The following is a 57671-nucleotide window of genomic DNA, read 5'->3' on the forward strand; positions in this document are numbered from 1 at the left end:
CTTCAGCCCCGGCAGCATCGGAACGAATCGTCGCGCACGCGCCCACAGCGGGCGAGAGCAAGGACTGCGCGGCGTGCCCCGTGATGATCCCTATACCCGCCGGCTCGTTCACAATGGGCAACAGTACTGACGATCCTTCGGAAAAGCCCCCACATCGCGTATCGATCGGCGCACCATTCGCAATCGGAAAATACGAAGTTACCGCGGATCAATGGAATGCCTGCGTAGCCGCCAATGCTTGTCCACACCTGTCGAGCGAAAACAATTCAGGCAAGAACGCGCCGGCCCGCGACATCAGTTGGGACGACGCCCAGTTGTACGTCAAATGGCTCACGAAGATCACCGGCAAACCGTACCGGCTCCCCACTGAAGCAGAGTGGGAGTACGCGGATCGGGCCGGCACCACCACGCAATACTGGTGGGGCGATCAGATGCGCAAGGGCAACGCCAATTGCAAGGGCTGCGGCGACCCCTGGCATCAGGAGGGGCCTGAGAATGTCGGTTTGTTCGCACCGAATCCCAACGGGCTTTACGACATGAACGGCAACGTCTGGGAATGGGTCACCGATTGCTGGCACAGCTCGTATAAAGGCGCCCCAGCCGACGGCCGCGCGTGGGACGAACCGAATTGCGACATGCGCGTGATCCGCGGCGGTTCGTGGCGCGAAGGCGCGGACTATATGCTCACCTCGACGCGCTTTAAGTACAGCGGCAGCGTCCGCCAGTCGCAGGACGGCATGCGTGTCGCCAAAGACATCAAGTAATACGGCTCACGTCTGTCTATAGAGGAGCGCCGCGGATACCTCGACCGGCGATCAATGCTTGCGAGCTTTTGTCGTAATCTGCGCCAGGTCGGCGACGATGCGATCCTGGCCGTATTTGGCCGCCATCGGCGCGAGACGCGCGTCGATCGCGCGCAGATAATCGGCGCGCGGCTCGCTCTCAGGCCGCAACGTGTTGAATAGAGGTTCCGGGGTAATCAGCAGCACCACAAGCTCGGTACCGAAAGGCCGGGCAATCACCCAGTCGCCCCCGCCGCCGACCCTCGCTGCATAATGCGGGGGCGCCTGATTGTCTTTCACCTGCGGACTGGGCACCATGTGCACCACGCTGCCATCCAGCTCGTAATAGTCGATGTTGACGTACGAGTCGTAGCCCGGTGTCGTCAGGTTGACGACGAGCGGATCGCCTTCGGTAAGCTGACCGCTGGCTCCTTCCACACGCAGCGCTGCGGCGTGGCCCGTCTGCAAGTTGCCGGTCCAATAGGGTGCGAACGCTTTGATGACGTCGCACTTATCGTCGGCAACCGGCGTGACGTCGAGGTTCAGCGCGTTGACGCCGGGCAGCGCGCTCAAACCGTCCTTCAACCGCGCCACACCATAGTGCTGCGAGACGTAACCTCGCACCTGCAGACTATGGTCTTGCGCCGACGCGAACAGCGCTGAACACGGCACCTGCGCGAGCAGCGGGGTCACGGCGGCAAGCGACAGCGGCGCCTGCACGGCCGGCGCAGACGGCGCGGGCGTAGCGGGCGCTTGTACCGCGGCTATTTCAGTTGCAGAGGCAGGCGCAAACGTCGGTGTACTCGTCTGCGGGATCACGGACGAGGCCGCTTGCGATCCCTCAGCAACGACACGGGCAGCCGCCGTATGTGAAGCCTCGTCGCCCAGGTCCGATGATGCGCGATAGCGGTAGAGGCCAAAAGCCGCCACGCACACGGCCGCAAGCCCCAAGCCTCCTTTGACCAGCATCCCGCGATTAACTTCCCGCGATGAACCACCGAACTCGCTGACAAAGCGGGTGACCGTCGGTGTCCGGGTGTTGCGGTCGAACGAAAGCGCGGCGCGTAGCGCGCGCCATTGCCTGGCACCCAGATCGTCTGGACGCTTCGGCTTGAAGTTGGCACTGCGCGCTTGCGTTGCCGAGAGTCGGTCGAACGGGTGATGTCCCGTCAACAACTCGTAGGTGATGCAGCCGAGCGCATATATATCGTCGCGTGGATCCGGCTCGCGATGTTCCAGCATCTCGGGGCTCGCGTAGGCGGGCGTCAGTGCCCCGAGACTGCCTGGATCAAACACGGTCGCGTCGCTTTCTTCCTCGGGGCGCTGAAAAACCCGCGCAATGCCGAAGTCGATCACCTTGACTTCGCCCTTATCGGTTAGAAAAACGTTCCCCGGCTTGAAGTCACAATGAACAAAACCGTGTTCATGTGCGTAGGCGAGTGCATTGGACATGCCTTTGACAATCGGCAGCGCCTCGCGATACGGCATACCGCTAAAGTTCGGACTTCGTAGTACCTGGCTAAGTGGTTTGCCGGACAGGTACTCCATCGTCAGGTACACGACTGCGCCGTCCCGATCGAAGTCGTACACCGTGACGATGTTTCGGTGCGCGAGGACCTGAGCCTTCCTGGCCTCACGTTGCAACGCGATCAGCGACTGCGGATTGCCGCGAAACTGGACGTTGAGGACCTTGATCGCAAGGTAAGGCTTGCGATCTGACGCCTCCAGCTTGCGCAGGTCCAACGCCTTATACACGGTACCCATGCCGCCGACGCCCAGACACTCCTCAAGCACAAACCGGTTGTTCAGCGTGTCGCCCGTTCCCTTGATCGCGTCAGCTCCCGGCAACGCCAGTCCGGCCGCCCCGACAGCCAAGGCTGCGGGCGGCGGCGTACGTTGCTCCGGTAGTGTCTGGACGCGGGTGTCTTCCGCGCCAACCGTGAGATTTGACGCCACGGCGCGTTCGATTCTGCGGCGGGCTTCGGAATACAGGTCATCAGGCAGCGGCGTGCGGGCGTGTTCCTCTCCCAGTATCGCCAGCAACTGGGTCGAACTGACGCTGTCCGTGGTCAACGTGGTATCGAGCAACGTGAAGAACTCGTCGTGCGACAGCTCGCCGTTTCGGAACTCTCGAATTACCTGCGCAAGACTAGCCATGTGTGCAAAGCGAGCAGCTCCCAGTGGAATAAGAGAGGACCTGTCGTAACAAGTTACATGCCCACATTCGATACTAGTCCGCGTCAATGTGTTGTGCAATTCTCGATTGCCCAGCGGTACTTGCTCGTCAGCGGTGTTGTGTCGTGACCAACATTGTTGTGCGAACGGTTGGGTGTAGCCCGCCACTCGCAGCCCGGCTTCTGTCTGCTGCATAACGCAAAAAACCGCGCCCAGTTCCGTGGCGCCTTGTTAGATAAGCGCCCCGCGCTGATTTGACGACTGTCGGCGGAAACTGGCACAGCCTATGCATCCGTGAAGCTTGAGCAGATACGAGGCTCGGGACCTCCATTGCACAAGGCGCGCGAGCAACCGAACGTGAGTGCGGGGCGCGTTGCCTATACTGGGCAGTACGAGGCGGATAATGCGGGCCGCTCGCAAGGTAAGCGGCATTCGGCTGGGGTTCAGACGAGCCTTCGGCCGATTCTCTATTTCCTGGAGTAACCATGACAACCATCTCTATCAAGGATTTACCGGACAGCGTCGAACTCGACAGACAGGCCATGGCTGCGATCATCGGAGGCGCGCGGACTGGGGTTCGCTATAGCATAGTCGCGCAGCCTGTGGTGAGTACCGCCCGCGTGGTCGATTATCCCCCTGGGTTTCCCGGTGCGCGGCATCCGATTGCGGAGGCGATCGCGCGGCGTTAATCCAGCAGGACATCTTGACCGGAGAGTGCACCATGGAGGATTGGACGTCCCCGCAAGTGCGGCTCTCCCATGCCGCGGGCTTGTTACACCTTGGCGAACTGCAGGCCACCGAAGTTCTGGATGGTGGGGATCGAGACGTTCGTCGACGTGTCGGTCTGGGTGACCGGTGCCACGACGATGGACGGGCTGGCGAAGCCGCCGCCATACGCCGCATTGACGTTGCCGATGTTGAAGTTGCTGCCGCCGCGTACAGCGCAGAGAGCTTCTGAGGAAAGTTCTTCGGAATGCGAAAGGTCTTTGATGGTCAGTGAGGGCATGATAAATCTCCGTAAATTAGATGAAATTCGTTCTCGAAGAGCGCACCACAGGGAATTGAGCGTCCCTGCAGGTGCGGCTCTCCCACGCCGCGGGCTTGTTACGCCTTGGCGAACTGCAGGCCACCGAAGTTCTGGATGGTGGGGAGTGAGACATTCGTCGACGTGTCGTTCTGGGTGACCGGCGCCACCACGATGGACGGGCTGGCGAACCCACCGCCATACGCTGCATTGACGTTGCCGGCGTTGTAGTTGCTTCCGCCGCGGACAGCGCAGAGAGCTTCTGCGGACAGTTCTTCGGAATGCGAGAGGTCTTTGATAGTCAGTGAGGACATGATAAATCTCCGTAGATTAGATGAAATTCGTTCTCGAAGAGCGCACCACAGAGGATTGAACGTCCCGTCAGGTGCGGCTCTTCCATACCGCGTACCGATTACACCTTGGCAAGCTGCACGCCACCGAAATTCTGGATGGTCGGGATTTCGACATTCGTCGCCGTGTCGGTCTGGGTGACCGGAGCCACCACGATGCCCGGGCTGGCAAAGCCGCCGCCATTCGCCAGATTGACGTTGCCGACGTTGTAGTTGCTGCCGCCGCGGACAGCGGCAAGTTCTTCTTCTGAAAGTTCTTCGGTATGCGAAATGTCTTTGATGGTCATTGAGGACATGATAAATCTCCGTCGGTTAGCTTAAGTTGGTACTTGAAGGGCGCACCTCAGAGGACCGAACGTCCTTGCAGGTGCGGCTCCCACATGCCGATGACTGATTACGCCTTGGCGAACTGCAGGCCACCGAAGTTCTGGATGGTGGGGATCGAGACATTCGTCGTCGTGTCGGTCTGGGTCACCGGCGCCACCACGATGGCTGGGCTGGCGAACCCGCCGCCATACGCCGCATTGACGTTGCCGATGTTGAAGTTGCTGCCGCCGCGCACAGCGCAGAGAGCTTCTGCCGAAAGTTCTTCGGTATGCGAAAGGTCTTTGATCGTCAATGAGGTCATGATAAATCTCCGTACATGAAAGGCTGTTTGGGAAGGAGCACTTTTTGTTGCGCTCGCAGCTACATATGCAGGGGTCGTGCCAGACCTCATTCGCATGCCTGATGCGAGCGATAACCATCTGAAAATAAAAGACATTTTTATATCCGGCGCGGACTCAGACGGTACCGGCAGGAAACTTGAAGAACGACCATGTCGGAGCGCAGCAAACAGTTTTGGGGCCGCTGTTTGCTTTGAGCGAACAGAACTGCGCGCCGTTGAGGTCCGCTGGCCGAAATAACGTCAGAGTGGGCCACGGCTAGGGTGGCGCTGCGATGGAGCCGCGGCGAATCGCGGCCCGTGCTTCCCACGTATTGCACGAATCTGCTGCTGTTTCCGATTGCTGGCTAGTTCGATGATCGAACCAATCCAAACCAACAGGAGCAGCACCATGGAATTCCTCAGACTCGTGCGCATCGTTCTTTCAAGCTTCTTCGGCGTGCGCAAGCGTGCGTCGCATGATGCAGACTTCGCCAACGTGAACTTTGTCATGCTACCGTTCGTGGCCGTGTTCCTGGCCGTCCTCATCGGCGCGATCATATTCGGCTTCGTGCACCTGGTCACAGAGTCGACGAGCGCAATGCAGGGCTTCTGATCAGCGGTTCGCTGTATTGGCGGCGCAAGCGGGCTGGTATTGCCGTGTATGGCTTGCCAGCAGATGGTCATCACCGTCCTGGCAGGCATAAATCAGGTGGATACGTGCACCGCCGGGTCATCGAGAATCTCGGCGAGGGCACGCGTGGCTCCATCGATCTTGACGCTCCAAGGGTGCCCAAAGTTGATCCTGATGCAATTCTGGAATGCGTGCGTCGCGGAGAAGATCGGGCCGGGCGCGATGCTGATGCCGTGGCCGATCGCGAGCCGGTGGAGAGCCATCGCGTCGACCGCGTCCGGCAATTGCAGCCATAGGAAGTAGCCACCGGATGGGCTCACCCATCGCACCTCGCGCGGCAGGTAACGCCGCAAAGCCGTCTCCATCGCGGCACGTTGCGTCTGCATCGCAGCGCGCAGCTTGCGCAGGTGCCGGTCGAACCCGCCGTGCTCCAGGTAGTCGGCAATGCCCGCCTGCGCAGGGATGCTGGCCGAGAGCGTCGTCATCAGTTTGAGCCGCTGCACGCGATCCGCGAAGCGTCCCGCCGACGCCCACCCGATACGGTAGCCCGGTGCAAGCGTCTTCGAGAATGAACTGCAATGCATGACGAGTCCGTTGCTATCGAAGGCCTTCGCAGGGAGCGGCCGATCACGACTGAAGTGCAACTCCTGATAGACGTCGTCCTCAATCAGCGGCACATCGCGCGCGGCGAGCATGTCGACTAGCCTCTTCTTCTTTTCGTCGGAAAGTGTGACGCCGGTCGGATTTTGAAAATTCGTCATGAACCAGCATGCGCGAATCGAATGCTTGTCGAGCGCAGCGGCGAGGGCGTCGAGGTCGAGGCCTGTGACCGGATGGACCGGAATCTCGACCGCGCGCAGATCGAGCCGCTCAATGGCCTGCAGCGCCGCGTAGAAGCCCGGCGACTCGACCGCGACGACGTCGCCCGGGCGCGTAATGGCCATAAGGCACAGATTCAGCGCCTCGAGCGCGCCGTTGGTAACGACGATCTCCTCGGGCGGCATCGACACACCAGTGGCCACGTATCGCAGCGCGATCTGGCGGCGCAGATGGTCGTTACCAGGCGGCAGATCCGCGACCGTGCTCCACGGGCTGAGTGCGCGCGTGCCTTGGGTCAGCGATTTGAGCAGGCGCGCCGATGGGAACAGCAGGGGAGATGGGAACGCTGAGCCCAGCGGGACGATGTCTGGATGCTTCGCGGCATCGAGCACGGAAAACACCAGATCGCTGATGTCGACCTTGGTTGACTCGGCAAGCGGCGCGTCCTGATGCGACGGCGCCTGTTTAACCGCGGCACCGGGCGTCACGAAGTAGCCCGCGCGCTCTTCGGCGCGGATCAGCCCCCACTCTTCGAGCAGGTAGTACGCGCGGAAAACTGTCGACTGGCTGACACCGCGCTGCGCGATAATCTGCCGGAGCGACGGCAGTCGAGAGCCGATCGGAATCTGCCCCGAGCGGATGCCATCAGCGATCGAGTTGGCGAGAACCTCATAGCGTTTCATGATCTGGATCTCAGGGCTGGCGCTGGCGTAGCTTACCCCTTGTTCAAGATGGCGAGGCGCACCGCTACCGGCGTGACTGGAATATCAGAAATTCCGCCGCTGCAATATCCTGTTGCACCCGCCTCGGCATGGGCATTCGCATGAAAACGTTATCTGGAGGCATCTATGTCGTTCACTGCTGTCTACCTGAGCAAAGAAGGTGACAATTTTTCGGCCGCACTCAAGACCCTCGAAGATGACGAGCTCGAAAGCAACCCTGCTTCGGGCGGCGACGTTGTCGTTCGTATCGACCATTCGGGCATCAACTACAAGGACGGACTGGCGATTGCCAACCGCAGTCCGGTCGTCCGTGCGTGGCCAATGGTCGCGGGCGTTGATGGTGCGGGCACCGTGGAGTCGTCGTCGGACCCCAAGTGGAAAGCTGGCGACCGCGTCGTCATCACCGGTTGGGGATTGGGCGAGACGCACTGGGGCTGCCTTTCCCAACGTGCACGACTGAAAGGCGAGTGGCTCGTAGCTTTACCTGAATCTTTCAGCACCGCCCAGGCCATGTCGATTGGCACGGCTGGATTCACCGCCATGCTGAGCTGCCTCGCCGTCCGCAACGAGGGCGTAGAGTCTGGTTCGGGCGAAATTCTGGTAACCGGCGCAAGTGGCGGCGTAGGCAGCATCGCGGTTGCCATTCTCAGCTCGTGGGGCTACACAGTCGTCGCGGCAACCGGCAAGCTGAACGAAGCGGACTACCTGCGCGAGCTAGGTGCTGCGGACATATTGGATCGCGCATCGTTGTCGGCGCCAGGCAAACCACTGCAAAAGGAACGATGGGCCGCTGTCGTCGATTCAGTAGGCTCGCATACGCTCGTCAACGCCTGCGCGCAAACGCGATACGGCGGAATCGTAACCGCTTGCGGCCTTGCGCAAGGTATGGATTTCCCTGCCAGCGTGGCCCCCTTCATCCTGCGCGGCGTGAAGCTCGTCGGTATCGACTCTGTCATGTGCCCGATGGAGCGACGTGAGAGTGCCTGGAACGCCTTGGCGACAGACTTCGACGCACGGAAGCTTGCCGCAGTAACCACAACGATCGGACTGGGCGACGTCTTCGCAACCGCAGAGAAAATTCTGGCAGGCGGCATAAGAGGCAGGACAGTGGTCGACGTCAATCAACTGCCTTGACCATTGGTGCAATGACCGCGTCGCGTGCACGCTGGCGTTAGCCCCTCGACCGAGAGGACGGCACGTTTCGGCCTAAGACTCATCAAGGGTCGGCCCGTCTTTCGCCCCATCCGTTGAACGCGTGCGCAAACTCCGCTGCCAGCCACGTCAGCCCCGGATCCTGGTCTCGCGCCGCAGCCCACATCAGCGAGACTTCGTAGCCCGGCACTTCGAACGGCAGCGGACTCATCGCCAGGTCCAGTGCATCGCACCAGACGCGCGCGATGAAGTCGGGCACCGTGGCGATTGCCGGCGTGCGCCGCACGATGAACGGACTGGTGGCGAAATTTGCGCCTGAAAACACCACGTCACGCTTGAGTCCCTGCATGTCCAGCCGCTCGTCGATAAAACCGTGCAGGCCGGCGCTGAACGACGTCAGCACGTGCCGATGACGCAGGAAGTCCTCCATCGACAGACGCTTGCGGCGCGTCTTAACGAGCCGTGGATTGTAGACGCTGACGAAGCGCCACTGAAACAGCGCCCGGCGCCGCTGCCACTGCACGCACTCGGGGAATACGCCTACCGCGAGTTCGATCTCGCCCTCGTCGAGCATTGCCGCCGCGCGGGTCGAATCAGCGGGGCGCGCGATCAGCTTCACGCCGGGAGCAGCGACGGCCAGGCGGCCCATGATCTCCGGCATCAGCAAAACCTCCATCGAATCGCTCAAACCGATGCGAAACACGCGTCGCGCGCTCGCCGGGTCGAACACCGGTGGTTGCGTCAGCACCTGGTGCAGCGACTGGAGGAAGGGCTCGATCTGTCGCGCCAGTTCGAGCGCACGCGAGGTAGGCGCAATGCCGCGCGATGTGCGCACGAATAGTTCATCGCCGAACGCCTCACGCAGCCGTTTCAGCGCCCCGCTCACCGCAGGCTGACCGAGGAAGAGCCGCTGCGCGGCGCGCGTAACACTGCGCTCCTCAAACAGCGCGCGAAAGGTCAGCAGCAAGTTCAGGTCGAAGTTCCTGAAATCAGTTTCAATGATGTTACTCATCGTAATTAACGATTTGAATGATATGTTCCTGAGACGCATTCTATCGCCATGGAGAGCGCTGCGTTACACGATGTGACGGCATATCGGCCAACGCCCTACTCCATTAATCGACAGGAGCAATGATATGAATTGGCAATCCGAGAAAGTCGTCGTGCTGGGCGGTTCATCGGGCATCGGCTTAGCGACGGTCTCGCGGCTGACCGCTGCTGGCGCGAATGTCGTGGCGATCGGTCGCGACCAGGACAAACTTGATAAAGCGCTCGCTGGACTTGAGGGACCCGGCCGCGCCGTCGGCGAAGCGCTCGACTGCACGGACCGCGCTGCCCTTGACCGTTTCTTCGGCCGCGTGGGCCCCATCGACCATCTGCTGCTGACGCTCTCAGGCGGCGAAGGCGGCGGCCGGTTTGACGAACTCGATTTAACTGCCCTGCGTCGCGGCTTCGAGGCCAAAGTCTGGCCCCAGCTCGAAGCGGCACAAGCGGGCCTGCCGGCTCTCCGCCACGACGGCAGCCTGACATTCGTGACCGCAATTTCCGCGCGCATTGCCAATCCTGGCACCGCCGGCCTGGGCGCGATCAACGGCGCGCTCGAATGCATGATCGGCTCGTTGGCGCGAGAATTGGCGCCGCTGCGCGTCAACGCCGTTTCGCCCGGCGTAATTGATACTGCGTGGTGGGACAGATTTCCCGCCAGCGTCAAAACGGATCTGTTCCGTCAGCAAGCTGAGACCTTGCCGGTGGGACGCGTCGGCCAGGCACAAGACGTCGCACACGCGCTCCAGTTCCTGATGGAGAACACCTTCATGACGGGTGCCATCATCGAGTGCGATGGGGGATTGCGGCTGCTGTAACGCTAGTGTGAATAGGAACGCCCCAAAAAACGTGGACCACGTCAAACCACGGTGCAACGCCGGGGCGTCGTAGCATGAAATGGCTACTGATTCCCGCGCCCGCTCGACGCGCAGGTCCGTTCGTTTGATGGGGCCGTGTTCGGTCATGGTATGGTTTTTTTTGCATGCTACGATGGTCCGCGACATGACTGAGAACTGAGGGACCGATGGCAACCTTATATGACACGCTTGGCGTGAGTGCAGACGCCACTGAGGTCGAAATCAAGCGGGCGTACAGGAAAGCCGCGATGAAGTCGCATCCGGACAGGAACGCGGGCCGGGAAGAGGTAGCTCGAGCGACATTTCAGCAGGTCAAAGACGCGTACACGATTCTGTCTGACCCTGAGCAGCGGAAGGTATACGACGCCATCTTCGCCGAAGAGATGCGCCGCTGGGAGAGTCAGAGGCAACAGGAAGAACGGGAGCGGGCCGAACGTGAGGCTGCTGCGCAAGCTGCTGCTGATGCTGCGTATGCCGGGATGGTTGCGCTGGCGATGCGATTCGCGAGCGACGGGTACAACCGCGATGTATTGTTCGGCGTGCTGCTCGGGCGGCAATGCGACGCGCAACTCGCGAATCGAATCGCGGACAGCGTATGGGCGCTGCATCAGTCGCGCCAGTCCGAAGCAGTGAACGATGCGCCTGTCGCCGAACACACGGCGAAACGCGAGCATCCGGAGGAGTCACGAGGCGAAGCGTCAGAGCCTGGCCGACGACACGCCAGTCCTTTCGAAGCCCTGTGGCAACTCTTCGGCGTCCGTTCCTAAAACGCATCCTGACGTCCCCCGCCAACCTCGGCTGGCGGGGGCGCCGACTGCTCTGGCACGTGTACTCTAAGCCGCAAATGTTAATTTGCACGTCCGCTGGCCCTACAAGTACACGCTGCAGCTAACCACAATCAGACCATTCAATAGTAATAGCCATGGTGGCCGCCTACCGGTACAACGATACAGCCGCTCAACGCGCTTCCGAGACAAACGGCCAATAGCATCAACCCAAAGATTCGTTTCATCATGCACCTCACTCGTTAGTGTTGAACGCACTATATCGAGCGGGAAAATTACCGATGTGTTTGTGTGTATCGAAACGTGTCGGGTGAAATGTTCGACCGGCTCTCGCATGGCCTCAAGTTGGCCACTGGCCCCACCCCCTTGTCCCGTGAAACAGGTTTTTCCATGTGTGCATCAAAGGCTGCGTTCACCACTTGGATTGCGGCGGATTGCGGCATAGACCGTCAATGCGTGGCATCTTTCGCGGCCTGCCGCAGTGCGTTACGAACGCGCTTCGCCACGAGCACTGGCATGTAGTCCATTATTGTGGCGCCATCGCTGTATTCAGCCCATATCTCTGCGTACATTCTTGACACCGTCTCGGCGGAGGTGTGAGTGTCAGCCGCGATAGCCTTTATCACGTCTTCGGTGCTGGTTTGCCGCGCCATGTCGCTCTCCTGATGTCTCGCCAAAATAGGAACAGCCTCCGTGCAATGACATTACACGAGGGCGTCTTCTCACGTGCAAATGGAATCGTTCTATTGTTGAGCGAAACCACGTTTCGACAATCGGTCATCGCAGACTTCGGCGAGATTCGGCCGCACTGAAGTGCTTAATTCGACGCCTGGATTGCGCGCCGCAGGCGAAAAATTTCATACCCGAACCGGTACATCCCAATCCAGGGAGATGGCCATCAACAAACGGTACATACTGTTTATATCGTTTTTCCATCGGAAGACATTCGTGAGTGAACCGGGACCGAGGAAGCCGGATAAATACATCGCAGTGGATCTCTCTATACATAGTTAGGAATACATATTTTATAAGGCCTACGCTCGTGTCACTTCAGCGCCGGACGTCGCAATCGATTTTGGCGCATCAATAACGACAGGTTCGCGGCCTCCTCGGCAAATCGATGTCTAACAATACAACTGAACGCGCACACGGCACACGCCGAAGAATCCGAGTGGCGCCCCAGTCGTCTGTCACAGACTGGAGCGCCGCCGCTCGCATAATCACCCGGGCATGTTGCCTCAGTGGTGAGAAAAGTCCTTGCGCGCGATCGGAACCGTGCGGACCTTCGCATACTGAAACGCGGGAAGTGCCTTGACCGCGTCACGCGTAGCGCCAGCCCAAACCAGCTTGCCGTCCACATAGTCCAGTTGCGACATCGGAATCGCCACGTCGTGCTGGGACACGCCGAGGAACTGGTGAGCCGCCACGATTGCGAACGATGCGGCATTGTCGGGCGCAATGATAATGTCGTGGAGCACGCCAACTTTCTCGCCGTTGTCGTTGTAAATGCTCTTGCCCATCAAGCTCTTCTTGGCACTCCAGCCCTCGACGATGAGTTCGGACTGCTCGACGCTCACGCCGATGGTCTGCGAGCCTGCCACTTGTGCGCTCGCCGATTGCGAAACCGCGCCCAACGCCGACGCGGCCAGAAATACCCATGTCCACTTTGATTTCATGATTTTTTCCAGAAAAATGACTTCGTTTAAAGACGATCGTTCGCGACATGATGCCGGCAGGCGCGGGGTGCTGCTTGCCGAGGTCGCGTCGATTACCACTTTGCCCGGATTGCACACACTACACTGTCAAATTCGCACGGTGAAGCGTACACGTGCATCGCAATGTGCTGCGCTCGCGCCGCTGTCGGGTCAGTAAGCGCCCCGCCGGCGCAGCGTTTAACCGGTGGCGAGGCGCATGGAACCACGCTCCGGTCGCCACAAGGTGTTAGCGAAACGTCGGGAATCCAGTATGCTGACCATCCGCACCCTTTCCGCGCATTCGCCATGAACCTTTCGTTTGAAGTCCTGCAGGTGCTCGACGCCATCGATCGCACCGGCACCTTTGCCAGTGCGGCGGAGACGCTGCACAAGGTTCCTTCCTCGCTGACCTATCTGGTCCAGAAGCTGGAACTCGATCTGGGCGTCAAGCTGTTCGACCGCAGCGGCCGGCGCGCCACGCTTACGCATGCCGGCCGGGTGGTCGTCGAGGAAGGGCGTCGGCTTCTGCAGGCAGCGGAAGACCTGGAATGCAAGGCGAAAAGAATCGAGCACGGCTGGGAGTCCGAACTGCGCGTTGCCGTCGATGAAATCATTCCGTTTGAGTTGCTATGGGACCACGTCCGCGACTTTTACGAGTTGAAGCTGGAAACGCGGCTACATTTGTCGAAAGAGGTACTGGGAGGCTCGTGGGATGCGCTCCTGACACGTCGTGCGGATCTGGTCGTAGGCGCCGCGGGCGACCCGCCGCCCATTCCCAATCTGATGGCAAAGCCGATCGGCTCGCTGCGCCACGTGTTCGTGGTGGCAGCAGACCATCCGCTTGCGTCGATCCAAGGGCCGCTGACACAGGACATCGTGGCGCGACACCGGGCCGTCGCGATTGGCGATACGTCGCGCAAGCTTGCACCGCGCACGATCGCGCTCACCGAGAACCAGGAGGTCCTGACGGTCCCCACGCTCGACGCGAAGCTCGCCGCACAGATCAGAGGCCTTGCTGCGGGCACGATTCCGGAATGTCTGGCAGCGGAGCCAATTGCCCGGGGCGAACTGGTACAAAAGGAAGTGCTCGGCATGCGGCACACCACGCATTTTTATCTCGCGTGGCGCGGCGACGAAACGGGTAAGGCGCTCTGCTGGTGGGTCGATCAGTTGAACCGGCCCAACCTGATCGACGAGGTCGTGCAACAAAGGATGTTGAACGTCTGAAAGCCGGCTAGCCGCGTTCGCTAATCCTGGCGCGCGGCTGGGCGCCGGAAGCCCTCGTCGCGGAACGTCCGATGGTCGGGTCGCAGGTCGAAGCGGCGCGTGCGGCTGCGCCCGAGGCGGCCGTCGTCTGCAGCAGATGCTCGGCGGCCTTGAAGTCGTCCCAGTCAAGCCCTTCGGAAATCCGCGAGCAGGCAGAGTTCAGCAGCAATGCCGCCTCGGCGCTTCTCCCCTGCGCATACCAGAGCTTGCCCAGGCTGGTCGCGGCGCGCAATTGCAACGACCGGCAGCCTTGCACCATCGCCTCCTCCAACGCCGCGTTGAGACATGCCTCGGCGTCCCGCGCGACCGCCCCGGAAGGCGGTGCGTCTGCCTGCTCCATGAGCAGCAACTCGCCATGGATACGCCTGAGTTCGCCGACATACCAGTGGTCACCCGTTTCGTCGCATTGCTCCAGCGCCCGCATCGCCACGGCAATGCCCGCGTCCCGCTGCCCCGAGCGTCCGAGCGCGAAGCCGTACTGGCCTGCCAGCATGGCGCGCGGCGCACCAAATTCGAGCGATTCCAGGTGGTCCAGCGCCGCACTGAACGCGTGCAAGCGTTCCGGGGAAACGTCATCCATTGAGCGCAGGTATTCGCTAAAACAGCGGCAACAGGCTTGCGACACGCTCAGACCCGCACGTGTGGACATTTCGTCCAGCAACGCTATCGCCTGCCCTGCCCGTTCGCGTTTACCGGACAACAGCGCGAGCGGTACCAGCGCCTCAACCAGTACATAACATTTGACGATGGCCGGTTGCTGATCGCACGCATCGGCCACACCCGCTTCGGCAAGCCGCAGTGCCTGATCGCGGAAACCTTGCAGCCATAGCACGCGCGCAAGTGTCGCGCGGCCGACGATGCGCTGATCGATACACTGCCCCAGCGGCATCCGGTAACGCAACCTGTCGCAGTGCTCCAACAACTGTTCGAGCGACACGCGGGCCTGCTGTTGATCCCCCGCGTAATGCGACGCGATGCCCAGTAGCCGGTATCCGAGCACCGCACCGGACGCGTCGCCGGATTCAGAAGCGAACAAGGCGAAGCGTTTCGCAAACGCCAAAGCATTGCGCGCCGCGCCGGACGATTGACTGGCGTTCCACATTCCCCATAACGCCCGCGTTTCGAACGCGTGATCGCCGAGCGCAATCGCCGACGTGAGGATCTCGGACCATATGCCTAAAGTCTCCTGGTTCGGCCCGTTGACGTAGACAAGCGCTGCGGCAAGCCCCGCCTGCAGTTGCATGCGCAAGCGCAGATGGCGGCTCGAGCGCGAACCCCGATGTGTCGTCGCCACGGCATCGAGCGCCCGGCGCGCCCACACACAACACTCGTCGAGCAGAGATAGTTCGTACAGCAGAAATACGGCCTTCACCGCGAGCGTTTCGCCCAGCTCTTCGTCGCCTTTGGGCGAGAGAGCCCAACCCAGTGCCGCACGCACATCGGCCAGCAGCGAACGCATCCGCACACGCCAGTCTTCGGAGAAAGTGTGCTCCGGGTTCGATCGGCCCTGCGCTTCATTCTCCAAACGGCTCAGAAAGTATTGCGCGTGATGGAGTGTGACGAGGCGCCGCTCGCCGTTATCCTCCAGCTTCTGCATCGCATACACGCGCATGGTTTCCAACAGGCGGTAGCTGATCCGGCCACCCTCCATGCGCGTCACCACTAGCGACTTCTCAACCAGCCCCGACAGGGCGGCGATGACATCAAGCTCACGCAATGCGCCGTCGCCAGCGACGGCGACCGCTGCTTCCATCGTGAAGCTGCTGACGAAGATACCCAGACGCCGCAGCGTGGTCCGCTCGGCATCGTCGAGCAGGCCGTGGCTCCAGTCGAGAGTTGCCTTCAGCGTCTGGTGCCGCGGCAATGCCGTGCGATTGCCGCCGGTCAACATATTGAAACGATCGTCGAGATGGCCCGCGAGCGTTTCTATGCCGAGGATGGCCGCGCGCGCCGCCGCCAGTTCGATCGCCAACGGTATGCCGTCGAGCCGGCGGCATACCATGCCTGTCAGCTGGATGCTTCTTTCGTCGGACGAGAATCGCGCGTCGATGGCGCGGGCGCGCGACAGGAACAACTCCACCGCACTGCATTGCAGGACGTGCTGGCTTTGATCCTCCTGGCATGGCACATCAAGCGGGGCGACCCAGTACAGGTGCTCGTTGGCGACACGCAGCGGCTCGCGGCTCGTCGCCAGAATCTGAACCGCAGGACTGACGCCCAGCAGCGTCTCGGCCAGTTCCGCGGTAGGCCTCAACACGTGCTCGCAGTTGTCGAGCACGAACAGCACGCGCTGCTCGTTCAGTTGCTTGCTGAGGCACGCGAGCGTCAGCGGTCCAACAGCCGGATTGACACCGATGCTGGCCGCGAACGCCGCAAGAACGCTGCTCGCGTCGTTGGTAGACGCAAGCGATACCAGATAAACCCCGTCAGGGAAACGCGGCAGCAGACCGCGCGCGACTTCCACGGCCAGGCGGGTTTTGCCAATTCCCCCCGAACCGACCAGCGTGACATGGCGCGCTGACGAAAGCCCCAGAACGATGTCGTCCATCGCCTTGTCCCGCCCGATCAGTGTTGAATAGCTGGCTGGCAAGTTGTGCGGGGAGACGCGGCCCCGCGTAACACCGGTGCTGGTCTCGTCTTCATGGTCCGCCTCGGCGGCCTGGACGCTCGACATGCCGCATTGCACCAGCCGGTAGCCACGCCCGGACTCGGTCCGTATCAGCCCGCGGCTTTCGCCGAGCATTTTGCGCAGCGCGGACATATGCACTTGGAGATTGTTCTCTTCGACAATTGCGTTCGGCCACACCTGCTTGAGCATTTCGTTCTTCGATACCAGCTCGCCTTTGGCGGCGATCAATACCGCCAGCATGTCGAACGCGCGACTACCCAGCCGAACAGGCCTTCCGTCGACAAACACTTCTCGACGGTCAATGTCCATCTGAAGGGGGCCTATTTGAATCATTGCCTGAGTATCCCTATCGCAGCGGGTGAGGAAAAACTGAGGAATGACAGCTCAGTGTTGCGTCCCCGAAGTCTAGAGCAACGACGACAGCCTATGCGCGGAAAAAACTGAACCTACCGTTCAAAATTTTTGGACTAAGCACGTCCGCTTCTACTCCGCCTGCTCGGTTGTGACCCCGCGGCGCGCAGTGGATCTGGATTTTCACTGTCGCAACTGGTGGCGGCCAACGATGCCCCAGTCCTGCAAGCGATATCCGACGCACTGAGCCCCATCTTTGCGTCTACCAACCGAATTTGAGTTCTGCGCCGACATAGTCGGCATTGCGCCCGCCCAATGCGCGCAGCGAAGGCCCAATCTGGAAATGCACGGCTTCAAGCGCTGCAGTGAGGTTGGCCGTGACCATCCAGTCCGCGCGTAATTGCGTATAGAAACCGGTCCACAGGTTGCCGTGCCCAGCCGTGCCCGGCACCACCGCAGACCCTTGCTGATACACAGCGTCTCCGGTGGTCTCGCGCCACTGGAAGCCCACACCCGCGAGCAGCGTCAGCCTGCTGTTCGGTTTGAGCGTGAGCGACGGTTTGATGTGGATTACGTTCGAGTAGCCGGTATAACCGGCGAGCGCAAAGTAGTAGCCGTTCGGAAAGAGTGGATTGAACGTACCAAGGCGACCATCCCCCGGATGGCTGTCGCCCGAGGCGGCATCCATCTGAATGCCCAGGCGCGGAGTCCACGGCACCGAGGCGAGCGTGTAGCCCGCCAGCGACCCTATCGCCCACGCACCGATCGTGTCGTTACCGACATGGCCGGACTGATACATGCCTTCGGTGTCCCAATCGATTTGCCCGGCGGTGCCGGCATAGCGTGCATCGAATACGTCGCGATGCTCGTCTCCGACGGCGTCGAGAAAGTGCGCATCAATGCGGTTGTAGCGTGAGTAATAGGCGGACAGATCTCCTGGCCCGACATTCTTACGCTCCACGCGCACGCCGCTGAAAGTCAGATTGCGATTGGACACATCGTCGAAATCAGAGTTGTCGCGATACTGAACCGGCTGCGTCGCGTAGCCGATCCAGCGCCATGGACCGGTTTCGTAGTCGGCCCAGAAGCCGTCGAACGCCTGGCGGACGTTCGGACCGTCGCGTACTGAAACGAAACGTTGCAAGTCGAACGCCATTTCCTGTCGCCCGACACGGAACTTCACGGTGCCGGGACCCAGCGGCTCAGTGACGGCGACGAACGCCTGACGCAGATCCAGCGGGTTCTTGTCGACCGGCGTTACGGAGTCCTTGCCGTACTGTTGCGCGTCTTCGAACTGCGTGAAGATCTGCACATGCGGGCCGAGCCGCACGTCGGCATGAACTTCCAGCCGCTGCAGCAGGTACGTATCGTCATGTCCCGAGCCCAGACCGAAGAGCGGCGCGTCGTTGATTTCGAGCCGTTCACGCAGCACTACGCCCAGTGAAATATACGCCTCGGGATTGCCGAACAGCGGGATGTACTTAAGCGAATCGAACGGCTTTTTTGGCACGCATGGATTGGCCAACGCCGACCAGTTCTCCTGCCAGCGGTTGAACATGATAGTCGGCCGCTCGCATGACTTCGTTGCCGCCACCGGAGTCGACGCTGTCGTTGTGGTGAGACCCCCGGCCGTTGCGGTATCGTCAGCGCCGCCTTGTGCGGTGTCCGCCGCCGCAGCGGGCAGCGCCGCCGCCAACCCCGTGCTGAACAGCAAGGCGCTGACGGTGCGCAGCGCGCTACGGCGCTGCGCATGCCTGGGTGTTTTCAGTGACTTCGACAGCGGCGCGACGTTCGCGTCACTCGCCATCGTGCACTTCAGCAATGTACCCACCCGGGAATTCGAGCATGGCCGTCTTGCCTGAGCCGCTGCTGTATGCCGGAGAGAGCACCTTTGCACCGGCCGCCTGGGCCCGCTCGATGGTTTGCGCCAGATCGGCGACACCATAGCCGGTCGTTTCACGGCCGAATGGGAACGGCAGTTTGCCGTCCGTGACAAACACGACCATGTGGCCGAAGCCCGACTCGATGCGGATCTCGCGGACTGTCTCGCCCGGGAGGCCAATTACACCGGCGTCCGCCTGCGGATTGTCTGACACCACCTTGCCATGCGAGAAGTGCAGCCAGCGGCGTACGAAGTTATTCGCCTCGTAACGCGACACGTACACGCGGTTATCCGGCACGCTTTGCAACGGCGCATAGTTGGGCGCCTTGGTGTGCCAGTAAAGCTGCATCGTCAGACCGCCCGGCCATTGGATGACCGCATCCTTGCCGATCGGATCGTCGAAGGAGTCCACGAGGACGTCGGCGCCCGCCGCGCGAGCTGCCTTCAAAGCCTGATCGATATCCGTGACCAGGTAACCCGTTCGCTCGCTGCCAAACGGATACGGAATTGGCGTCTCGAAGCCGAACACCGACAGCATGCCGACCGGCGTCTGCACGTACTGTGACGCGGTCTTGCTCGGCGTCGGGGTGACGGTGAACACGGCACGCGGCGACGCCTTGCCGCCAAACGTCGCGAGGAAGCTGGTGACGAACGCGTCAAGGTCGGCGGAGGCGACATATACGTGGGTTGTGTCGTACTGCGCACCAACCGATACGTCGGGATGCTTCACCAGCACGTGTTTGCCGGTCTGCATTGCCGGCGATCCATCGTCGGCGAATGCTGATGAAACGAGCGTCAAACCGGTCAGCAGTGCTGCGCAAAGAAGCGCGACATGACGGAACGGATGAAGCGACTTGAACATATTGATTACCTGATAGTGTTAGCAACGATTGATCGTTCGCCCTTTTCATACGCGCCTTTCAATTCGGCCAGTCGCATCCCAACACCAGCCCGCAGAAATTGAGGCGGCGATAGTTCGGGTCCCAGCGGTCCAGCACATCCGCATTCACTGTCCCGAAGGTGGTGACCGGACGATGCTCCATGCCACGCGCGTACGCTTCAATCAGCTTCTTCTTGAAGCCGGATTCGCGGGGATAGGCCTGCACGATCTCGTCGCGCTGCTGCGCGGTGAAGTCCTCATAGCGAGCGCCTCGGACATCCATCTGCACGCCGGCGCTGATCGTCGCAACCAGCGGCGACATGTACTCCGGAATGCCCGGTGTCGTGTGCAAGGCGATCGCCGTCCAGACTTCGTTGATCCGCTCATCGGCGACGGCGTACTGTTTCATGAACTCGCGCGCGGCGTTCGCGCCGTCCACCTCGAAGCGGTACGGCGAGCCCTGGTACTTCACGTTCAGTCCGGCGTTGTGAAACATCGCGCCGACATACAGAAGCTCAGTGTCGAAGGCCAGCTTCTCGCGGTAGCCGGTAAGCGCGCCGAACAGAAAGGCCCGTAGCGCATGATGAAACAGCAACTCGGACTCCGTTGTACGCATCAGATCGGTTGCCGCCTGGGCCATCACACCGTCGGGAATGTCAACGCCGGCAATGGCTCTCTTCATGTCAACTCCTCCGTGTCGAGCATCCCGCTCCATTGCAGCGTAGCAATTTAAAGCTGACGTGGCGGCACGGGCCCAAGGTGCTCAGAACGCGAAGCAGCTACATCCCAATGCGCCCCAGAAACCGTTCGAATCACTGACCGGAACGTTCTTTCGCCACGCCCAGCCATGCGCATGGGCATGGACACCACAGAGATTCACGCAGCCGTCTACGCACGCCACTGCACTCGGCTTGTAACGGCTGTAGCCGCCAAATTCCACCACTGGCGACCATGACGGGCTCACCGGCAAATCGGCCGGCGCAAGCGGCTTGAACTCGTCGTCGGCATACACGACCTTGCCGCCCACCACAGTCAGCACCGATTCGAGGTATTTGATGTGGGTCTCGTCGACCGTGAAGTAGTCGTCGCTGAGGACCGCGAAGTCCGCGAACTGGCCGGGAACCAGTGCACCTTTATGGTCTTCTTCATTCGAAAACCAGGCACTCCCCACGGTGTAGCGGCGCAACGCCTCCATCCGGTCGAGCTTGTTCTCACCCGAATACATCGAGGTGCCGCCGACTGTCTTGCCCGACACCATCCAGTACAACGAGACGAACGGATTGAAGCTCGCGACGCGCGTCGCATCCGTGCCCGCGCCAACGGGCAGACCGGCATCGAGCATGTGACGGATCGGCGGTGTGCGCTTGACGGCCTCTTCGCCGTATTGCTGAATGAAATACTCACCCTGGAAAGCCATGCGATGCTGGATCGCAATGCCGCCGCCCAGCGCGCGCACCCGCTCGATGTTCGTTTGCGTGATCGTCTCGCAGTGGTCGAAGAACCATCGCAGACCATTGAACGGAATGTCCGCGTTCACGCGTTCGAATACGTTCAGGAAGCGCTCGATCGACTCGTTGTAGGTCGCGTGCAGACGGAACGGCCAGCGGTTCGCCACGAGCAGCCTGACAACGGCTTCGAGTTCGGCCTCGAGTGTGTCCGGCAGATCCGGCCGCGGCTCCAGAAAGTCTTCGAAATCCGCTGCAGAAAAAACCAGCATTTCCCCCGCGCCGTTGACCCGCAGGAAATCGTCGCCCTCGCCGGGCTTCGTCATCTTTACCCACTTGGCAAAGTCTTCGATTTCCTTTTTGGCGTTTTGCGTGAACAGGTTGTATGCGATGCGCACCGTCAGTTCGCTGTGCTTCGCCAGATCCATGATGACCGCGTAATCGTCTGGGTAGGCTTGGTAGCCACCGCCCGCGTCGATCGCGCTCGTCACACCGAGCCGGTTCAGTTCGCGCATGAAATGGCGGGTGGAATTGCGCTGATCTTCGGGCGCGAGCTTCGGCCCCTTCGCGAGCGTCGCATACAGGAGTCCTGCGTTTGGCCGCGCGATGAGCATGCCCGTCGGATTGCCGCGCTTGTCGCGCTGGATCTCACCACCCGGCGGATTCGGCGTGTCTTTCGTATAGCCAACCGCGCGCAGAGCGGCCGCATTCAGCAGCGCACTGTCGTACAGGTGCAGGATGAACACCGGCGTATCCGGTGCAATCGCGTTGATTTCCTCAAGTGCCGGCGCGCGCCGCTCGGCGAACTGGAATTCGTTCCAGCCACCCACTACGCGCACCCATTGAGGCGCCGGCGTGCGCGCCACCTGCTTGCGCAACATGTCGAGCGCGTCCGCCAACGACGGCACGCCGTCCCAGCGCAACTCCATGTTGAAGTTCAGCCCGCCACGAATGATGTGCAGGTGAGAGTCGTTCAGACCGGGAATGACCGTGCGACCCTTCAGGTCGACATGATGCGTGCTGTCGGTCGCGTGCCGCATCACGGCATCGCGAGAGCCCGCAGCGATAATGCGGCCGTTCGCGACGGCCAGCGCATCGGCAAAGGAACGCTTGTCGTCCTGCGTAGCGATCTTGCCGTTGAAGAAGACAACTTCGGCCGGCGTCGGTACGGAGTTGGTGGCAGTCATGACGATCCTCATAGGGGAGCGCTCCGCTTTTCGTACGCGGAGCAATTCAGGGAAGACAGGCGCTCGTCGCGATTGCTTCGGATGCCGTGATGCGAAGGTTTACTTCGTTGCAGGCACCGGCGCCAGAATCTCATGCGACGCTTCCGTGCGCTGGGAAGCCTTGTGCACCATGGTGTACGCGTAGTCCACGCCCATCCCGTACGCTCCCGAGTGCTCCTTGACGATCGCCATGACGGCGTCGTACGTCTCTTTGTGCGCCCAATCGCGTTGCCATTCGAGCAGCACCTGTTGCCAGGTCATCGGAACAACACCGGCCTGAATCATTCGTTGCATCGCAAAATCGTGAGCTTCCTTCGACGTACCGCCCGATGCGTCAGCAACCATGTAGATTTCGTAGTCGCCTTCGCCCATGGCGCACAGTGAAAACGTGTTGTTGCAAACCTCAGTCCAAAGGCCTGCCACCACCACTTTTTTCCGGCCGTTCGCAGCCAGCGCGTCACGGACCTTCTGGTCGTCCCACGAATTCATGGACGTGCGTTCGAGTACCTTGTGCTCCGGAAACACGTCCAGCAACTCGGGGTACGTATATCCCGAGAAGCTTTCTGATTCCACCGACGTAATCGTGGTGGGAATGTTGAATGCCCGCGCTGCCTTCGCGAGACCGACTACGTTGTTCTTCAGTGCCTGACGGTCCATGGACTGGACCCCAAAAGCCATTTGCGGCTGCTGGTCGATGAAGATGATTTGCGAGTTTGCAGGTGTCAGGACTTCGAGTTTCGGATTTGCCATGGCTGGTTGCGTCCTAAAAGGTTTAGCTAACATGGGAGAACATGCCGCACTCGTTTGTAGTGCGAGGAACACACAGGGCCAGTCTAGCGACGGCCTTTCCAGGCGTCCTTGTCGAAGTCCTTAATAGTTCTTAAAAAAGATGACGGCAAAAAAATGCGTGCGTACGCCTGCTGGCGGACGTCTCGCTCAGAACATTTCATATTTCTGCAGGACTTTAAGGGCGCAGCATTTCTATGGCCGAGTTGCGTAAGGACGATCTGGCGCTAACCAGCTACATGCGGAATGCAGTTCAACCTTCGAGCGCGCCCTGAAGCCGCGCTTCGAGAAACTGAACCAGCGCGCGCACTTTGCTGGAGTGACGGCGATTGGGCAGATAGGCGGCATAGACCACGGCGTCGCCTTGATGTGGGCTCGCTTCGAAGTTCTGGAACAGGCGCATCAGGCGTCCCGCGCAAATCTCGGCGCCAACCAGCCATGCCGGCAGCAACGCGATGCCGCATCCCGCCATCACGGCTTCGAGCAGGATGTCGAGGCTATTCGACAGCAAATGCCCCCGCACCTCGACGCGTTGTGCCACACCTTCGCGGCGGAAGGTCCAGATTTGGTGGGTGCGATAGCCGCCGCCATAGGCGACGCGGAGACAGTTATGCGTGGCGAGTGCCTGGGGGGTCTCAGGCGTGCCGTGTCGTTGGAGATACTCGTGGCTAGCGACGACGTAACGGGGATTGTCGGCCAGCTTTCTGACGATCAGGTTGGCATCGCGATCCGGCAGGCCGATACGGAACGCGACGTCGATCCGGTCGAGCGCGAGGTCAACGAAATGATCGGCGACCACGACGTCGAGGAAAACCCGCGGATGGTCCGAGAGGAATGCCGCCAAATGCGGCGCGAGCCGCAAACGACTGAAGGTGGACGGCACCGAGATTCTCAGCGAACCGACCGGCGACGCGCCACTGTCGAAGACACTCTCGTCCGCCTCGGCGAGATCGTCGAGCACTTTGCCGACCTGCTCGACATACGCAATACCGGCGTCCGTGAGGCTGACCTTTCTGGGTGTGCGGGTCAGCAGTGCCGTACCCAGCGAGGCTTCCAATCTGCCACATCAATTCCTGTCTTCGACCACCAACACGCGCGATGACCGCTACGGCGGTTCGATAGCGAACCGCGCCAACTTCCTGCGCGACGTTCTTATGAAGATCGGATCGGTAGTCTCGCTGGATCGGGTCGGTGTACGCCTCTCGCCGTATGCGCACTACAACAATGTGCGCGACGCGGACCCGGATGGCACCTATGACTACGTCGGCAAGATGTTGGATGAATTCGGTGTTGCCTATGTCCATGCGGCAGACACGAACGGCTGGAGTGGTGCGCCGGATCTGCCGCGCATCATCGGACGCATGCGCAAGGTGTTCTCCGGCACGTTGATGGTCAACGGCGGCATTTCCATCGACCAGGGCGAGGAGCTTATACGTGACGGCCAGGCCGATCTGGTTGCGTTCGCTCGTGCCTACATCGCCAATCCCGATCTGGTCGAGCGCATCGCGACTCACACAGCACTCGCGATGCCCAAGCCGACCGGCTGGTACGGTGGCGACCATGCAGGGTATATCGACTACCCGTTCGGCGAGAGTGCTGGGGTGAAATGACTGGGGCGCCGGCCAATTCAGGAATATTTGCTGTCGTTCGCACCTTGGCAGCCGCGATCGTTAGGTTTCGCCCCAAGCGTATGCGTAGCTTCAAGGCACCGTGCGGCACCATGAATGCTAATGTCCCTTCCCGCTCGCACGCGAAGGGACATAGCGATGAATCGGGATGCGTTTCAGTTGATCATCGGACCTGAGATCCTTCCTTCCCAGATGGCGTTGTTGATGCCGAAATCGTCGACGGTCGTCGTGGCGGGACCGCCATTGACCGTGGCGAGGACACTGCGTCCGCCGACGATGCGCTGCATTTGCGCGCGCGTGAGCGTGGCTTCGTCGCTTTGCGCGAGCGGATCGTACGGAATGTCGGCGATGACGAGAATGCTCTTCATGGTGTTTCTCCGGGCTATACGAAAAGGTCGTGAGATGTGGATGAGCACGGCATATGCTCGCTGCGGTTTTCGCAAGGACCGTGCCAATATCCGCGAGCGCGCCTATGAATGCGCCGGGGCCTTGATTCATGGGCCCATGCACGTGTTCGGCACGCATTTGGCTCCGACCTCGACGGCCTGTTTGTTGGACGCCCGCGAACAGTTATGCGCCGTGCTGTTGGCATCGTTCATCGTCGCTCAAGCCGTCCATCCTCCTGTTCGTAGCGGAACACGCCGTTCCTGTCGATCCACGCGGGCATGGGTATCTCGATTCCGCCGCCATTTGACAGCAAGAGCGCCCGGCTTCGCGCCCATAGTGCCAAAGGCCGCGCAGTTTTGTCCGATTTCGTTGCCAACGTTGGTATAGAGTCAATGGACGCCCTCATTTCTGCCTTATCTGCTGGCCTGCGAAGGCCGCTACGCGCGCGTACCGTATTTCGAGGGAAACAGGAACGTAGAGGTGACTTGCGAGCGTTCCGCCGACGAGCGCCACCTCAGGCGTCCGGCAATTGGCGAGATACTTTGCGTAGTTCGCGTCGCCTGTCGTGTTCGGCATTTTCCGGGGATCCCCGGTGGGTAGGTCTGCCGTGAACAAACCAGTCTGTTATTTCGTCTCACTCCCGGTCGTCGCGGTACTGTTGACGGGCATCAGCGCGAGCGCTGCCACGGCGCAAGGAGCGGCCGCGCCTCCTGCAACAGATGAATTGAAAGTACTGGTGGACAACGACAAGGTGCTCGTCACGGAAGAGAAACTCACGAGAGGCGCTAACAGCGCAAGCAAGGCGCGTCCTTACCGTGTCGTGCGGGCACTTCAGGGCGGGACAATCCAACGCATCTACCCCGATGGCAAGCAGGAGATGTCGAACTGGAAGACGGGCGAAGTGAAGGTATTCGGGCCAACCCCGCCTTATGCCATCAAGAACGTCGGGGACACGGACGTGATCTTTTACATCGTCAGCCCAAAATAACGAAGAGCACTGGCGTGCGACCCACCGCTCGACCGCGCTCTCAGGTAGACATTCGAACGTCGGCTCTGTTCGGATAACGGACCTTATGTTCACCCGACCATCATGTTCGTCGGACGGCATGTTGATACGTTTTTACGACATTGTCTCGGTAACCGGATGTGCTAGTGCAGCAGTTACTGCGGCTCTTGCACATCGAGTCGCTGCACGCTTTGGGTGTGTCGTGCGATGTCGCTTTCCTCGAGTCTGAGCGGCTTGTGGCCAAAACCCGTATACAGCGCGAGCTGGTCGCTATAGTGCGGTGAACGGGTACCGTCCGGTGCGACGAAGCCACTTTGCCCTGGCGCGACCACATCCCACGCCTGTACCTTGCCTGCGGCTGCGTCGCTGCCGAACACGATCAAGTCGTTCTCAGTACCGCGATTCTGGAATTCCGGTACATGGATTGATTCGGACGCGTCCGCCTGCGGCACGCCGAAGAAGTTGTTCGCGCGGAACGTGAGCGTGACCACCGGTGGGTGCCATTGGGCAATGTCGTTGCCGTAACGCTGCGACAGCGACGTCCACGCATCTTCAAGTGCAGCGCGAATCACGTCGTCCGGCTGGGCGCCGCCGAACAGGTCGATCCGTTGCGGTACGCCCGAACGCGGTCCGAGCAACGCCTCATACAGGATCTTGCTGCCGGTGCTAAGGTTCAGCGAACCGGTCGGACCGTCCTGCGTGGTCTCATAACCGCTTGCGGTGTACCACTTGTCGAACGGTGCCGGGACGGCCTTGGCGACCGTTCTCGAGAGCATCGACGTGAGCCACGCGTTCATGATTGCCGAGCCCGGTTGCCCGTATTTTCCGCTGCCGCGCGGATCGTCATTGATACCGTTCCAGTGCGCCAGCGTTTGCGCAAGGCGACGGCGCGGGTCGTCGGCGGGAAGTGTCGCCGTCGCACGCTCAATGTACGGCAGGAAGTGATGCACGTTCAGGTCGGCGCGGCTGGTGTCCTTCAGGATCTGCCAGACGTCATCGCTATCCAGCGTGGTGTGCGCCTCGATGCGCCGGTCGATTTCGTCGACTCGATCTGCCGCGCCCCACAGGAACGCGAACAGGTCGGAGGCGGGGTAGCCCTTTTCCGGCGAGTTATTCCAGTTCGCGATATAGCCCGAACGTGGGTTATAAATCTGCGGACTAGTCGAGAACGGCAGCAGGCCGCGCCAGTCCCACCCGCCGGTCCCTGGAACCGGCAGCCGTGGATCCTCCCCCGCACGACGCCACGGATACGCACCAGTATGTACATAGCCGATGTTGCCGTCACGGTCAGCGTAGTACCAGTTGATTGTCAGCGCCTGGCGAGCGGCGTGGGCAGTCCAGCTTTTCCAGTCTTGAGCCTGTGCCTGATACGTCCATGCGAGCAGCGACCGCACTTCAAGCCCGTCCCATGCGCGCGCTTTTGCATACGCGGTATGCGTGGCGTCATCGCGCTGCATCACGTTGCCATGCACAGTGCGGTAAACGTCGAGCGTCACGGGCTCGGCGTTCCTGACGTGGATGATCTCCACCCTCTTTTGCATCTGTACCCACGCGCCGTTATGCCAGTAGAAATCTGGGCGAGCGGGATCGACGCGTTCGGCGAACATGTCGATGTCGTCACCGAAGCCGGCGGTTGCGCCCCAGGAGATCTTGCCGTTGTGACCAAACAGTATGCACGGGTAGGCGAACGGCGTGTTGCCGACGATGTTGAAACCCGCGCCATGCAGTCCGACGCCATACGTGTAGGCCGGATTGAACCAGCCGAACTGCGGGCCGTTCAGCATGATCGCTTTTGCGCCGCGCGCGCGATGCTTACCGATGACCCACATGTTGCTGGTGGTCGGAAAGCCGGCGAGACCGTTGGCGCCGCTCGACGCATACTGCGCGAGCACGGTATTGCGGTTGGCAGCCGGATCAAGCGCGAGCAGCATCCCGTCATCCCCGCGTGCGGGGCGGTCGGCCATCGGTGGCGGACCATCGTAGCGTGGCAGTGTGTACGAGAGCGGACCGTTGCCCACCTGCGGACTCAGCTTGACCGGATACGTGCGTTCGTCGGGAGCGATTGTCGTCTGTGCATCCGGGTTCACGATCCATTTCAACTGGTTGAACAGTTCCATGCCGCGTGTGTCACCGTACTTGTCTTTCAGTGCGGTGAGAAGCGCGAGGTTGTCAACTTTGCTCGTGCTATCGGAGAAACGGTTCGCCATGGTGCCGACGAAGACCATCGCTACATCGAATGCGCTCCAGTTCGACGGCCTAAAACCGAAGTCGTTGAACTGCCTGGGCATCAGTGTGTCCGGGTGCGCTTGCACCTGCGCAATCCAGGCGTTCATGCCATCCGCGTAGCCGGCGAGAATGTCGCGCTCGCGTTTCGGCAATGCAGCGATCTGCTGTTCGATCGATGCGGGCCAGTAGTTTCCGCGGGTCGCCTCATCGAACTTGACGAATTTATCCCCGAGCACTTCTGCCACCGTGCCTTGCGTGCTGCGTTTGGCCATCTCCATCTGGAACAGGCGGTCCTGCGCAACCGCGTAGCCGTAGCCGTAGAAGAGCTTGTAAGTGGTGTCCGCGTAGATCTGCGGGACGCCATATTCATCGCGCTTGATTACCACCTGGTGCACGGTGTCGGCCGCACAGACGGTTATGGAGAACAGCGGCAGCGCGAGTGCGGTACAGGCAATAAGTCGGGCAACAGCAGGTGTGCGGCCGGAACCGCCTACTGGCAGACGCATAGTGTCTCCATCGTTTTATCGGGTGTGCGCTATCCTAAAATAAAACCGACCGGTCGGTCAATCAAAGATCCCCACCAGCGGTTGCTTCAGGATCTCTGAATCCGGATTGGTGCGTCTTCGCATGCAACGGCAACGGTGCGGCCCTCACGCAAACGCCGCGCGAACCTTAACCGGAAGAAGAAAAAGCAACGCTGCGGGTGAGGTTTAGGAGCAAAGTTGCGGCGAGGTCCGGGCAGGGTCGAAGGCGCCGTTGTTAATTGGCCGGTCCTCCCTCAGTTCCTGCCCCTGTCGGCGAATACCGTAGCCACAAGGGCCGGGTCGGCTCTGTCACTACTGAGCGCGCAAGAGCGCAGATGACGCGGGTTTGCTCAGAGAGCGGATGGATTTTTGGCCAGCCCAGTGAAACGATGCCACGCAACCAAGCGTTCGCCGCGTTGGTTGCGATAGAGCAGGGCGCGGCAGAAGGTGTTCTTTCTCACCCTCACTATACGGCCCGTGAACTCGCGGTATGGCCCCGATCGCGAAGCGCGACGCACCCCCACAGATTTGATCGGCGCAGCCGCCTAGCGCGGATGCGATCCTGCTAACGCCCGACGACGCGCCTTAGCGTCTGCGACGGTGTTTCCCCAAACAGCTTCTTGTAGTCGCTGGAAAAGCGCCCTAGATGCATGAACCCCCAGCCCATTGCAATCGAAGAGATGTTCCGTTCGGAGCAATCGGCGAGCATGTCGCGGTGCACCGCTTCAAGGCGGTATTTCTTCAGATACGCCATGGGTGCCTGCCCAAAATACTGCCTGAAGCCGTCGAACAGTTTGTAGCGAGACACGCCGGCCGCCCGCTCGATGTCTTCGAGCGTGAGATCCTCGCGCGCGTTGTCCTGAATGAATTGTCTCGCCCGCAACAGATAGTGCGGGCAGGAAGGACTCAAGGAGTCGACGAGCGCTGCCGAATAGTTATGCGGCTGGGACAACAGCAACCCTTTGAGCAGGGCCTGCTCGAGGTCGCCCACCATTTGCAGGTGATTCACGAGCGGCCCGCTGCGCTCCATTTCTGTCATCATGAATCTCACCATGCGCCACCAGGCGGCCTGGTCTCCGCTGGCGGCGTCCATGCCGGGCTGGAACGTCAACGGTGCATCGAGCGGACGTTGCAGCAGCCCTTCGAGCACCTGGCGCAGCGCCGGACGCGGAATCGCGACAATGATCTTGCGGCAATTTCCGGTGATCGCGAGGTCCTGGGCATCATGCGGGGAGAGAATAAGCCCCTTGTCATGATCCGATTGCCAGAGGCGGCCTTGCGCCGCCAACTCCTGCTCGCCGGTCAGGGGCAGGCTGACGCTGTAGCAGTTGAGCGGGGCATCGGTGCTGACGGACACCGTCACGTCGGTGCCGTATTCGACATAGCCGAGCGTCGTCGACATCGCGCGCAGCACGGTGCCCGAGTGATGAAACTGCAGATGCTGCGGGCTGTGCACGCGCAGCCCGTGCGGCCCGCAAATCTCGGCCATCCAGTCGCGCGCACCATCGAGGTCGCGACGTTCCGCGTCTACGCCACGGCTGTCGTGGCCGGCTTGCGTATACATCGGTTCGTTTACCTCTCGACGTGACGCCGCAAAGTGTAAATGAGGTCAAATCCGACACCAATCGGTGCGCACCCGGAGGAGTGCGGACAGGGCCGGTTGCCCGGTCCCGTCCGCCGCTCAAGACGTCTGATGATTGGTGTTGCTGTCAGCGAATTTCTCGTAGTATAGACGGCCTCCCTCGATGCCCTGCTCGGCGAGCCATTGCTTGATGGCCTCGACCATCGGCGGCGGTCCGCACACATACATGTCGAACGGATTCGAGGCAAGAAAGCCACGCTCGAAGTGCTCGGGAATCAGGCCGGTCTTGCCGTGCCACTCCGGCGCGGGGTTCATCACGACGATTTCGCAGGCGAAGTCCTCGATCTTCTCAGCGTAGTCCTTCAGACGCTCCAGTTCGCACAGGTCACGCGCATTCGTCACGCCGTAGTAAAGACGGACCGGCTGGCCGCAGCCGCCCTTTTCCGCCAGCTCGTCGAGCATGCCGAGAAAAGCCGACAGCCCCGTGCCGGCAGCGACCATCACGAGCGGGCGTTCGACCTCGCGCAGGTAGAACGCGCCGAGCGGCGCTTCGAATTCGATCGTCTGGCCCGGCTGGCAGCGCTCGCGTATGTAGTTGCTCATTACGCCGTCCGGCAGCAGACGGATCAGGAACTGCAATTGATTGCTGTCGTTCGGCCGGTTGGCGAACGAATACGACCGCGAGGCCCCGGTCTCGGGAACCTGCAAGCGCGCGTACTGGCCAGGCAGAAAATCCAGGCGCCGCGGATGGGCACCGGCATCGAGGTGCAGGATTGCGGTCGTTTCCGAAACCTGCTGCACCTGCGTGACCTGCGCGGACACGACGCTCGTGCCACCCGTCTGGCACAGGCTCGAGTCGTAATCGAAAAAGAACGACGCATCGGACTGCACGCGCGTCTGGCACGACAGCATCTTGCGCTGGGCCAGGTCCTCGGCCGAGAGCGTTTCCTCGTCGACATAGTCCTGGCTGTAGCTGCCTGATTCGCAGCGCCCCTGACAGGTGCCGCAGACGCCCTCGCGGCAGTCGAGCGGGATGCTTACGCCGTTACGAAGCGCCGCATCGAGCAGGATCTCGTTCGGCCGGACGTCGAAGAATAGGGTCTTGCCGTCGGCAAAACTGAAGGCGACCTTGTGGCTCATGATGACGCACTCCCGCTCACAGATGATAGAAATCGAGCACCGCATTGATGCGGTCGTTGAGCAGCAGCACATGCTTGCGCACGATCTTCCAGCTCTCGCGTTCGGCACGCAGGTGATAGGTCACTGGGCCGAAGAAATGCCCGGCCTCGCCATGGCGCGTATAGAACGTCGCCCAGTTGGCCTTGACTTCGAGCAAGCCGCCTTCGAGCTCAGCGATCCGCACGTTGCTGACCTGATGCATCGTGCGCGGCAGCGGCGTGGAGGCCGCCGACTTGCCCGTGCGTAACCGGAAGACGCGATCCTCAAGGCCGGAACGGTTCGAATAGTAGATCAGCGACATGCCGCGTTTCGGGTCCGTCGTGTATGCGTGCTCGGAATCCCACTGTGGCACATGGAACTCGCTCGCCTCGTCGAAGAGGTCCAGGTACTCGTCCCAGCGCTGGGCGTCGCAAAGCTCGGCCTTGCGATAAAGAAACTGCTCGATGGAATGTTGGAACTGTTTCATGGTTCAACCCTCGTTCGTGGCGTTCGACTGCCTGGCGAGACCCTTCAGAAGGAACTCGCGCCATGCGCCCTGCTGATTGACATACAGGCCCTCGTGCGTGAGCTCGGTGCCGCTTAGCACGGGCTCGATGCCGAGGAGCCGCGTGTTGGCCGTCTCTCCCTCAACCCACTTGTGGTGGCCGCGCGAGATGTCGCTCCAGCGTTCGAGCCGCGCCTGGAAGCCGCGCTGCTGCTCGCGGAACTCGACGAGATCGTCCGGCGTGCCCATGCCCGACACGTTGAAGAAATCCTCGAACTGGCGGATGCGGCTCTCGCGATCCTGATCGGACTCGCCTTTCACGCCGATGCACTGGCTGATGATTTCGGTCTTGTTCCAGGCCACCGGGCGCACGATGCGCAGCTGGGAGCTGATCTGGTCCATGAAGAACATGCTCGGGTAGATGTTGAGGTTGCGCAGGCGGTGCATCATCCACTCGGCCTTCTGGGGTCCGTGAGCCTCGACGAGGCGCGGCATCACGCTCGCGTAGCCGGGGCGCACGGCCGGGTTCGGCATGTCGCTGAAGAGCAGGCTATGGCCGTTCCTGAACGAGAACCAGCCGTCGTCGGTCTCGGCATCGCCGGCGCCGAGCTTGCTGTAGTCAAGCGTGTCGCTGGCGGCCTCGCCCTTTTGCGCGTTGGATTCCTGGCGATGCTTGACCGTGGACACGTAGTTGTAGTGCACGGTGCTCACGTGATAGCCGTCGAGACCGTTCTCGTTCTGCAGCTTCCAGTTGCCGTCGTAGGTATACGCGGACTTGCCCTGCAGCACCTCCAGTTCGCCGGTCGGCGACTGCGCGACGATCATGTCGAAAAAGATGCGTGCGTCGCCCAGATACGCCTCGAGCGTATCGGTGCCGTCCACGTCGAGGCTCACGAACACGAAGCCCTTGTAGCTTGCGATGCGGGCTTTCTTCAGGCCGCGCGTGGACTTGTCGAAATCCTCGCAATACTCGCCCGGCGCCTTGACCTTGACGAGCCGCCCGTCGCTCTTGTAGCACCATGCGTGGAACGGGCACGTGAACGTCGACTGATTGCCCTTGCTCATGCGCGTGAGGGTGGCGCCGCGGTGCTGGCACGCATTGATCATCGCGTTCAGCTCGCCGTTGCCGTCGCGAGAGATGATCAACGGTTGGCGGCCCACGCGCATCGTCATGTAATCGTGCAACTTCGGGATCTCGCTCTCGTGACACGCGTAGATCCAGTTCTTCTCGAAGATAAACTCCATCTCAAGCTCGAACAGCTCCGGCTCGGTGTACATCTCCCTCGCGATCCGGTACACGCCTTCAGCGGGGCGAAAATCCAGGCAGCCGTCCACGAATTCCTGCCACTGTGATGGGTTTCTGGTAGTGCTCACGGTATGTCTCCTCCTGCCGTTTCACGGCGTTGCAATTGATTGCCGACAAGAGGCATTGAATACGTGATCGGAGGCCGGAGCTATCCGGCTACTCGACATTCGCTATCCGCTTTTTTTGGGTCCGGGATGACGCACCTTTCCTGCGGCCGCGTTCGCGTTCGGCTTGGGGCCGCGGTATGCTGACGTCGACTTGCTCCTCGGAACCGGAGCGAACGTAGATTGAATCGATGCGAGTCAACAAATTCAAATGACTACAACTACAACAGATATCGTCATTATTGGTTCAGGGATGGGGGGCGCCACTGCGGCGCTCGGTCTTGCCCCGACGGGGGCGAACATCACCATTCTCGAGCGAGGACTGCCGATCCCGGCAAGCGCGGCGAATCGCGATGCGCGCGCGGTGTATCAGCGCAACCACTTCAAGTGAGACGGTGCCTGGTATCTGCCTGACGGCGAAGCCATCGCTGCCGGTAACCGCTTCTGCCACGGCGGTATGACGAAGTTCTATGGCGGTGTCCTGTATCGTTTCCGTGAACGCGACTTTGATGGTGTGTCCTATTCTGAAGGCGACGCTCTCGCATGGCCCATTCGATACGCCGAACTGGAGCCGTGGTATGAACGGGCCGAGCATATGTATCGGGTTCGCGGCGATGCCTCGCAAGACCCTACCGAACCACCACGTAAATCCAGTCTGCCGTACCCGCCCGTTCCTGACGAAAAAGCGATCGCCTTGGCCCGCAGGCGTTTTGAAGCCATTGGCCTTCACCCTAGTGCGCTACCGCTGGGTATCGATCTCAAGACGTGGCTCGAGCATGGCAATACCGGGTGGGACGGCTTTCCGGACGCCCGGGAAGGCAAGATGGATGCCGAGAATTGCGCTTTGCTCCCCGCGCTTCGCTATCCCAACGTCGGAATCAGGAGCGGCGCTATAGTCCAGAGAGTGCTGTTTTCCGAATTCGGCTCTGCAGATGGAGCAGTTCTGACGCAAACGTAATTGGCTACCGTTGCGTATAAGCCGGAGGTGCATCAACATGGCGCTGAGCGAGAAATGGACTGCGCACGCGAGCCTCGGTAACGCCGAGCACCTCAGGCTAAAGACCTCGAGAAGAGACCTGGAGAACAACATGCGACTAGCGCACATGGCTATGTGGACGCGCGACATCATTGGTGCCGCCGACTTCTGGCAGCGTTATTTCAATGCCGAAGTCGGACCACTTTATCGAAGCGCACGCCGCGTTGGTTTTACATCTTGCTTCATCCGCCTGGCAGCGGATCAGCTTCAGATTGAACTGATGAGCGCGCCTTGGGTTGAGGAAAAATCAGCCGATGAATGCCTCGGATGGGACCATATTGCCATTTCTCCTGGTAGCGCCGACGCGGTCGATGCGCTGGCAAAGCGTTGCGGAACAGATGGCATCCTGTTATCGGCACCCAGGCTAACTGGGGATGGCTTCTACGAGGCGGTGATCGTGGCCCCCGATGGCACGCGAGTCGAAATCACCAGTTGACTACGCACGGCCGGATCGCCGATACATAGGCGAACAAAGGGCCATCCACTACCCATAACGTGCCTCAGTCGTCGCGACGATTCAACCGTCCGTTGACCAAGCTCGCCCCTGCGCGCAGAGCTTCGCATTCGAATAACAACTCGCCGACTTGAGGGCTTTCGTCGGATGTTCGTCAGGGTTACCCCGTAAACCGACACCAAACCTTCGCACACTGACGCAGCAACTGCGTCGCTGTGCTGCACCCCGGTGCGCATACGAACTATCAGATCCCGATTTTGGCAACGTACACTGCACTCTCTCGCGGTGCATGGCCGCGCAAACGTTCCCCAAGCGTCGATTTTGCTCTACTCGGGCAACTCGAGCTTGGACGCTCGAAGAGGGATTGCATCGTTTTCGACATAGCTTCCCAGGCGCGCGTGACAGGTCGAACAGTACCGCACATAACGCGCGTTTCCATGGTGTTCCCGTACCCTATGCGACTCTCGCCGCGACCGACTCGCCTGTTAAAGACACTAACGCCGCAGACCACGCCAAGAGCCATCCGAATGCAATAGCGCGTAAGTAAATCTGAGTCCGTTGCTTCAACGCCCGAGAGTTTCCACTAACACAACAAGCTTGACGCGCGCACGTCTATATCTCGCTGCTTCTTATGGGCGTGATAAAACAGATGAGTCATTGAGATGTACTACGAGGAGGTTTTGAGGACATGGAGAGTATCGCAACTCGCGTAACACACGAAGAGACGGGGTACACAAGTCAATCGGCTGACGCCGAGTATTCGACGGGCCTGAACCGCGCATTGAGTGTTAGCGACCTCATCGCATACGGCATGGTCTACATGCTACCCATCTCGCCGTTTGCAATGTTCGGCATTATCGCAAGTGTCGGCAATGGCATGGTGCCGTTGATTTATATCCTCAGCGTGATCGCCATGGGCTTCACGGCACGCAGTTATCAGGTGCTGAGCAAGGAATTTCCGAATGCGGGTTCGGCGTACACGTACGCACGGCATGGCATCGGCGAAGCAGCGGGCTTCTTCGCGGGCTGGTTGCTGTTCCTCGACTACATCATTAGCCCCGGCCTGCTGGCAATTATCAGCGCCGCTGCCATGAACAGCTTCATACCCGAAATCCCGCGTTGGACGTGGATTCTCGGGTTCATCGGAACCGGCACGCTCCTCAACCTCGTCGGTGTCTCGGTTACAGCCAAAACGAACCGCATCTTCCTCATCATCATGATGGCGGTGCTCGCAGTCTTTCTCGGTGCGGGTCTCTACGCCCTCTATTCAGGCAAGGGTCACGGCGGCCTGACCCTCGGCGCTATCTACAATCCCCATTCCTTCACATGGGGCGCCGCGGGCAGCGGTATCCTCGTTGCGTCACTGAACTTCCTGGGGTTTGACGCCATAACGACACTGGGTGAAGAAGTGCGCCCAAAGCAGAAGCACCTGCTCGGCTTCGCCGGGATGGCTACGTTGGGGATCATGGCGGTTCTCTTTGTTGTGCAAACCTGGGTTGCCGCCGACCTTGCGCCGGGCGCACATATTCTTTCACCCGACACCGCGTTCTACGATATCTCCCGGTACGCTGGAGGCAATTGGCTCTTCGGCCTCACGTCCATCGGCACGGCTCTGGCGTTCGGCATTCCTTGTACGATTGTTTCGCAGCTAGCCATTGCGCGGATCATTTATGCGATGGGTCGAGACCGCCAACTGCCGCACGTATTTGCCCGCGTGAGCACCAAAAGTCAGCAACCGTACGTTGCCAATCTCTTCGTGGCGGCTGTGTCTCTCGTGGTGTCTCTCGCGTTCCAGGACCACCTCGACGAGCTTGCACTCTTCCAGAATTTCGGCGCGCTGTCGGCGTTCATGCTTGTCAACATATCCCTGATTGGATACTTCTGGTTCAAAAATGGCTCGCGCAACATCCTCTCGCATATGGTGCTGCCTCTGGTCGGTCTGGCCATCATCGTCGCCTTGATGTCGTCGATGCGAATCGCAACATTGCAGATGGGCGTGACATGGCTTGCGCTTGGACTGGTCTATTTCCTTTTCATGCGATGTGCCCTGGGTCGCAAGGTCGCTATCGAAGTTTGATGGCTTCGACGCGGACGCTACGCTACCTGATCGCGACAGGCGCGAGCGTTCTCTTACAGGAGCGCTGCGTACACACCGTCACGAACCTCCTGAGGAAAACGCCCTCCCGCGCCCTCCCACGTAGTATTGGTCATCGATACGACCGTAAGCCCGGCAGCCCGGTCGAAGAACCAGTTATGTCCTGATGATCGGCGTCGTGACGTGACCGCTGTGTGTTGATGCCTAGATTACTCGCGACGCGCCTCTCTCGGGTTCCAGAAATTATGTATTCGGTCGAAAACTACCTTCAGTTTGCAAACTCAGCGCTAGACGAAACGGGTCCTATTGGCATGCGCTATTTCAGGCAGTCAATCGATATCGTGCAGAAGACCGACGCCAGCCCTGTAACAATTGCAGACATAGAGATCGAGGCACTGATTCGCCAACGGATTGCACATGCCTACCCATCGCACGGCATTCTTGGAGAAGAGCAGGACTCCGTTAATCTGTCGGCGAAGCTTTGCTGGGTGATCGATCCAATCGACGGCACAAAGAGTTTTATCAGTGGCATGCCTCTGTGGGGCACGCTTCTCGCATTGCTCAAGGACTCGTGTCCGGCCTTTGGTATCGTAGATGTCCCGGCGCTTGGCGAGCGCTACGTCAGCACGCCGGAACGCGGAACAGAGCGCAATGGGAAATCAATCAGGACGAGTCAATGCGATGAACTGCGTAATTGCAACATGTTCGCAACCTCGCCGGACATGTTCAGTTCTACGGAATTACAGATATTCGATTCACTAAGCCGCAAGGCGCGATTCAGGAGATTCGGTGGCGATTGCTATAACTACGCAATGCTCGCAGCCGGGAAAATTGACGCTGTCATCGAAGCGGGTCTCAACCCCTACGACTATCTTCCCGTCGCGCCCATTGTGACTGGTGCCGGTGGCGTTATGACTGATTGGAACGGTAATGCGTTGACGCCATCGAGCGATGGTCGTGTCATCGCCGCTGCAACTCCGGCGCTGCACCGCGCTCTGCTCGAAGAAACGGTCAAGCTCCATCAGACCAACATCTAGATACGGCGCCTGGGCGCGGCATCCACGTTCAGAGCCTCAGCGACGGACGTTTGCTCTCTCACTCAGCGTGCGTAACTTCAAGGAGCGCCCTTAGCTCGCGCACCGGTCGCATAGCAACCGGTGCACAATCTATCGATTCTCATCGAAGCCAAGTCTCAGCGTAAAACGCACCAATTGCCCATTACCGGACCGTCGCAGCCGACACAGGCGCTGCCTTGCCGTAGGGGACGTCGATGTTACCGAGACGCCGCAGGCGGATGTTTGCCTGCTCCGCATGCCCCGAGAAGCCTTCAAGAATGCACAGGCGTGAGCAGTACTCGCCCACGAGCACGGATGCTTCGTCGGTCAGGATGCGCTGATAGGTGCACGTCTTCAGGAACTTGCCCACCCACAGGCCGCCGGTGAAGCGCGCGGCGCGCGACGTCGGTAGCGTGTGGTTCGTGCCGATCACTTTGTCCCCATACGCGACGTTAGTCCGGGCGCCGAGGAACAGCGCGCCGTAGTTACGCAGACGGTTCAGGAAGAAGTCCGGGTCACGCGTCATCACTTGCACATGCTCTGATGCGACGCGGTCCGATTCGCGAATCACTTCCTCGTCGTTCTCGCAAATGATGACTTCGCCGTAGCCTTCCCACGCTGCGCGCGCAATTTCGGCCGTATCGAGTTGGTTCAGCAATCGCTCGACTTCCGCGAGCGTCTTTTCGCCGAGTTCCTTCGAGGTCGTAATGAGCACCGCCGGCGAGGTCGGGCCGTGTTCGGCCTGGCCAAGCAGGTCGGTCGCGATGAGCTCAGCATCCACCGAGTCATCTGCAATGATCATCGTTTCGGTTGGGCCCGCGACAAGGTCAATGCCAACCTGACCAAACAGCTGGCGCTTCGCTTCCGCGACGTACGCGTTGCCGGGACCAACGATGACATCCACTTGCGGAAACTCGCCAATGCCCAAAGCCATTGCGGTCACGGCTTGCACGCCGCCGATGCAGTAAATCTCATCAGCACCGGCGAGATGGATTGCAGCGATAACGGGTGCGCTCGGACGGCCCTCAAAGGGGGGCGACGTCGCGATAACGCGGTCCACACCGGCGACCTTCGCTGTCACGATGCCCATGTGCGCCGAGGCGACCAGCGGGTACTTGCCGCTAGGGATGTAGCACCCGACAGTTTGAACAGGAATATTCTTATGGCCAAGGATGACACCCGGCAGCGTTTCGACTTCAATGTCACGCATTGACGACAGTTGATGGCTCGCAAAATTACGAACCTGTTCTTGCGCGAATTTGATATCCGCGATTTCCTGCTCAGTCAGCTCGGCAATGCAAGCGTCGATTTGCTCTTGCGTGAGACGAAACTGTGTCGGATTCCACTTGTCGAATTTCGCGGAGTATTCGTGCAGTGCTTCATCCTCGCGTGCTGAGATGTCGGTAATCATCTCTTCGACAATGCGGCGGACCTGCTTGGTGTCAGCTTCGCCAGTGGGTTGCGTGGTAGCCGACTTCAGAAAAAACGACATGATTGCCCCTTATGATACAAACTCAGGAATTGAGCGGATTCTTCAACGAGAAAATTCTTACGTAGCTAAGACTCTGTTTGCAGAGTCCAAATGCATTTCGTGGGAAAGCGCGTCACTTTTCAGCGCGAAGCCAGTATCAGTCGAGAAAAACGACAACTCAATTTCGCGAGATGCCTCCAGGATGACGCACTGTGACGCTTTCCTGGGTTTGCGCGCTTTCTACGCCCACACACCAAAATCAACCTCTTGTATTCGCAACAAGGATAAGTTCGTTGAACCGGCGGCCAGGGGTGCCGACGTTCACGCATCAGGTCAACCGTGGAGACGAAAGCGCGCGTGCCTCGGCCCCTGCGGGCAGGGCTCATGTTGCGGACGGTTGTTATGCTGCGTGGAACTGCAAGTCTCCCAGTCCGACTGCCGCGTCGGTCTCATGCCTCGCAATCATCACCTCGACGAGAGCCGGCCCGGTGCTATCGAGCGCACGTCGGAATGCTCCCTCCAGTTGGGAGGCATGCTCTACACGCCAGGCATCAAGACCAAAGCTTCGTGCAATTTCTGCGAATGCGAGGGAGTAAGGGCGTCCGTCCGGCAAGGAAAATTCGCCCATACTCGGCCGCACACCGGATGACCCAACTGCACCGGATACAAACTCTGGCCCACTTTGATTGAAGACTACGAAAACCACAGGAATGCTATGCATGACGCTGACCGCCATTTCCTGCATCGACTGGAGAAAATCGCAATCTTCAACCACACACACAACTTGCCTCGCAGGCATCGCGAGCTTTGCACCGATAGCAGCGGGCACGGCCCAACCGCCCGCACCCGATCCTCCCAGAGACAGGAAGGTACGCGGAACATAGACTGCGAAATGCTCTCGCGCTATGTGCGTAACAGCGCCGGATCCAATGACAGCAATGGCATCGCGGTGCAGCACTTTGCGCAGTTCGAGAAAGGGGCGCGGCGCGCGAATCAAGGTTTCGTGCGCTCCCGACTTGCGGGCGACCGAACTGCGCCACTGTCCGCGCAGCTCGCGCATGAGTTCAATGAATGCCTGTCGACGAGCGCCCGTGGCTCGCTTCAGCTTTCCGTTCAGCGCCGACTTGAGATCAATCAGCGCGCTTTTCGCGTCCGCGACAACACCAACCTCGACCGCACAGTGCTTTCCGATTTCGTCCCGCTCAACGTCAATTTGTATCAGCTTCTTACTGGCTAGCTCGGCCGCGCTGAACCCATCGCCATTGACGTCGGATAAGTCCGATAGACGGCTGCCTACCGCCACAACGACATCGGCCTTGCGCAGGAGCGCAATTCCGCAGGAACTCCCCATCGAACCCACGGACCCGGCGTTCAGGTCGTGGTCGTGAGGAATCGCTCCAATGCCATTGCCTGCGACTAGCACAGGCGCTGAAAGCGCCTCAGCCAATGCGTTGAGTTCGTATGTCGCATCGGCCGCCACAACTCCGCCACCCGCGAGAAAGATCGGACGCTCTGCGCGGGCAAGAATATTCGCTGCCTGCTCTATGACCGCAGGGTCTCCTCGCAGGCTGCCCTGCGCGAGCCGGTTCTGGGGCGATTCGGAGCTCACATGGTCGATGTACTTTTGAATTTCAAGCGGGACTTCGAGGTGGACTGGACCAGGTCTGACGCCCAGCACGCCGTTGAAAGCACGATGGATTGCCTGTGGCAATTCGGAGAAACCGCGCACTTTCCACGACTGCTTCAGGCTGCCAGACGCCGCATCTTTGCACCACTCCAAGCCAGGCCATATGGAACCGGCCGACGCTGCATTTGCGTCACCGCTCGCCCGGTCCCCGGTGACGAGAAGCACCCCACACGAATCAGACAAGCAGTTGGCAAGCGCTGCGGCGGCGGTAAAGATTCCGGTCGTCGCAGGAAGAACAACCGCCATCGCGCTGCCACACGCACGGAAGTATCCGTCCGCCATGTGCACCGCACTCTGCTCGTTCACGACCCTGATAAACGGAATGCCGGTTCCTGGCGAATTGAGACCCTCGAGAACCGCGCTGTTTCCGTAGCCACGCACGCCAGCGACGTATCGCACCCCGTACGCGCGCAACTCCTTCGCGATGACCTGCCCGCCCGTTAACTTCACTCGATACTCCCGATATTTTGATGCGCAAAACGCTGCCTGACATTGACGGTAGCCTCTCGCGCACCAGTATTCGCCGTAAAAAAAACCAACTCAATTGCGCACTTATCGGATTTGCGACGCACTCCGACGCACTGTGTCCAGCACGAACGTCGGACGGCCTGCGCAATTTCACCGCGAGGTCTTCTTCGCGCGAGGACGGTCAGCGACGTTGATGGCAGCATGATTCTTTGCCTCACTCAGCCACGCACGGCGCCGCTCAGCGAGAAACCACCCTTGAAAAATCGCGACATCAAGAAGTAGAGGACGATGACCGGCACCGAGTACAGAATGGAGAAAGCAGCAATCTGTCCATACCGGATCGTTGCGGAGCCAATGAAGCTGTAAATGGCGATCGGCGCGGGTTGGCTCGATTGGTCCGCAATCAGCACAATTGGAATGAGAAAGTTGCCCCACGCATTCACGAAGCTAAAGATGGCCGCGGATGCAATGCCGGGCATGGCCAGCGGAACGATGATCGAGCGAAGAATGCGGAAGGTGCCCGCCTGCTCCATGCACGCCGCTTCTTCAAGGTCACGCGGAATCGCGTCAATGGTGTTCTTGATGAGATAGATGGCGAACGGGAGCGACGTGACGCCCAACAGTATCGCTGTCGGCACCATAGAGAGCATGTCGAACTTCGCGAACATCTTGTAGACCGGGACGATGAGAATCGTGACAGGCACGCCTGAGAGGAACAGGATGCCCAGCAGAATCGGCCCTTTCCATGGAATGCGGTGGCGCGAGAACGAGTACGCAGCCAGGATTCCCGCACCCGTCGAAACCGCTGACGCTATCGTCGATACGACCACACTGTTCCAGAGTGCTTGTGCATTCCCTTCCGCCAGTGCGTCCACGAAATTGTCCAGCGTGAGCGTAGGCAGCTGAATCTGCCAACCCGCGTGCTTGTCGAACGCACCCGCCACAAGCCATAACACTGGGATGACGAAGTACGCTCCGATGAGCAACAGGATAATGTTGGCGAAGAGCTTGCCCGACACCGGCTCGGCTCGGCGCTTGACGCGCCCTGCGGGATGCGTGGAGTCTCCCGTCATCTTCTGAGCAGACAGTTCCATTCTGTGTTCCTTCATGAGGCTAATTCAACAGGTTAGGCGGAAAGGGCCTTCAGCTTGCTCTTTCGAACCTGCCCTGGGCGATATTGACGAGCGATCAGTACGAAAGCCAAGCCCAATGCCGACGAGAGCAGCACGATCACGTTACCGAGCAACGCGCTGTAACCCAGCCGATGGAACTTGAAGCCCTGCAGGTACGAATAGATTGGCAGGATGTTGGTCTGATTGTCGGGGCCGCCACCCGTCATCAAATAGACGAGGGTGAAATTTGCGAACGTCAGGAGTGTCATCAGGAGCGCCGACATCAAGATCGTCGGCTTGAGCAGCGGTAAGGTCAGGCGGAACAGTCGCTGAGCGGCACTCGAGTTCTCAAGAATCGCTGCCTCGACCATCTCGGTCGGGATGCTCCTCAGCGCCGCGGAGAACATGATCATCGACAAGCCGGCGAGCGACCAGACATTGGCAATGGACACGATCAGCATCGGGTAGGTGTAGAGCAGGTCGTGGTTTGCGTCGCCCAGGAGGCGCGGGAAGGTGCCGCCGCTCGTCGTAGCCGCGTACCAGATGACCGCGATCGTAATAGGCGGCAGGTTCCACGCGAGAATAGCCAACCCCGACACAGCTCTGCCCAGCACCCCGCTCGCCTTTTGCATCAGCAGCGCCATTGCGAGCCCTAGGATCGTCGAACCAAACGCACCCGAGCCGACCACAAACACCACCGTTTGCCAGAGCGAGCTAGAGAAAACGTCATCGGCGAGGAGCGCCCGGACATTCTGAAGTCCCGTAAACCAGTAGTTGACTGCGTGCGGTCCGATTAGCTGCAGATTGGTGAATCCCAGGTAGACTGCGTAGACAATAGGAAGCGCTAGCAGCGATAGCAGGAGGATAGCCGCCGGCGCCAGCAGTACGAGGCTCACCGGGCGAAACGTGGTTTGATTCATTATCAGAAATCTCCAGAACGTTCGCTGGCCGCCGCCATCAGCAGCCAGCGAACCGCACCGACTATCGCGCGGCCATCAACTTGTCGTTACCAAGCTGGTTTGACAGCTCGCTCTTCATCATGCGGACCGCGTCGTCCACGCTCATCGTCGGCTTCAGCACGAGTGCCTCGGTCGCTGCTTCGAACGCATGCGCCCAGACCGGATAGTCGGGGTCAGCCGGCACACTCTTCGCCACCGCGAGCAGCTTGCCAAACTGCTCCTGATACGGCGGCGCAAGTTCGGTGTATTGCTTGTCCGTCCAGTAGCTTCGCTGCGCCGGAACCAGGCCGGTCCAGTTCGCACCATCAATGGCGTTCTGCTTTCCAACGATCACCTGAACGAGTTGCCACGCGAGGTCCGGATGGGCGCTTTTCTTATAGATGGATACGTCCCATCCGCCAAATGCACTGGCGTAGCCCACGCCACCACCCGACACAGTCGGAAGCGGCGCGAAACCAACGGACTTCGCCGCATCTGGCCAACACGGGGAACACATCGACTTGCTCCAGGCGGCCGGAACATAGTTGCCTACCAGGGCAATGCCGATGTGATGCTTGGGGAACTCAGGCGTGGCGAGCGCCGGCGAGTTTGCGTTCAGAATCAGCGAAGACGGCGCGAGAAGCCCTTCAGCCGAAGCCTGGCGATAGAAGTTCAGAACTTCGCGAATGCCCTTCGTATCCACCGCCCACTTGCCGGACGCATCCTTGATGGTCGGATCACTCGATGCCATCAAGAGGTTGGCTGCCCCCAGAACGAGCGCGGACGTGCCACCGGCAGGACCCGTAATCGCCCACAACGGCCAGACACCTGGGTCGCTCTTTTTGATCTTGCGTGCTGCATCGAATACGTCTTGCCAGTTTTTGGGCTTCCAGTCAGCCGGAAGGCCGGCCTTCGCAAAGACTTGACGGTCATAGAGCAGGCCCGACGTGTTCACGCCCTGGCTGACGCCGATGACATCCTTCCCCGCGGTCGATTCCTGCTTGACCGCATCAGGCACGTCCTTCCACCACGCTGCATTTGCCACGTACTGGTTGAGCGGCAAGAGATAGCCGCTCGCGGCCCACTGCGCCATCTCCTGGGCCGGCAATTGCGCGACATCAGGAGCGGCACCTGGGTTGCCATAGGACATGCTGACCTTAGTAACAATGTCATCAAAGCCGCCCGGAATCGGAACCAGCTGAACCGTGACCCCAGGATGGGACTTTTCGAAATCGGTCTTGATATCACCCCAGAATTTCTTCGTGAGCTCCGGCGTCACCATCACATACTCGGACCCGTAAGCGAGTTTAAGCACGGTATCCGCATGAGCTACGTTGCAAAGCAACGAACCAGCGGTCAACATCGCTGACGCCACTGCGACCAATTTCTTGCTGCTGTGAGTAAAACAACGCATTGCTGGACTCCTGATGTCTATTGTTAAATTGAACCTGTGCTTCCACTCAGAACTAGTGCCGGAGGCTCTTACCGGTGTCGGCGTCGAAGTAGTGAAGGTCTGCGGGGTCAAAAACGAGGTCCACCTGCTCGCCGAGTGCTACCGGTGAGAAACTGGGGAATCGCGCATCAACCACCGAGCCGTTAATCGCAACCCGCACGAAGTTCTCCGACCCAGTCGTCTCGATTCCCTCCACAACGCCGGATGTCCGGACACCGCATCGTGCGGGCGCATCCTTGACCCAATGGAGGTCGTCCGGGCGAATGCCCACTTCGATTCTCGAAGGCAACGACCCGTTGAATTCAACGCGCTGAGCCGGTGGAAGACGGAACTTCGCACCAAGGGAGTGACAATCTGCGTCTGATGTTGCGAGGCTGATTTCGCTGGGCGCAATGTTCATCCGCGGAGAACCGATAAACGTTGCGACATATCGGTCCACGGGGCGTCGGTAGAGGCGCTCAGGCGTATCAATCTGGAGGAGCTTGCCGCCCGAAAACACTGCGATGCGGTGCCCCATGGACATCGCCTCAACCTGGTCATGGGTGACGTACACCATCGTCGTGCCGAGCCGGCGCTGCAAGTCGGAGATTTCGCTGCGCATGTGAGTGCGCAACGCAGCATCGAGATTCGAGAGTGGCTCATCAAGCAGGAAAAGTCGGGGCTCACGAATCATCGCGCGGCCGAGCGCAACACGCTGCCGTTGCCCACCGGAGAGTTCAGCGGGGCTTCGCGCGAGAAGGTTTTCGAGTTTCAACATCGCAGCGACCTCACGGATGCGCTTCTCGATTTCCTTGGGGTTCGACTTGCGCACCTCCATCCCGAATGCGAGGTTCTTGTAAATCGACATGTGCGGGTAAAGCGCGTAGCTCTGGAAAACCATCGCGATGTCGCGCTGACCGGGAGGCAAGGACGTCACATCCTTGTCCCCAATCGAGATGCGACCGTCCGTAGTGCTCTCGAGGCCGGCCAACATGCGCAGGGTCGTTGATTTTCCACACCCAGAAGGTCCGACGAAAACGAGAAACTCTCCGTCTTCGACATCCAGGTTGAGGTCCGATACAACGTTGGTTTCGCCGAACGTCTTGTAGACGTGCTCGAATTTAATCGATGCCATTGCGTTGGTTCCGCTTAAGAGAGTGGAATGATGCGAACCTCACCCTTGGGCCCGTAGAACGGGAAGGCGTCCTGAAGGGCTGAACATTGGGAATCGGTTCAATGTGAACGCAGTTTCGGCATCCAAAAAGCTGCTCTCAATTTCGCAACCCCGCCAAACCTGACGCAAACTGACGCAATGAATTTCGGCAGTTGGTGCAGCACTGCGTGCGCACCCTTTCATGTCAACTGTACGAGCCCGTCTGGAACAGGCCACGCCTTTCAACCCACACGCGCCCCACGCCAAAGCTGGGCAAGTAAAGTGCGAATAGGATTAACCCGTACTCGATGCGCTGCAAGCCAACGCCGCGATAACGCGAGCTGATGCACTCCTGCATCACGCGGGTCGCCCGCGCCGGCCAAAGGTGACTTGAATCAGGCCCGGTGACCCCGCAAGGCCTGGTGGCCGCAGTGCCACCGCTGCGAATTCGATTTCAGCGCTCGAAAAAAAGCGCAGGGCCTAAGCCCTGCGCCAAGAGGCTAGTAGGAGCCTCACGCATGGTAAAACTTGAGCACGTCTCGACGACGCCCCCCCGGGTCAAATCAGGCAGCTGTATTGCGCGCCGGCAACTGGACAACCGTGGTCGAGTTTCCCGCCTTCCTGTCCTCCTTGATCATGCGACTCGCCTTTTCAGCAATCATGACCGTGGGCGAGTTCGTGTTACCGGAGGTGATCGTTGGCATGATCGATGCGTCAACAACGCGCAGACCGTCAACCCCGAAGACACGCAGGCGCGAGTCGACAACCGCCCCTGCCTCGCCCTTTCGACCCATCCGGCAGGTTCCCACCGGGTGAAAAATCGTCGTACCCACATCCCCTGCGGCGCGAATGAGTTCCTCGTCGGTCTGGTATTGCTCCCCTGGCAGAATCTCCTGAGGTTCGTACTTCTGGAGGCTCCGGGCAGAGACGATACGACGCGTGTATCTGAGTGCATTCACCGCGACCATCTTGTCGTACTCAGTAGACAGATAGTTCGGCGCAATGGTGGGCTGTATCGATGCATCGCGCGATTTGATGTGAATCGCACCCCGTGAGGTCGGTCGCAACTGGCATACCGACGCTGTGAATGCATCGAAACTGTGTAACGGTTCGCCGAATTTCTCAAGCGAAAGTGGCTGGACGTGATACTGGATATCCGGACGCGCGGTCGACCCGTCCGTCCCCGAGTTCGCGAACACGCCCAGTTGCGATGGTGCCATCGCCATCGGCCCACTACGATTGATGACATACTCCATACCAATCGCAAGCTTGCCCCACCAACGCGCGCTTAGCGTATTGAGCGTCTTCGTACCCGACACCCGATACGCCATACGCAGTTGCAAGTGGTCTTGCAGGTTCTCGCCGACCCCCGCAAGATTGCTCACGACATCAATGCCAAATTGCCTCAGCCGCTCTGCGTTTCCAACCCCTGACAATTCCAGAAGCTTAGGCGAATTGACAGCACCTGCGCTGACGACGATTTCAAGGTTTGCGGTCGCGCTCACGTCCTCTCCATTGACATGGAAGTGCACACCGCTACAACGACCGCCACGAAACGTCAAACGCTGGGTCATCGCGCCTGTCACGACGGTCAGGTTGGGTCGCTTCATCGCATGACGCAGGAACGCTTTAGACGCGTTCCAGCGAACTCCGCTCTTCTGGTTCACATCAAAGTAACCAACGCCTGCGTTGTTGCCACGGTTGAAGTCGTCGGTAAAGGGAATGCCCGTTTCTTGCGCTGCAAGTGAAAATTCTTCGAGAATCTGCCACTTAAGACGCTGCTTTTCGACACGCCACGGCCCTCCTTTGCCGTGAACGTCACTGGCATCGCCATGATAGTCCTCGCTATCGCGAAAGACGGGCAGGACAGACTCCCAGTTCCACGACGAGTCTCCAGTCATACCGGCCCAGCTGTCGTAATCCTCGCGCTGCCCTCTCATGTAAATCATGCCGTTGATCGATGAGCAACCACCGAGGACACGCCCACGCGGATACGACAGCGCACGACCGTTGAGTCCAACCTCCGCATCCGTCTTCATGCACCAATCAGTGCGCGGATTACCAATGCAGTAGAGGTATCCCACCGGTACGTGTATCCAGTGATAGTCATCGACACCACCGGCCTCAAGAAGCAAGACCGAAACGTCAGCGTCTTCGGATAGCCGGCTCGCAAGCACACAGCCAGCTGTTCCTGCACCAACAATAATGTAATCGTAGTGACCTATAGAGCGTCTCGCCCGCTCATCTCCGTGCTTACCTGCCTGCATTACCTCTCCTGATTACATCCGAGCCTGGGACGAGCGCAAACCGGGTCGCCTCGCGCCTGCGTGCTTGTTCGTTAGCGTCGGACTCAACAACTTCACGATCCTCCCGGCGGGCCCGCACACATTGCGCTGGCAGCGGGTCGATTCGAATCTTCGGGAATAGTGCGGGCAAACCGATTTCATTTCCATTCCGCGCCCCTTCGCACAAGTTCGCGAACAAAAACTGCCTTGTGACGCACCTCCTGCTTCAGCATGCGAAGCTTTTTTCCAACGCTGCGAAATTGAGCCCGGATTTATGGCTGCCAACACTTCTTGTCACGCAACGGGTGTCCGAACGCGTTGCTTTCTGCACCCCCCGTATGGCAGTGAACCTAACTAGATCTCTTAAAAAACAGGAGCAGACATGAGGAAACTTAAAGTACTAGCAGCCGCACTGGGTTTGGCAACCTGCCTATGTGCTCACGCACAGAGCAGCGTCACGCTTTACGGGATTCTTGACGCCGGGATTGCCTACATCCACAACAGCGGTGGTCAGAGCTCCCAATGGAAAATGTCTACCGGCAACATCTCTGAGAACGAGTGGGGATTGAAAGGTACGGAGGACCTCGGCGGGGGGATAACTGCGACTTTCGACGTTGAGAGTGGCTTTAACCTGGCTACCGGTGAAATGAACGAGGGCAACCGACTCTTCGGGCGCCAGGCCTGGATAGGTCTCAGTTCACCGACATACGGCACCGTCACGCTCGGTCGTCAGTACGACGCGATGACCGACGTTGTTCAACCGATTACCGGTGACTTTTTCAGCGGCATCTGGGCCACGCCGGGCGATATCGACAACTACGATGACAGTGCTCGCTTCAACAATGCTGTCAAGTGGGTGAGCCCCACATGGGGCGGCGTCGCTCTCGAGGGAATGTATTCGTTCGGCGGTGTCGCAGGTGCCACGGGTTCCGGTCAGGTCTATTCAGGCGGCGCCTCATACTCCGGTAGTCCGGTCTCGGTCGCAGCTGGCTATCTGCATATCAACAACGGCAACGCGACGCTTTCGACGCGCGGCACTTCTGCGTCGGACTCGCTCTTCAACAGCGCAGTCAACTCCGCGTATGCATCGGCGAATTCGATTAGCATCGCACGCGTCGCTGCGCAGACTGTCATCGATCAAGTGACCGTTGGAGCTGCGTACAGTTACTCGGAGTACGTTCCGGATGGTGCATCGACTTTCACTCGATCGGAAAAGTACCAAAACGGTTCGGTGTTCGGCATCTGGCAGGTGACACCGACTTTCCAGACGATTGTGGGCTACAACTACACCAAGTCGACCGGGGACTCGTCCGCCAGTTACCATCAGGCCGATATCGGAGTCGACTATTTCCTGAGCAAGCGCACGGACTTTTACGCTATTGCAGCGTATCAGCACGCCAGCGGACAGAATGGATTGGGCGATGCGCAAGCGGTCATCGGGTCCTATGACGTCAACTCTGGCGCAGACTACCAGGTTCTGGCTGTCGTGGGTGTTCGTCACAAATTCTGACGCATGTTTGGCCTGCCATACGCCATTCCGGGCATGTGGCAGTTTCACATGGGAACGCTAGTCGATGACAGTCTGCAGCATCACCGATTCCCGCTCATCCGTCAGTGTCTGGCAGCAACATGCGACCAGAGCAGCGTTCTTCGCCGCCGGCTTTGCAGTTGCGGTGTGGGCGCCGCTGGTGCCGTTCGTCAAGAACAGGCTGGCAATCGACGAGGCGACTTTGGGTTGCCTTCTTCTATGTCTTGGTGTCGGCTCGATCATTGCGATGATTAGTTCTGGCGGTATCGTCTCCAGGTTCGGCTGTCGGCGCGTCATCAATTCGTCGATGTTGGTCGCTGCGGTGATGCTCAGTCTGCTTGGCTCTGTAGACGGGCTATACCTCACCGGATTAGTGCTCGCAATGTTTGGCGGCGCCATCGGAACGATGGACGTTGCCATGAATGTTCACGCCATTGCTGTTGAGCAAGGCTCAGGACGGCGCATGATGTCAGGCTTTCACGCGCTCTATAGCATCGGCGGCCTCGCGGGCTCAGGAGGCGCAGCGGCGGCGCTCTCAGCCGGTGTTTCACCGGCCGCTACAGCTATCGGCGCCGCATCTTCGCTCATCATTGCGCTCCTCATTTTTGGCCGATATTTTCTGAGCGACAAAAACCAGGTACACGGCTCGTCCCTTGTCTTCCCGCGCGGAAGCTTGCTGCTGCTCGGTAGCATGTGCCTCATGCTGCTGCTGGTCGAGGGTGCGATGCTCGATTGGAGCGCCCTCTTGCTGTCCGGGTCCAAGGCAATGCCGGCAGCACGAGCCGGTATTGGGTACGCGGTCTTCGCAGGCACCATGACAGCAATGAGGCTCATGGGCGACTGGACCGCCGCAAGGTTGGGAGCTCGCCGAGTGGTACGCATGGGAAGCGCTCTCGGTGCCGTCGGCGTCTGCGTGGCGGTCTTCGCGCCCGCCCCCTACCTCACCATCTTCGGCTTCGCACTGATGGGCGTTGGCTGCGCGAACGTAGTCCCGATTCTCTATTCGGCGGCAAGCGCCAACAAGTCCATGCCCTCGGAACACGCCATCGCAGCGACGGCAACACTTGGATACGCTGGCACCTTGACGGGACCCGCGGCCATCGGCTTCATCGCTCACGGTGTTGGCTTGCCTGCAGCCTTCGGGCTCCTGGCGGCCCTGCTCGCAATCGTCTGCCTCGTGTCCAACATTGTCCCCAGGCACGAGCGGACTGAAGCACTCGATTGAAGGTATCGGCGCCCCTTGTGGGGCGGCGAAAGTGCGCCTGGGCGAAACCACTACGCCCTCCTGCGTCACTTTGCGTCAGTTTCGGTGTGGTTGCGAAATTGAGCCGAACTTAATGGACGCAAATACTGGTGGCATCTGCTCAAACCGCGACGGAGTGAAGCAGTCCAAACGCTAACCCCACATACCCTAAGTCATCATGCAAAGAAATCACGACGTTATCGTAATCGGCAGCGGGGTCGGTGGCGGTGCGGTCGCCCGTCGTCTGGCTGAAAACGGGGTTAGCGTCCTGCTGCTCGAACGGGGCGACTGGGTTCCCCGTGAAGCCGATAACTGGAGTGTCGGGTCTGTATTCCACGAGAAGAAATACACTGCACACGACAGTTGGCTGGACGGCCGAGGTGAAGAGTTCCGTCCCAACATCTACTACAACGTCGGTGGCTGTACCAAGTTCTACGGCGGCAGCATGATTCGCTTCCGTGAGGAAGACTTTGGCATGCTCGAGCATGAAGAAGGTACTTCTCCCGCATGGCCGATTAGCTACGCTGACATCGAGCCGTATTACTGCGAAGCGGAATCCATCTTTGACGTCCATGGGGACGACGGGGGTGACCCCAGTGCGCCGTGGCGCAGTAAGCCTTATCCCGCACCTAAGCTCATGTCCGAACCATTGGTTGAGCGGATGGCCGACACGATGCGCCAGCACGGCGCGAATACTTCCGCACTTCCGCTAGCAGTCGACTTCGGTCCGAAGGGGCATTGCATCCGTTGCAAAACCTGCGATGGATTTCCCTGCAAGTTAGGCGCAAAAAACGATGCCGAAACGAGCCTGGTCAGGCCGGCCCTCGAGACCGGTCGCGTCGATATCATCACGAACTGCTATGTGCAAAGACTTCTACTTTCGGCCGATGGCAAACGCATTGAGGGCGTCGAGGTAAAGCGCAATGGGCAAGTCGAGGTTCTCCGCGCAGGCGTTGTCGTCTTGTCGTGCGGGGCAATCAACAGCGTCGCGCTGCTGTTGCGTTCCGCCTGCGATACCGCGCCTGAGGGCGTCGCGAATGGCTCCGGCGTAGTTGGCCGCCATTACATGGCACACAACCAGACGGCATTGATGGGCTTATCGTTCGAGAAGAACGATACGGTCTTCCAGAAGACCCTTGCGCTCAACCAGTATTACTTTGGTGACGGCGAATATCGCTTTCCTCTCGGGCATGCCCAGATGCTCGGCAAACTCCAGGGCGGCATGCTTTCCGCGAATGTGCCATTTTTGCCCAAGATTGTCGGATCCACCATGGCTCAACACAGCATGGACTGGATTGCTTTTTCAGAAGACCTGCCTGACCCCGAGAACCGCGTCGTTCTTCGTGACGGAAAAATCCAGCTCGCGATTAAACGAAACAATCTCAAGCCGCATCATCGTCTCGTTGAGAAACTGACGTCGTTATTAAAGAAGGCGGGTTATCCCATCGTTCTAGTAAAGCCGCTGATTCGGCATTCGACATCGCACCAGTGCGGCACCGTCAAATTTGGCACCGACCCGGCCACAAGTGCTATCGACCCGTACTGCCGCAGTCATCAACACGAAAACCTGTTCGTGGTTGACGCCTCATTCATGCCATCTTCCGCCGCCGTAAATCCGGCGTTGACTATCGTAGCGCAAGCGTTACGCGCTGCTGACCACATGTTGAAACAGGACTTTCGAACGACCTCGCAACACGTTGCCTGACACGCCTGACTCAGGACGTGGAGAGCGGGCCCGTCGAACGTTGCTTAACTGAAAAACAAAAAACGTAAACCGTGCCGCGGCAACGCGCGCATTTGTATCAAATTGCCATACAAAGGAGCGATTCAATGGCTGAAAAAAAGGAAATGACTGGCGGTCAAATCGTCGTCGAATATCTCGTCCGCGAAAAGGTGCCTTACACGTTCGGCATCCCCGGTCACGGCAACACCGCCCTGCTGGACGCATTTGTAGACCGCCGGCAGGAAATCACCCTCGTCCCGGCGATGCATGAACAAGGTGCATCGCACATGGCCGACGGCTTCTATCGCGCGACCGGTCAAATTGCGGCGGTGTGTTCGTCGATCGGCCCGGGTGCCACCAATACGCTCACGGGCGTTGCGACCGCCTTCGCTGATTCGGTTCCGCAACTGCTGATTACAGGCGGTGTGCACACGTACATGAACGGCAAGGGCGTGCTGCAGGAAATCGACCGTCCGCACGGCGATAACTTCCCGCGCATGGCTGAACCGGTCGTCAAGCGCTGGTGGCAGCCGACCCAGGTCGCGCAGATTCCTGGCGTGATGACGCAGGCGTTCAACGTCATGCTCGAAGGCCGCCGTGGTCCCGCACTCATCAACCTGCCGCAAGACCTGCAGGCTGAATCTGCTCTTGTTGAACTGTCGACGCCGCAGACCCATCGCTCGCACGGCCGCCTCCATGGCGACCCGGTCGATATCAGCAAGGCCGCGAAGCTCCTGCTTTCGGCCGAGCGTCCAGTCATCCTCGCCGGCGGCGGTGTGATTGCGGCCGCAGCAACCGAACTGCTCGTTGCTATCGCTGAACACGTCGGCGCAGCGGTCACGACCTCATTCATGGGCAAGGGTTCGATCTCTGAAGATCACCCGCTGTACGCATGGCCCTGCGGTGACCTCGGCTCCATCCCAGGCAACGCGATGACGCGCGAAGCCGATGTCATCCTGTCGGTCGGCTGCCGCTTCAGTGACCGCATCACGTCGTCGTACCGTCCGGGCGTGACGTTCGATATTCCGAAGACCAAGCTCATCCAGGTCGACATCGACGGCTTCGAAATCGGCAAAAACTATCCGGCCGAGGTGGGTATCGTCGGCGACGCCAAGGCAATCCTCTCGGCTCTGCTCGACGAAATGCGCGACCTCGCCAAGCCGCGTGACTATCAGAACGCGCCGCAATTCAAGCGCCTTCAGGGACTCAAAGCAGAATGGCTTGAGCACCTGCGCCCGCTGCGCGAATGCAATCACTCGCCGATGACCGTCTCGCAGGTTCTGTTTGAAGCTCGCAAGGTCCTGCCGCGCAACACCATCGTCGTCACTGATTCGAGCAACCCGCAGAACCAGGTGTTCAACGAGTTCCCAGTCTATGGCGCGAAGCAGCACATCACGCCTGGCGGCTTCTCGGGCATCGGCTTCGCGCTGCCCGCAGCGATTGGTGCAAAGCTGGGCGCACCGAACCAGCCGGTGGTTGCAGTCTGCGGCGATGGTGCCTTCCTGCAAACGGGTCAAGAACTGGCAACGGCTGTGATGATGGGCATTCCGGCGGTTTTCCTCATCATCAACAACGGCGGTTGGGGTGCTATCCGCAACCTGCAACTCAACATGTTCGGCGAAGACCGTGAAATCATCACCGGCTTCAAGACGCCGGACGGATCTCCGTGGTCGGCACACATCGCGAACTTCGCGAAGTCCCTCGGCGCAGAAGGCGAGCGCGTGGATGACCCACGTCAGATCGGCGCCGCATTGCAGCGCGCAATTCAGTCGGGCAAGCCGTATGTTGTCGAAGCGATTTGCTCGATTGAGCGTCCGTATAGCAACATGCACCCGACCGGCTGGTGGGATATCACCGTTCCGGCTTACCTCGGGGGGCTTCGCGACAAGTATGTCGAAGGCCGCGGCTTCTAGATGCTCGTTTAGGAGCACATGAGCGAGAGTGCGGAATCGGCCACGCTATTCCGCACTCTTCACTCCTCATTGCGCGGTCTCGCATCGCACGACAGCCTGACTGCGGCATTGCCTTGCTAGCTCCGTGAATTCCTACTGCTGGGGACTGAGATGGATCGTCGACTTCGACTTGGGATGGTAGGCGGTGGCCAAGGCGGCTACATCGGATGGGTGCATCGACTCGCTGCTCGACTTGACGACTGTTATGAGTTCGTCGCTGGCGCCCTGTCATCGAATGAGAAAAGAGCACAAGAGAGCGGCCGCGCCCTCTTCCTGGACCCATCGCGTATCTATACGGACTACCGAGAGATGGCAACGGCGGAAGCTCAACGTCCGGACGGTATCGATGTGGTCGCGATTGTCACCCCGAATCACCTGCATGCTCCGATCGCAAAAGCATTCCTGGAGGCGGACATTCACGTGATGTGTGACAAGCCACTCGCTTTGTCGTTGGCCGAGGCCATTGAAATGCGCGACCTGGCTCAACGCAAAGACAAGCTGCTTGGCGTGACATACACCTACTCCGGGTATCCGATGACGCGTCACGCCAAGGACCTTGTCGCAGCAGGAGAACTCGGTGAGGTCCGGTTCATCGCCGTGGAATACGTGCAAGACTGGCTGACTGAGCCGGTTGAACTACAGGGAAACAGGCAAGCCGAATGGCGTACTGATCCAAGCCGTACGGGCGCGGGTGGTTGTCTCGGCGATATCGGCACCCATGCGTATCATCTGGCGAGCTTTGTGACCGGAATGCTGCCTGACGAATTGTCGGCCGACGTCGCTTCCATGGTCGCCGGGCGTCGGGTCGATGACCATGTGCAAGCTACGCTCTTTTACCAATCTGGGGCGCGCGGCAACCTCATTGCCAGCCAGATTGCGGCTGGAGAGGGCAACGCACTGCGCCTGCGCGTGTATGGAACCAAGGGCTCAATCAGCTTCGACCAGGAACATCCCGACTTTCTCTGGCACACGCCGCTCAACGGGAACACGATCCGACTGACGAAGGGACGTGCCCATAGCCCGGCTGCCGACCATGCCGCGCGCTTTCCTGCCGGTCATCCCGAGGGTTTCTTCGAGGCGTTCGCTCAGCTTTACCGTGACGCGGCGCTTCAAATTGCGGCCAAGCTCGAAAACAATCCGATTCCGGCCGAAAGCTCCCTGCTGACAGACGTCAACGACGGCGTCGAGGGTATGCGTTTCGTGGAAGCAGCGCTTCGCAGCCATGCCGGCGGTGGCTCGCGAGTGACTATCCGCTGAAGCCCCTGAAATCGACTTGGCAGCCCTTTGTTGCGCCCCTTTTAAGTGAGCACCTTGCGGTGCTCACCATGATTGGGTATGTTGGGGTACGAACAGTGCATGCCGCCGTGAAGGCGTCCCCCCGAAAACCTGGATTGCTGGCAAGCTATGGACCGACCGCAAGACCGCATCAATCTCCAGAAGAACCTCGTGCTTCTTGTCGAGTCCTGTAGCTCAGTTGCCGGCTTATGCCGAAGCCTTGACATCAACCGGCAACAGTTCAACAAGTACCTTGCCGGCCAGCACGCGCCTTCGCACAAGGTGCTTCAGAAGATATCGCGCCACTTCATGATGGAGGTCACTGACCTTTACCGTCAGCCGGCCGATTTCAAACAGTTCTATGAAGGCTTTGAGAGCGAACTGCCAATGGGACTTCGCTCGTCCTCGCAATTTGCTACCTTTCTGCCCTTTGCGAAAGCGTCGGTCGAGCCTCTGCGCGACTATTTAGGCGTTTACTATCGTTACCATAACTCGTCCATCTACAAAGGACGCATCCTTCGATCGGTCACATGCATATATGAGGCCGAGTCAACCATCCAGCACGTCACTGTAGAGCGATTTCCACTGCTGGACGGCAGTGGCAAGACGGGCTATTCGTTCACGTACTACGGCTTCTGCTTCCTGATTGGGGACCGGATTTTCATGGTTGACTTTGAAGGTCAGCAGCAAAACGAACTTACTTTCTCGATATTGACGCCGCAGCACCGTCGGCCTATCCGCTTCTTGTATGGGCTGGTCTCCGGGGTCGCCTCATCCTCCTATCGCCAGCCGTTCTCTACGAGACTCGCGTTCGGTTTCAGCGATAAGGGAAAAATTACGAAGAAGCATTTGCATAATGCGACGGTTCTTTTGCCTAGTGATTCGTCGCTGCCATTAGAAGTCCGGGAATACATGGCTGGTGACAATTCAACAATTGTTTGGGGGGGCGAGGGCTAAAGACCCGGCGCGCCCGCAAGATTGCTAACTATTTCGGCTCACCCGCGTGTCGACAACCGGGCTGCCCAGTAGAGCAACCGCAGAATCCGCCGTATCGGCGAACGCAGACATCTTGCTCATCGGATGCTCGTCAAAGCGACAGCACCAGAGCCATATGGCTACAACCGAAAGAAACAGCGCCACGGTAATTACCACGGCGACTGCACCGAGCGCCGTCTCAGGTACAAGCTGCCTG

49 protein-coding genes and 2 pseudogenes (1 of these 51 running past the window's edge) are annotated in these 57671 nt (G+C 59.7%); 20 read left to right on the forward strand and 31 right to left on the reverse strand.

Features of this window, described 5'->3' with window-relative positions:
• Positions 1 to 113 precede the first annotated feature (113 nt).
• Positions 114 to 764 carry a formylglycine-generating enzyme family protein gene (locus WCA85_RS33830; RefSeq protein WP_424070072.1) on the forward strand — a complete coding sequence of 217 codons (651 nt, stop codon included), beginning with the start codon at positions 114 to 116 and terminating at the stop codon, positions 762 to 764.
• A 51-nt stretch (positions 765 to 815) separates the two neighbouring features.
• Here WCA85_RS33830 and WCA85_RS33835 read toward each other — a convergent pair whose 3' ends face one another.
• Complete coding sequence (locus WCA85_RS33835) at positions 816 to 2939, reverse strand: protein kinase domain-containing protein (protein ID WP_424069895.1); 2124 nt, start codon at positions 2937 to 2939, stop codon at positions 816 to 818.
• A gap of 503 nt (positions 2940 to 3442) precedes the next feature.
• On the opposite strand from WCA85_RS33835, the gene WCA85_RS33840 reads away from it, so the two are divergent.
• Positions 3443 to 3646 carry a hypothetical protein gene (locus tag WCA85_RS33840; protein WP_424069897.1) on the forward strand — a complete coding sequence of 68 codons (204 nt, stop codon included), beginning with the start codon at positions 3443 to 3445 and terminating at the stop codon, positions 3644 to 3646.
• An 83-nt stretch (positions 3647 to 3729) separates the two neighbouring features.
• Here WCA85_RS33840 and WCA85_RS33845 read toward each other — a convergent pair whose 3' ends face one another.
• The 4 genes from WCA85_RS33845 to WCA85_RS33860 all read right to left on the reverse strand — a co-directional run bounded on the left by WCA85_RS33845 (position 3730) and on the right by WCA85_RS33860 (position 4959).
• Entirely contained in the window at positions 3730 to 3963 is a 234-nt protein-coding gene (locus WCA85_RS33845; RefSeq protein ID WP_424069899.1) for a hypothetical protein, read from the reverse strand.
• A gap of 98 nt (positions 3964 to 4061) precedes the next feature.
• A complete protein-coding gene (locus WCA85_RS33850; RefSeq protein WP_424069901.1) occupies positions 4062 to 4295 on the reverse strand; it encodes a hypothetical protein in 234 nt (77 codons plus the stop codon).
• A gap of 98 nt (positions 4296 to 4393) precedes the next feature.
• Entirely contained in the window at positions 4394 to 4627 is a 234-nt protein-coding gene (locus WCA85_RS33855; RefSeq protein ID WP_424069903.1) for a hypothetical protein, read from the reverse strand.
• A gap of 98 nt (positions 4628 to 4725) precedes the next feature.
• Positions 4726 to 4959 carry a hypothetical protein gene (locus WCA85_RS33860; RefSeq protein ID WP_424069904.1) on the reverse strand — a complete coding sequence of 78 codons (234 nt, stop codon included), beginning with the start codon at positions 4957 to 4959 and terminating at the stop codon, positions 4726 to 4728.
• A 427-nt stretch (positions 4960 to 5386) separates the two neighbouring features.
• Between WCA85_RS33860 and WCA85_RS33865 the strand changes: the two genes are divergently transcribed.
• A complete protein-coding gene (locus tag WCA85_RS33865; protein WP_424069906.1) occupies positions 5387 to 5590 on the forward strand; it encodes a DUF2970 domain-containing protein in 204 nt (67 codons plus the stop codon).
• Positions 5591 to 5682: 92 nt separating this feature from the next.
• Here WCA85_RS33865 and WCA85_RS33870 read toward each other — a convergent pair whose 3' ends face one another.
• Complete coding sequence (locus tag WCA85_RS33870) at positions 5683 to 7110, reverse strand: PLP-dependent aminotransferase family protein (protein WP_424069908.1); 1428 nt, start codon at positions 7108 to 7110, stop codon at positions 5683 to 5685.
• Between the two features lie 165 nt (positions 7111 to 7275).
• Between WCA85_RS33870 and WCA85_RS33875 the strand changes: the two genes are divergently transcribed.
• Positions 7276 to 8283 (forward strand): MDR family oxidoreductase, encoded by a 1008-nt coding sequence (locus WCA85_RS33875; protein ID WP_424069910.1) that lies wholly within the window; start codon positions 7276 to 7278, stop codon positions 8281 to 8283.
• Positions 8284 to 8365: 82 nt separating this feature from the next.
• Here WCA85_RS33875 and WCA85_RS33880 read toward each other — a convergent pair whose 3' ends face one another.
• The gene (locus WCA85_RS33880; protein ID WP_424069912.1) at positions 8366 to 9313 is read right to left on the reverse strand and encodes a LysR family transcriptional regulator; all 948 of its coding nucleotides are present in this window, start codon (positions 9311 to 9313) and stop codon (positions 8366 to 8368) included.
• Between the two features lie 124 nt (positions 9314 to 9437).
• On the opposite strand from WCA85_RS33880, the gene WCA85_RS33885 reads away from it, so the two are divergent.
• On the forward strand, positions 9438 to 10163 hold the full coding sequence (locus WCA85_RS33885; protein ID WP_424069914.1) for an SDR family oxidoreductase: 726 nt from the start codon (positions 9438 to 9440) through the stop codon (positions 10161 to 10163).
• Positions 10164 to 10369: 206 nt separating this feature from the next.
• Positions 10370 to 10969: a J domain-containing protein gene (locus tag WCA85_RS33890; RefSeq protein ID WP_424069916.1), complete on the forward strand. Its 600-nt coding sequence runs from the start codon at positions 10370 to 10372 to the stop codon at positions 10967 to 10969.
• Between the two features lie 467 nt (positions 10970 to 11436).
• Here the strand turns inward: WCA85_RS33890 and WCA85_RS33895 are convergent, their stop codons facing one another.
• Together WCA85_RS33895 and WCA85_RS33900 are read right to left on the reverse strand one after the other, a co-directional pair.
• Complete coding sequence (locus WCA85_RS33895) at positions 11437 to 11640, reverse strand: DUF3562 domain-containing protein (RefSeq protein ID WP_424069918.1); 204 nt, start codon at positions 11638 to 11640, stop codon at positions 11437 to 11439.
• 585 nt (positions 11641 to 12225) lie between these two features.
• Positions 12226 to 12663 carry a PRC-barrel domain-containing protein gene (locus tag WCA85_RS33900; protein ID WP_424069920.1) on the reverse strand — a complete coding sequence of 146 codons (438 nt, stop codon included), beginning with the start codon at positions 12661 to 12663 and terminating at the stop codon, positions 12226 to 12228.
• Positions 12664 to 12987: 324 nt separating this feature from the next.
• On the opposite strand from WCA85_RS33900, the gene WCA85_RS33905 reads away from it, so the two are divergent.
• Positions 12988 to 13908 (forward strand): LysR family transcriptional regulator, encoded by a 921-nt coding sequence (locus WCA85_RS33905; RefSeq protein ID WP_424069922.1) that lies wholly within the window; start codon positions 12988 to 12990, stop codon positions 13906 to 13908.
• A gap of 7 nt (positions 13909 to 13915) precedes the next feature.
• Here the strand turns inward: WCA85_RS33905 and WCA85_RS33910 are convergent, their stop codons facing one another.
• From WCA85_RS33910 to WCA85_RS33940, 7 genes are all read right to left on the reverse strand, one after another.
• Positions 13916 to 16909 carry a winged helix-turn-helix domain-containing protein gene (locus WCA85_RS33910; RefSeq protein ID WP_424069924.1) on the reverse strand — a complete coding sequence of 998 codons (2994 nt, stop codon included), beginning with the start codon at positions 16907 to 16909 and terminating at the stop codon, positions 13916 to 13918.
• Positions 16910 to 17189: 280 nt separating this feature from the next.
• Positions 17190 to 18734, reverse strand: coding sequence for an alginate export family protein (locus WCA85_RS33915; protein WP_424069926.1), 1545 nt, complete (start codon positions 18732 to 18734; stop codon positions 17190 to 17192).
• On the reverse strand, positions 18724 to 19671 hold the full coding sequence (locus tag WCA85_RS33920; RefSeq protein ID WP_424069927.1) for a glyoxalase: 948 nt from the start codon (positions 19669 to 19671) through the stop codon (positions 18724 to 18726). Before WCA85_RS33920 ends, WCA85_RS33915 begins: the two co-directional genes overlap by 11 nt.
• A 58-nt stretch (positions 19672 to 19729) precedes the next feature.
• Positions 19730 to 20371 carry a phosphohydrolase gene (locus tag WCA85_RS33925; protein WP_424069928.1) on the reverse strand — a complete coding sequence of 214 codons (642 nt, stop codon included), beginning with the start codon at positions 20369 to 20371 and terminating at the stop codon, positions 19730 to 19732.
• A gap of 81 nt (positions 20372 to 20452) precedes the next feature.
• Positions 20453 to 22321, reverse strand: coding sequence for an amidohydrolase (locus tag WCA85_RS33930; RefSeq protein WP_424069930.1), 1869 nt, complete (start codon positions 22319 to 22321; stop codon positions 20453 to 20455).
• A gap of 99 nt (positions 22322 to 22420) precedes the next feature.
• Entirely contained in the window at positions 22421 to 23110 is a 690-nt protein-coding gene (locus tag WCA85_RS33935; protein ID WP_424069932.1) for a hydrolase, read from the reverse strand.
• A gap of 289 nt (positions 23111 to 23399) precedes the next feature.
• On the reverse strand, positions 23400 to 24203 hold the full coding sequence (locus tag WCA85_RS33940) for a LysR substrate-binding domain-containing protein (protein WP_424069934.1): 804 nt from the start codon (positions 24201 to 24203) through the stop codon (positions 23400 to 23402).
• 1 nt (position 24204) lies between these two features.
• Here WCA85_RS33940 and WCA85_RS33945 point away from each other — a divergent pair.
• A pseudogene (locus WCA85_RS33945) lies at positions 24205 to 24756 on the forward strand (alkene reductase); the annotation flags it as partial.
• A 173-nt stretch (positions 24757 to 24929) separates the two neighbouring features.
• Here WCA85_RS33945 and WCA85_RS33950 read toward each other — a convergent pair.
• Positions 24930 to 25142, reverse strand: coding sequence for a hypothetical protein (locus WCA85_RS33950; protein WP_424069936.1), 213 nt, complete (start codon positions 25140 to 25142; stop codon positions 24930 to 24932).
• 626 nt (positions 25143 to 25768) lie between these two features.
• Between WCA85_RS33950 and WCA85_RS33955 the strand changes: the two genes are divergently transcribed.
• On the forward strand, positions 25769 to 26149 hold the full coding sequence (locus WCA85_RS33955) for a hypothetical protein (RefSeq protein ID WP_424069938.1): 381 nt from the start codon (positions 25769 to 25771) through the stop codon (positions 26147 to 26149).
• Between the two features lie 173 nt (positions 26150 to 26322).
• Here the strand turns inward: WCA85_RS33955 and WCA85_RS33960 are convergent, their stop codons facing one another.
• The 5 genes from WCA85_RS33960 to antA all read right to left on the reverse strand — a co-directional run bounded on the left by WCA85_RS33960 (position 26323) and on the right by antA (position 33536).
• Positions 26323 to 28899, reverse strand: a complete 2577-nt coding sequence (locus WCA85_RS33960) for a penicillin acylase family protein (protein WP_424069939.1) — start codon at positions 28897 to 28899, stop codon at positions 26323 to 26325.
• A gap of 583 nt (positions 28900 to 29482) precedes the next feature.
• Positions 29483 to 30481, reverse strand: coding sequence for an AraC family transcriptional regulator (locus WCA85_RS33965; RefSeq protein WP_424069941.1), 999 nt, complete (start codon positions 30479 to 30481; stop codon positions 29483 to 29485).
• A 117-nt stretch (positions 30482 to 30598) separates the two neighbouring features.
• Positions 30599 to 31639 (reverse strand): anthranilate 1,2-dioxygenase electron transfer component AntC, encoded by a 1041-nt coding sequence (gene antC, locus WCA85_RS33970; protein ID WP_424069943.1) that lies wholly within the window; start codon positions 31637 to 31639, stop codon positions 30599 to 30601.
• Positions 31640 to 31655: 16 nt separating this feature from the next.
• Positions 31656 to 32144, reverse strand: a complete 489-nt coding sequence (gene antB / locus WCA85_RS33975) for an anthranilate 1,2-dioxygenase small subunit (protein WP_424069945.1) — start codon at positions 32142 to 32144, stop codon at positions 31656 to 31658.
• Between the two features lie 3 nt (positions 32145 to 32147).
• Positions 32148 to 33536: an anthranilate 1,2-dioxygenase large subunit gene (antA, locus tag WCA85_RS33980; protein ID WP_424069947.1), complete on the reverse strand. Its 1389-nt coding sequence runs from the start codon at positions 33534 to 33536 to the stop codon at positions 32148 to 32150.
• 247 nt (positions 33537 to 33783) lie between these two features.
• On the opposite strand from antA, the gene WCA85_RS33985 reads away from it, so the two are divergent.
• The 4 genes from WCA85_RS33985 to WCA85_RS34000 all read left to right on the forward strand — a co-directional run bounded on the left by WCA85_RS33985 (position 33784) and on the right by WCA85_RS34000 (position 37139).
• Positions 33784 to 33963, forward strand: a complete 180-nt coding sequence (locus WCA85_RS33985; RefSeq protein ID WP_424069949.1) for an FAD-dependent oxidoreductase — start codon at positions 33784 to 33786, stop codon at positions 33961 to 33963.
• 66 nt (positions 33964 to 34029) lie between these two features.
• Positions 34030 to 34530, forward strand: a complete 501-nt coding sequence (locus WCA85_RS33990) for a hypothetical protein (protein WP_424069951.1) — start codon at positions 34030 to 34032, stop codon at positions 34528 to 34530.
• 37 nt (positions 34531 to 34567) lie between these two features.
• Positions 34568 to 35044 (forward strand): VOC family protein, encoded by a 477-nt coding sequence (locus WCA85_RS33995; RefSeq protein ID WP_424069953.1) that lies wholly within the window; start codon positions 34568 to 34570, stop codon positions 35042 to 35044.
• Between the two features lie 706 nt (positions 35045 to 35750).
• A complete protein-coding gene (locus WCA85_RS34000; RefSeq protein WP_424069955.1) occupies positions 35751 to 37139 on the forward strand; it encodes an APC family permease in 1389 nt (462 codons plus the stop codon).
• A 53-nt stretch (positions 37140 to 37192) separates the two neighbouring features.
• On the opposite strand, the pseudogene WCA85_RS34005 reads toward WCA85_RS34000, so the two are convergent.
• Positions 37193 to 37321 (reverse strand): annotated as a pseudogene (locus WCA85_RS34005) (serine hydrolase); the annotation flags it as partial.
• A gap of 81 nt (positions 37322 to 37402) precedes the next feature.
• On the opposite strand from WCA85_RS34005, the gene WCA85_RS34010 reads away from it, so the two are divergent.
• On the forward strand, positions 37403 to 38194 hold the full coding sequence (locus WCA85_RS34010) for an inositol monophosphatase family protein (RefSeq protein WP_424069957.1): 792 nt from the start codon (positions 37403 to 37405) through the stop codon (positions 38192 to 38194).
• 181 nt (positions 38195 to 38375) lie between these two features.
• Here the strand turns inward: WCA85_RS34010 and hisD are convergent, their stop codons facing one another.
• From hisD to WCA85_RS34045, 7 genes are all read right to left on the reverse strand, one after another.
• Entirely contained in the window at positions 38376 to 39704 is a 1329-nt protein-coding gene (hisD, locus tag WCA85_RS34015; RefSeq protein ID WP_424069959.1) for a histidinol dehydrogenase, read from the reverse strand.
• Between the two features lie 379 nt (positions 39705 to 40083).
• On the reverse strand, positions 40084 to 41820 hold the full coding sequence (locus tag WCA85_RS34020) for a thiamine pyrophosphate-binding protein (protein WP_424069961.1): 1737 nt from the start codon (positions 41818 to 41820) through the stop codon (positions 40084 to 40086).
• A 236-nt stretch (positions 41821 to 42056) separates the two neighbouring features.
• A complete protein-coding gene (locus tag WCA85_RS34025; RefSeq protein ID WP_424069963.1) occupies positions 42057 to 42932 on the reverse strand; it encodes a carbohydrate ABC transporter permease in 876 nt (291 codons plus the stop codon).
• 32 nt (positions 42933 to 42964) lie between these two features.
• Positions 42965 to 43870, reverse strand: a complete 906-nt coding sequence (locus WCA85_RS34030) for a carbohydrate ABC transporter permease (RefSeq protein ID WP_424069965.1) — start codon at positions 43868 to 43870, stop codon at positions 42965 to 42967.
• 61 nt (positions 43871 to 43931) lie between these two features.
• Positions 43932 to 45302: an ABC transporter substrate-binding protein gene (locus tag WCA85_RS34035; RefSeq protein WP_424069967.1), complete on the reverse strand. Its 1371-nt coding sequence runs from the start codon at positions 45300 to 45302 to the stop codon at positions 43932 to 43934.
• Between the two features lie 52 nt (positions 45303 to 45354).
• Positions 45355 to 46455 carry an ABC transporter ATP-binding protein gene (locus WCA85_RS34040; RefSeq protein WP_424069969.1) on the reverse strand — a complete coding sequence of 367 codons (1101 nt, stop codon included), beginning with the start codon at positions 46453 to 46455 and terminating at the stop codon, positions 45355 to 45357.
• 581 nt (positions 46456 to 47036) lie between these two features.
• Positions 47037 to 48740, reverse strand: a complete 1704-nt coding sequence (locus tag WCA85_RS34045) for a GMC family oxidoreductase (RefSeq protein ID WP_424069971.1) — start codon at positions 48738 to 48740, stop codon at positions 47037 to 47039.
• A 400-nt stretch (positions 48741 to 49140) separates the two neighbouring features.
• On the opposite strand from WCA85_RS34045, the gene WCA85_RS34050 reads away from it, so the two are divergent.
• The 6 genes from WCA85_RS34050 to WCA85_RS34075 all read left to right on the forward strand — a co-directional run bounded on the left by WCA85_RS34050 (position 49141) and on the right by WCA85_RS34075 (position 57436).
• Positions 49141 to 50268 (forward strand): porin, encoded by a 1128-nt coding sequence (locus tag WCA85_RS34050; RefSeq protein ID WP_424069974.1) that lies wholly within the window; start codon positions 49141 to 49143, stop codon positions 50266 to 50268.
• Positions 50269 to 50332: 64 nt separating this feature from the next.
• The gene (locus tag WCA85_RS34055) at positions 50333 to 51511 is read left to right on the forward strand and encodes an MFS transporter (protein ID WP_424069976.1); all 1179 of its coding nucleotides are present in this window, start codon (positions 50333 to 50335) and stop codon (positions 51509 to 51511) included.
• Between the two features lie 196 nt (positions 51512 to 51707).
• The gene (locus WCA85_RS34060; protein WP_424069978.1) at positions 51708 to 53234 is read left to right on the forward strand and encodes a GMC family oxidoreductase; all 1527 of its coding nucleotides are present in this window, start codon (positions 51708 to 51710) and stop codon (positions 53232 to 53234) included.
• A 125-nt stretch (positions 53235 to 53359) separates the two neighbouring features.
• Positions 53360 to 55165, forward strand: coding sequence for a thiamine pyrophosphate-binding protein (locus tag WCA85_RS34065; RefSeq protein WP_424069980.1), 1806 nt, complete (start codon positions 53360 to 53362; stop codon positions 55163 to 55165).
• 150 nt (positions 55166 to 55315) lie between these two features.
• Complete coding sequence (locus tag WCA85_RS34070; RefSeq protein ID WP_424069982.1) at positions 55316 to 56461, forward strand: Gfo/Idh/MocA family protein; 1146 nt, start codon at positions 55316 to 55318, stop codon at positions 56459 to 56461.
• A 147-nt stretch (positions 56462 to 56608) separates the two neighbouring features.
• Positions 56609 to 57436 (forward strand): XRE family transcriptional regulator, encoded by an 828-nt coding sequence (locus WCA85_RS34075; protein ID WP_424069984.1) that lies wholly within the window; start codon positions 56609 to 56611, stop codon positions 57434 to 57436.
• Positions 57437 to 57460: 24 nt separating this feature from the next.
• On the opposite strand, the gene WCA85_RS34080 is transcribed toward WCA85_RS34075, so the two are convergent.
• Positions 57461 to 57671, reverse strand: the 3' portion of a protein-coding gene (locus WCA85_RS34080) for a hypothetical protein (protein WP_424069986.1). The gene runs 47 nt beyond the window's last position; the window shows 211 of its 258 coding nt (coding positions 48-258); the start codon falls outside the window, past its right edge; its stop codon occupies positions 57461 to 57463.

Origin of the sequence: Paraburkholderia sp., from assembly GCF_049581445.1 — a bacterium.
In the GTDB taxonomy this organism is placed as follows: Bacteria; Pseudomonadota; Gammaproteobacteria; order Burkholderiales; family Burkholderiaceae; genus Paraburkholderia.

Excerpts from the sequence above, each read along its gene's own strand:
- WCA85_RS33830 (WP_424070072.1), top strand. The coding sequence starts at position 114 with ATGGGCAACAGTACTGACGATCCTTCGGAAAAGCCCCCACATCGCGTA.
- WCA85_RS33835 (WP_424069895.1), bottom strand. The coding sequence starts at position 2,939 with ATGGCTAGTCTTGCGCAGGTAATTCGAGAGTTCCGAAACGGCGAGCTG.
- WCA85_RS33840 (WP_424069897.1), top strand. The coding sequence starts at position 3,443 with ATGACAACCATCTCTATCAAGGATTTACCGGACAGCGTCGAACTCGAC.
- WCA85_RS33845 (WP_424069899.1), bottom strand. The coding sequence starts at position 3,963 with ATGCCCTCACTGACCATCAAAGACCTTTCGCATTCCGAAGAACTTTCC.
- WCA85_RS33850 (WP_424069901.1), bottom strand. The coding sequence starts at position 4,295 with ATGTCCTCACTGACTATCAAAGACCTCTCGCATTCCGAAGAACTGTCC.
- WCA85_RS33855 (WP_424069903.1), bottom strand. The coding sequence starts at position 4,627 with ATGTCCTCAATGACCATCAAAGACATTTCGCATACCGAAGAACTTTCA.
- WCA85_RS33860 (WP_424069904.1), bottom strand. The coding sequence starts at position 4,959 with ATGACCTCATTGACGATCAAAGACCTTTCGCATACCGAAGAACTTTCG.
- WCA85_RS33865 (WP_424069906.1), top strand. The coding sequence starts at position 5,387 with ATGGAATTCCTCAGACTCGTGCGCATCGTTCTTTCAAGCTTCTTCGGC.
- WCA85_RS33870 (WP_424069908.1), bottom strand. The coding sequence starts at position 7,110 with ATGAAACGCTATGAGGTTCTCGCCAACTCGATCGCTGATGGCATCCGC.
- WCA85_RS33875 (WP_424069910.1), top strand. The coding sequence starts at position 7,276 with ATGTCGTTCACTGCTGTCTACCTGAGCAAAGAAGGTGACAATTTTTCG.
- WCA85_RS33880 (WP_424069912.1), bottom strand. The coding sequence starts at position 9,313 with ATGAGTAACATCATTGAAACTGATTTCAGGAACTTCGACCTGAACTTG.
- WCA85_RS33885 (WP_424069914.1), top strand. The coding sequence starts at position 9,438 with ATGAATTGGCAATCCGAGAAAGTCGTCGTGCTGGGCGGTTCATCGGGC.
- WCA85_RS33890 (WP_424069916.1), top strand. The coding sequence starts at position 10,370 with ATGGCAACCTTATATGACACGCTTGGCGTGAGTGCAGACGCCACTGAG.
- WCA85_RS33895 (WP_424069918.1), bottom strand. The coding sequence starts at position 11,640 with ATGGCGCGGCAAACCAGCACCGAAGACGTGATAAAGGCTATCGCGGCT.
- WCA85_RS33900 (WP_424069920.1), bottom strand. The coding sequence starts at position 12,663 with ATGAAATCAAAGTGGACATGGGTATTTCTGGCCGCGTCGGCGTTGGGC.
- WCA85_RS33905 (WP_424069922.1), top strand. The coding sequence starts at position 12,988 with ATGAACCTTTCGTTTGAAGTCCTGCAGGTGCTCGACGCCATCGATCGC.
- WCA85_RS33910 (WP_424069924.1), bottom strand. The coding sequence starts at position 16,909 with ATGATTCAAATAGGCCCCCTTCAGATGGACATTGACCGTCGAGAAGTG.
- WCA85_RS33915 (WP_424069926.1), bottom strand. The coding sequence starts at position 18,734 with ATGGCGAGTGACGCGAACGTCGCGCCGCTGTCGAAGTCACTGAAAACA.
- WCA85_RS33920 (WP_424069927.1), bottom strand. The coding sequence starts at position 19,671 with ATGTTCAAGTCGCTTCATCCGTTCCGTCATGTCGCGCTTCTTTGCGCA.
- WCA85_RS33925 (WP_424069928.1), bottom strand. The coding sequence starts at position 20,371 with ATGAAGAGAGCCATTGCCGGCGTTGACATTCCCGACGGTGTGATGGCC.
- WCA85_RS33930 (WP_424069930.1), bottom strand. The coding sequence starts at position 22,321 with ATGACTGCCACCAACTCCGTACCGACGCCGGCCGAAGTTGTCTTCTTC.
- WCA85_RS33935 (WP_424069932.1), bottom strand. The coding sequence starts at position 23,110 with ATGGCAAATCCGAAACTCGAAGTCCTGACACCTGCAAACTCGCAAATC.
- WCA85_RS33950 (WP_424069936.1), bottom strand. The coding sequence starts at position 25,142 with ATGAAGAGCATTCTCGTCATCGCCGACATTCCGTACGATCCGCTCGCG.
- WCA85_RS33960 (WP_424069939.1), bottom strand. The coding sequence starts at position 28,899 with ATGCGTCTGCCAGTAGGCGGTTCCGGCCGCACACCTGCTGTTGCCCGA.
- WCA85_RS33965 (WP_424069941.1), bottom strand. The coding sequence starts at position 30,481 with ATGTATACGCAAGCCGGCCACGACAGCCGTGGCGTAGACGCGGAACGT.
- antC (WP_424069943.1), bottom strand. The coding sequence starts at position 31,639 with ATGAGCCACAAGGTCGCCTTCAGTTTTGCCGACGGCAAGACCCTATTC.
- antB (WP_424069945.1), bottom strand. The coding sequence starts at position 32,144 with ATGAAACAGTTCCAACATTCCATCGAGCAGTTTCTTTATCGCAAGGCC.
- WCA85_RS33985 (WP_424069949.1), top strand. The coding sequence starts at position 33,784 with ATGACTACAACTACAACAGATATCGTCATTATTGGTTCAGGGATGGGG.
- WCA85_RS33990 (WP_424069951.1), top strand. The coding sequence starts at position 34,030 with ATGACGAAGTTCTATGGCGGTGTCCTGTATCGTTTCCGTGAACGCGAC.
- WCA85_RS33995 (WP_424069953.1), top strand. The coding sequence starts at position 34,568 with ATGGCGCTGAGCGAGAAATGGACTGCGCACGCGAGCCTCGGTAACGCC.
- WCA85_RS34000 (WP_424069955.1), top strand. The coding sequence starts at position 35,751 with ATGGAGAGTATCGCAACTCGCGTAACACACGAAGAGACGGGGTACACA.
- WCA85_RS34010 (WP_424069957.1), top strand. The coding sequence starts at position 37,403 with ATGTATTCGGTCGAAAACTACCTTCAGTTTGCAAACTCAGCGCTAGAC.
- hisD (WP_424069959.1), bottom strand. The coding sequence starts at position 39,704 with ATGTCGTTTTTTCTGAAGTCGGCTACCACGCAACCCACTGGCGAAGCT.
- WCA85_RS34025 (WP_424069963.1), bottom strand. The coding sequence starts at position 42,932 with ATGGAACTGTCTGCTCAGAAGATGACGGGAGACTCCACGCATCCCGCA.
- WCA85_RS34030 (WP_424069965.1), bottom strand. The coding sequence starts at position 43,870 with ATGAATCAAACCACGTTTCGCCCGGTGAGCCTCGTACTGCTGGCGCCG.
- WCA85_RS34035 (WP_424069967.1), bottom strand. The coding sequence starts at position 45,302 with ATGCGTTGTTTTACTCACAGCAGCAAGAAATTGGTCGCAGTGGCGTCA.
- WCA85_RS34040 (WP_424069969.1), bottom strand. The coding sequence starts at position 46,455 with ATGGCATCGATTAAATTCGAGCACGTCTACAAGACGTTCGGCGAAACC.
- WCA85_RS34045 (WP_424069971.1), bottom strand. The coding sequence starts at position 48,740 with ATGCAGGCAGGTAAGCACGGAGATGAGCGGGCGAGACGCTCTATAGGT.
- WCA85_RS34050 (WP_424069974.1), top strand. The coding sequence starts at position 49,141 with ATGAGGAAACTTAAAGTACTAGCAGCCGCACTGGGTTTGGCAACCTGC.
- WCA85_RS34055 (WP_424069976.1), top strand. The coding sequence starts at position 50,333 with ATGACAGTCTGCAGCATCACCGATTCCCGCTCATCCGTCAGTGTCTGG.
- WCA85_RS34060 (WP_424069978.1), top strand. The coding sequence starts at position 51,708 with ATGCAAAGAAATCACGACGTTATCGTAATCGGCAGCGGGGTCGGTGGC.
- WCA85_RS34065 (WP_424069980.1), top strand. The coding sequence starts at position 53,360 with ATGGCTGAAAAAAAGGAAATGACTGGCGGTCAAATCGTCGTCGAATAT.
- WCA85_RS34070 (WP_424069982.1), top strand. The coding sequence starts at position 55,316 with ATGGATCGTCGACTTCGACTTGGGATGGTAGGCGGTGGCCAAGGCGGC.
- WCA85_RS34075 (WP_424069984.1), top strand. The coding sequence starts at position 56,609 with ATGGACCGACCGCAAGACCGCATCAATCTCCAGAAGAACCTCGTGCTT.